Origin of the sequence: Arcticibacter pallidicorallinus, assembly GCF_003002875.1 — a bacterium.
GTDB classification, from domain to species: domain Bacteria; phylum Bacteroidota; class Bacteroidia; order Sphingobacteriales; family Sphingobacteriaceae; genus Arcticibacter; species Arcticibacter pallidicorallinus.
On the sequence record NZ_PVTH01000003.1, the window covers coordinates 173,015 to 230,685 of the forward strand.

The 57,671-nt window shown below is 42.2% G+C and carries 52 protein-coding genes and 1 pseudogene (1 of these 53 cut by a window edge); 15 read left to right on the forward strand and 38 right to left on the reverse strand.

The features are described from left to right. Window positions 1-8 precede the first annotated feature (8 nt). The 29 genes from B0I27_RS05680 to B0I27_RS05815 form a co-directional block, all read right to left on the reverse strand. Complete coding sequence (locus tag B0I27_RS05680; protein ID WP_106292261.1) at window positions 9-1,430, reverse strand: hypothetical protein; 1,422 nt, start codon at window positions 1,428-1,430, stop codon at window positions 9-11. Window positions 1,431-1,579: 149 nt separating this feature from the next. After that, window positions 1,580-2,761 (reverse strand): MraY family glycosyltransferase, encoded by a 1,182-nt coding sequence (locus B0I27_RS05685; RefSeq protein ID WP_106292262.1) that lies wholly within the window; start codon window positions 2,759-2,761, stop codon window positions 1,580-1,582. A 245-nt stretch (window positions 2,762-3,006) separates the two neighbouring features. Further along, complete coding sequence (locus tag B0I27_RS05690; protein ID WP_181276692.1) at window positions 3,007-3,891, reverse strand: glycosyltransferase; 885 nt, start codon at window positions 3,889-3,891, stop codon at window positions 3,007-3,009. Between the two features lie 287 nt (window positions 3,892-4,178). Continuing rightward, entirely contained in the window at window positions 4,179-5,276 is a 1,098-nt protein-coding gene (locus tag B0I27_RS05695; protein WP_106292264.1) for a glycosyltransferase family 4 protein, read from the reverse strand. Further along, the gene (locus B0I27_RS05700; RefSeq protein WP_106292265.1) at window positions 5,273-6,304 is read right to left on the reverse strand and encodes a glycosyltransferase family 4 protein; all 1,032 of its coding nucleotides are present in this window, start codon (window positions 6,302-6,304) and stop codon (window positions 5,273-5,275) included. The genes B0I27_RS05695 and B0I27_RS05700 overlap by 4 nt, the downstream gene beginning before the upstream one ends. After that, a complete protein-coding gene (locus B0I27_RS05705; RefSeq protein WP_106292266.1) occupies window positions 6,301-7,575 on the reverse strand; it encodes a hypothetical protein in 1,275 nt (424 codons plus the stop codon). Before B0I27_RS05705 ends, B0I27_RS05700 begins: the two co-directional genes overlap by 4 nt. A gap of 6 nt (window positions 7,576-7,581) precedes the next feature. After that, window positions 7,582-8,484 carry a glycosyltransferase family 2 protein gene (locus B0I27_RS05710; RefSeq protein ID WP_106292267.1) on the reverse strand — a complete coding sequence of 301 codons (903 nt, stop codon included), beginning with the start codon at window positions 8,482-8,484 and terminating at the stop codon, window positions 7,582-7,584. Then, window positions 8,481-9,107 carry an acyltransferase gene (locus B0I27_RS05715; RefSeq protein ID WP_106292268.1) on the reverse strand — a complete coding sequence of 209 codons (627 nt, stop codon included), beginning with the start codon at window positions 9,105-9,107 and terminating at the stop codon, window positions 8,481-8,483. The genes B0I27_RS05710 and B0I27_RS05715 overlap by 4 nt, the downstream gene beginning before the upstream one ends. A gap of 239 nt (window positions 9,108-9,346) precedes the next feature. Continuing rightward, complete coding sequence (locus B0I27_RS05720; protein ID WP_106292269.1) at window positions 9,347-10,867, reverse strand: glycosyltransferase family protein; 1,521 nt, start codon at window positions 10,865-10,867, stop codon at window positions 9,347-9,349. A gap of 118 nt (window positions 10,868-10,985) precedes the next feature. Beyond that, the gene (locus B0I27_RS05725) at window positions 10,986-12,221 is read right to left on the reverse strand and encodes an O-antigen translocase (RefSeq protein WP_281260334.1); all 1,236 of its coding nucleotides are present in this window, start codon (window positions 12,219-12,221) and stop codon (window positions 10,986-10,988) included. A gap of 49 nt (window positions 12,222-12,270) precedes the next feature. Next, complete coding sequence (locus B0I27_RS05730; RefSeq protein WP_106292271.1) at window positions 12,271-13,377, reverse strand: DegT/DnrJ/EryC1/StrS family aminotransferase; 1,107 nt, start codon at window positions 13,375-13,377, stop codon at window positions 12,271-12,273. After that, complete coding sequence (locus B0I27_RS05735; protein WP_106292272.1) at window positions 13,370-14,311, reverse strand: GNAT family protein; 942 nt, start codon at window positions 14,309-14,311, stop codon at window positions 13,370-13,372. Before B0I27_RS05735 ends, B0I27_RS05730 begins: the two co-directional genes overlap by 8 nt. Then, window positions 14,304-14,786, reverse strand: coding sequence for an acyltransferase (locus tag B0I27_RS05740; protein ID WP_106292273.1), 483 nt, complete (start codon window positions 14,784-14,786; stop codon window positions 14,304-14,306). The genes B0I27_RS05735 and B0I27_RS05740 overlap by 8 nt, the downstream gene beginning before the upstream one ends. Next, on the reverse strand, window positions 14,761-15,708 hold the full coding sequence (locus B0I27_RS05745; protein ID WP_106292274.1) for a DegT/DnrJ/EryC1/StrS family aminotransferase: 948 nt from the start codon (window positions 15,706-15,708) through the stop codon (window positions 14,761-14,763). Before B0I27_RS05745 ends, B0I27_RS05740 begins: the two co-directional genes overlap by 26 nt. After that, a complete protein-coding gene (locus B0I27_RS05750) occupies window positions 15,705-16,127 on the reverse strand; it encodes a sugar 3,4-ketoisomerase (RefSeq protein WP_106292275.1) in 423 nt (140 codons plus the stop codon). Before B0I27_RS05750 ends, B0I27_RS05745 begins: the two co-directional genes overlap by 4 nt. Continuing rightward, the gene (locus B0I27_RS05755; RefSeq protein ID WP_106292276.1) at window positions 16,108-16,503 is read right to left on the reverse strand and encodes a sugar 3,4-ketoisomerase; all 396 of its coding nucleotides are present in this window, start codon (window positions 16,501-16,503) and stop codon (window positions 16,108-16,110) included. Before B0I27_RS05755 ends, B0I27_RS05750 begins: the two co-directional genes overlap by 20 nt. Next, window positions 16,503-17,585, reverse strand: a complete 1,083-nt coding sequence (locus B0I27_RS05760; protein ID WP_106292277.1) for a GumC domain-containing protein — start codon at window positions 17,583-17,585, stop codon at window positions 16,503-16,505. The genes B0I27_RS05755 and B0I27_RS05760 overlap by 1 nt, the downstream gene beginning before the upstream one ends. Window positions 17,586-17,605: 20 nt before the next feature. Beyond that, window positions 17,606-20,032 carry an SLBB domain-containing protein gene (locus B0I27_RS05765; RefSeq protein WP_245925441.1) on the reverse strand — a complete coding sequence of 809 codons (2,427 nt, stop codon included), beginning with the start codon at window positions 20,030-20,032 and terminating at the stop codon, window positions 17,606-17,608. A gap of 165 nt (window positions 20,033-20,197) precedes the next feature. Continuing rightward, complete coding sequence (locus tag B0I27_RS05770) at window positions 20,198-21,946, reverse strand: ABC transporter ATP-binding protein (RefSeq protein ID WP_106292278.1); 1,749 nt, start codon at window positions 21,944-21,946, stop codon at window positions 20,198-20,200. 93 nt (window positions 21,947-22,039) lie between these two features. Then, window positions 22,040-22,603, reverse strand: coding sequence for a ribosome recycling factor (frr, locus tag B0I27_RS05775; RefSeq protein WP_106292279.1), 564 nt, complete (start codon window positions 22,601-22,603; stop codon window positions 22,040-22,042). Between the two features lie 20 nt (window positions 22,604-22,623). Further along, window positions 22,624-23,331, reverse strand: coding sequence for a UMP kinase (gene pyrH / locus B0I27_RS05780; protein WP_106292280.1), 708 nt, complete (start codon window positions 23,329-23,331; stop codon window positions 22,624-22,626). A gap of 148 nt (window positions 23,332-23,479) precedes the next feature. Next, window positions 23,480-24,319, reverse strand: coding sequence for a translation elongation factor Ts (tsf, locus tag B0I27_RS05785; protein WP_106292281.1), 840 nt, complete (start codon window positions 24,317-24,319; stop codon window positions 23,480-23,482). A 140-nt stretch (window positions 24,320-24,459) separates the two neighbouring features. After that, window positions 24,460-25,251 (reverse strand): 30S ribosomal protein S2, encoded by a 792-nt coding sequence (rpsB, locus tag B0I27_RS05790; protein WP_106292282.1) that lies wholly within the window; start codon window positions 25,249-25,251, stop codon window positions 24,460-24,462. A gap of 18 nt (window positions 25,252-25,269) precedes the next feature. Further along, window positions 25,270-25,656 (reverse strand): 30S ribosomal protein S9, encoded by a 387-nt coding sequence (rpsI, locus tag B0I27_RS05795; RefSeq protein ID WP_106292283.1) that lies wholly within the window; start codon window positions 25,654-25,656, stop codon window positions 25,270-25,272. 13 nt (window positions 25,657-25,669) lie between these two features. Continuing rightward, a complete protein-coding gene (rplM, locus tag B0I27_RS05800; protein WP_106292284.1) occupies window positions 25,670-26,113 on the reverse strand; it encodes a 50S ribosomal protein L13 in 444 nt (147 codons plus the stop codon). A 106-nt stretch (window positions 26,114-26,219) separates the two neighbouring features. Further along, a complete protein-coding gene (recG, locus tag B0I27_RS05805) occupies window positions 26,220-28,325 on the reverse strand; it encodes an ATP-dependent DNA helicase RecG (RefSeq protein ID WP_106292285.1) in 2,106 nt (701 codons plus the stop codon). An 11-nt stretch (window positions 28,326-28,336) separates the two neighbouring features. Next, window positions 28,337-28,717 carry a RidA family protein gene (locus B0I27_RS05810; protein ID WP_106292286.1) on the reverse strand — a complete coding sequence of 127 codons (381 nt, stop codon included), beginning with the start codon at window positions 28,715-28,717 and terminating at the stop codon, window positions 28,337-28,339. 1 nt (window position 28,718) lies between these two features. Further along, on the reverse strand, window positions 28,719-28,856 hold the full coding sequence (locus B0I27_RS17835) for a DUF6728 family protein (protein ID WP_342751871.1): 138 nt from the start codon (window positions 28,854-28,856) through the stop codon (window positions 28,719-28,721). Between the two features lie 105 nt (window positions 28,857-28,961). Further along, entirely contained in the window at window positions 28,962-30,224 is a 1,263-nt protein-coding gene (locus B0I27_RS05815) for an OmpA family protein (RefSeq protein ID WP_106292287.1), read from the reverse strand. A 620-nt stretch (window positions 30,225-30,844) separates the two neighbouring features. Between B0I27_RS05815 and B0I27_RS05820 the strand changes: the two genes are divergently transcribed. Further along, on the forward strand, window positions 30,845-31,636 hold the full coding sequence (locus B0I27_RS05820) for a glycosyltransferase family 2 protein (RefSeq protein ID WP_106292288.1): 792 nt from the start codon (window positions 30,845-30,847) through the stop codon (window positions 31,634-31,636). Window position 31,637: 1 nt separating this feature from the next. Next, window positions 31,638-32,480, forward strand: coding sequence for a glycosyltransferase family 2 protein (locus B0I27_RS05825; RefSeq protein WP_106292570.1), 843 nt, complete (start codon window positions 31,638-31,640; stop codon window positions 32,478-32,480). A gap of 52 nt (window positions 32,481-32,532) precedes the next feature. On the opposite strand, the gene B0I27_RS05830 is transcribed toward B0I27_RS05825, so the two are convergent. Beyond that, window positions 32,533-33,642, reverse strand: coding sequence for a glycosyltransferase family 2 protein (locus tag B0I27_RS05830; protein WP_106292289.1), 1,110 nt, complete (start codon window positions 33,640-33,642; stop codon window positions 32,533-32,535). A 91-nt stretch (window positions 33,643-33,733) separates the two neighbouring features. Here B0I27_RS05830 and B0I27_RS05835 point away from each other — a divergent pair, with 91 nt between their 5' ends. From B0I27_RS05835 to B0I27_RS05845, 3 genes are all read left to right on the forward strand, one after another. After that, window positions 33,734-34,501 carry a glycosyltransferase family 2 protein gene (locus tag B0I27_RS05835; protein ID WP_181276694.1) on the forward strand — a complete coding sequence of 256 codons (768 nt, stop codon included), beginning with the start codon at window positions 33,734-33,736 and terminating at the stop codon, window positions 34,499-34,501. A 55-nt stretch (window positions 34,502-34,556) separates the two neighbouring features. Beyond that, the gene (locus B0I27_RS05840; RefSeq protein WP_106292291.1) at window positions 34,557-36,377 is read left to right on the forward strand and encodes an ABC transporter ATP-binding protein; all 1,821 of its coding nucleotides are present in this window, start codon (window positions 34,557-34,559) and stop codon (window positions 36,375-36,377) included. A 75-nt stretch (window positions 36,378-36,452) separates the two neighbouring features. After that, window positions 36,453-38,357 (forward strand): glycosyltransferase, encoded by a 1,905-nt coding sequence (locus B0I27_RS05845; protein ID WP_106292292.1) that lies wholly within the window; start codon window positions 36,453-36,455, stop codon window positions 38,355-38,357. Between the two features lie 9 nt (window positions 38,358-38,366). On the opposite strand, the gene B0I27_RS05850 is transcribed toward B0I27_RS05845, so the two are convergent. Then, window positions 38,367-39,365 carry a glycosyltransferase gene (locus B0I27_RS05850; RefSeq protein WP_106292293.1) on the reverse strand — a complete coding sequence of 333 codons (999 nt, stop codon included), beginning with the start codon at window positions 39,363-39,365 and terminating at the stop codon, window positions 38,367-38,369. Between the two features lie 193 nt (window positions 39,366-39,558). On the opposite strand from B0I27_RS05850, the gene B0I27_RS05855 reads away from it, so the two are divergent. The 3 genes from B0I27_RS05855 (at window position 39,559) to B0I27_RS05865 (ending at window position 42,620) form a co-directional block, all read left to right on the forward strand. Then, window positions 39,559-40,518, forward strand: a complete 960-nt coding sequence (locus tag B0I27_RS05855; protein WP_106292294.1) for a nucleotide-diphospho-sugar transferase — start codon at window positions 39,559-39,561, stop codon at window positions 40,516-40,518. A gap of 33 nt (window positions 40,519-40,551) precedes the next feature. Further along, window positions 40,552-41,508 carry a glycosyltransferase family 10 domain-containing protein gene (locus B0I27_RS05860; protein ID WP_106292295.1) on the forward strand — a complete coding sequence of 319 codons (957 nt, stop codon included), beginning with the start codon at window positions 40,552-40,554 and terminating at the stop codon, window positions 41,506-41,508. 92 nt (window positions 41,509-41,600) lie between these two features. After that, a complete protein-coding gene (locus tag B0I27_RS05865; protein WP_245925442.1) occupies window positions 41,601-42,620 on the forward strand; it encodes a glycosyl transferase family 90 in 1,020 nt (339 codons plus the stop codon). Window positions 42,621-42,670: 50 nt separating this feature from the next. Here B0I27_RS05865 and B0I27_RS17715 read toward each other — a convergent pair. The 7 genes and pseudogenes from B0I27_RS17715 to B0I27_RS05905 all read right to left on the reverse strand — a co-directional run bounded on the left by B0I27_RS17715 (window position 42,671) and on the right by B0I27_RS05905 (window position 50,104). Next, window positions 42,671-42,931, reverse strand: a pseudogene (locus B0I27_RS17715) (Txe/YoeB family addiction module toxin). After that, window positions 42,922-43,119 carry a DUF2683 family protein gene (locus tag B0I27_RS05875; RefSeq protein WP_106292296.1) on the reverse strand — a complete coding sequence of 66 codons (198 nt, stop codon included), beginning with the start codon at window positions 43,117-43,119 and terminating at the stop codon, window positions 42,922-42,924. The pseudogene B0I27_RS17715 and the gene B0I27_RS05875 overlap by 10 nt, the downstream one beginning before the upstream one ends. 134 nt (window positions 43,120-43,253) lie before the next feature. Further along, entirely contained in the window at window positions 43,254-46,373 is a 3,120-nt protein-coding gene (infB, locus tag B0I27_RS05880; protein WP_106292297.1) for a translation initiation factor IF-2, read from the reverse strand. A gap of 86 nt (window positions 46,374-46,459) precedes the next feature. Next, a complete protein-coding gene (gene nusA / locus B0I27_RS05885) occupies window positions 46,460-47,695 on the reverse strand; it encodes a transcription termination factor NusA (RefSeq protein ID WP_106292298.1) in 1,236 nt (411 codons plus the stop codon). 2 nt (window positions 47,696-47,697) lie between these two features. Then, a complete protein-coding gene (locus B0I27_RS05890; RefSeq protein WP_106292299.1) occupies window positions 47,698-48,165 on the reverse strand; it encodes a ribosome maturation factor RimP in 468 nt (155 codons plus the stop codon). Window positions 48,166-48,325: 160 nt separating this feature from the next. Next, a complete protein-coding gene (gene ruvX, locus B0I27_RS05895) occupies window positions 48,326-48,754 on the reverse strand; it encodes a Holliday junction resolvase RuvX (RefSeq protein ID WP_106292300.1) in 429 nt (142 codons plus the stop codon). Between the two features lie 351 nt (window positions 48,755-49,105). Continuing rightward, window positions 49,106-50,104, reverse strand: a complete 999-nt coding sequence (locus B0I27_RS05905; protein ID WP_106292301.1) for a hypothetical protein — start codon at window positions 50,102-50,104, stop codon at window positions 49,106-49,108. 410 nt (window positions 50,105-50,514) lie between these two features. Here B0I27_RS05905 and B0I27_RS05910 point away from each other — a divergent pair, with 410 nt between their 5' ends. The 7 genes from B0I27_RS05910 to def all read left to right on the forward strand — a co-directional run. Then, the gene (locus tag B0I27_RS05910) at window positions 50,515-51,660 is read left to right on the forward strand and encodes a DNA polymerase III subunit (protein ID WP_106292302.1); all 1,146 of its coding nucleotides are present in this window, start codon (window positions 50,515-50,517) and stop codon (window positions 51,658-51,660) included. Beyond that, complete coding sequence (locus B0I27_RS05915) at window positions 51,661-53,295, forward strand: regulatory iron-sulfur-containing complex subunit RicT (RefSeq protein ID WP_245925443.1); 1,635 nt, start codon at window positions 51,661-51,663, stop codon at window positions 53,293-53,295. Beyond that, complete coding sequence (locus B0I27_RS05920) at window positions 53,285-53,767, forward strand: gliding motility lipoprotein GldH (RefSeq protein ID WP_106292303.1); 483 nt, start codon at window positions 53,285-53,287, stop codon at window positions 53,765-53,767. Before B0I27_RS05915 ends, B0I27_RS05920 begins: the two co-directional genes overlap by 11 nt. 81 nt (window positions 53,768-53,848) lie before the next feature. Continuing rightward, on the forward strand, window positions 53,849-55,387 hold the full coding sequence (locus B0I27_RS05925; RefSeq protein ID WP_106292304.1) for a YifB family Mg chelatase-like AAA ATPase: 1,539 nt from the start codon (window positions 53,849-53,851) through the stop codon (window positions 55,385-55,387). Between the two features lie 29 nt (window positions 55,388-55,416). Next, complete coding sequence (msrA, locus tag B0I27_RS05930; RefSeq protein WP_106292305.1) at window positions 55,417-56,055, forward strand: peptide-methionine (S)-S-oxide reductase MsrA; 639 nt, start codon at window positions 55,417-55,419, stop codon at window positions 56,053-56,055. A 30-nt stretch (window positions 56,056-56,085) separates the two neighbouring features. Continuing rightward, window positions 56,086-57,318, forward strand: a complete 1,233-nt coding sequence (locus B0I27_RS05935; protein WP_106292306.1) for a M16 family metallopeptidase — start codon at window positions 56,086-56,088, stop codon at window positions 57,316-57,318. Between the two features lie 17 nt (window positions 57,319-57,335). After that, window positions 57,336-57,671, forward strand: the 5' portion of a protein-coding gene (def, locus tag B0I27_RS05940) for a peptide deformylase (RefSeq protein WP_106292307.1). The gene runs 234 nt beyond the window's last position; 336 of the gene's 570 nt are visible here — the first part of the coding sequence; it begins with the start codon at window positions 57,336-57,338; its stop codon lies off the right edge, out of view.

Consider the following 57,671-nt stretch of genomic DNA (forward strand, 5'->3'; position numbering starts at 1 on the left):
ATGTCACTTTAAAAATCCTGATACTTATTTCGGAAGGATGCCTTCAATCCAAAGGCAACAAACTGCTGTTTATCATTAATCTGATCATTGCTTTCTTTTCTATAGGTATAGCCTAGCTCTAATCTTAAGTTATTTTTCGGATTAAGCAAATACGCCAGGTTTGTATTAGCATAAAAAAGCTTGGTCTTCAACCCATGACCGATCTCTACCCCATAGTCGTCAATACGCGTAGTATAATCCAGGTATATATTCTTACCGTAATTTAGATCATTTATATCAAGGCCATAAGTAGATACATTGGTCTGTACCTTAGCTTGCCAGCGATTATATCTATAACTGAAAACAGCAAGATACTCCCGGAAATTCGCGCCAAAAGGATGCGCCAAAGGCTCATTGAAATGCCCGTAGTTCTTTATACGCTGACTTGCGGAATAGGTATAAGGTCGCGCCGCATTATACTCGACAGTCGCATTTAAGTTTGAAACCTTAAACAGATCAAACGCCCGTAGCCCTATTTGCGCACCATGCTTGTTCGCCCAGTAGCCGTCTCCAGCAAATACCTCTTTTAGGGTAAACTCATTTATGGCAATCTGCCCGTAAGCAACGTAGTTCTTACTTAGCTTATAGCTACCATTTAGACCAAGCAAAAGCTTGTCAGGAGAGCCGTTATTATACTGAGTGGGCAACAGGAATAGCAAAGGAACCGCATAGCTTAGCTCAGCACCCCTAGGAGCCCACATGACATTCTCAAACAACCCCAAGCTTAAGCGATCATTAACATTCCAGTCCAGGTAGTGAAAAACACCGTACTTCCTGTCATAGGGCGTCTCATCATCGAAAGGAATATCATACAAGTCCTGAAACTGCGCCCACATGGCGGTATACTGAACACGGCCCAAAGTACCCGTAACTTTCAAATAAGGATAGTTAAAGGCATAATCGGATAACAGCAGAGACCGGTAGCCGTTACCTATGAAGTTCTTTCCGTAACCCAGTTGAACGTTGATATATTTTGAAGGAGTGTAAGATAGGTTGGCCGTCGAATTAGAGTAATCAAATCCGTCATCTCCATAGAGCTTCGCATGTCCCTGACCAGGAATCACCTTGGTTCTTCTTACGTATGCGTCGTAGTACTCTGGATATACTCCCTGATTTTCACTGATCGACGCACTAAAAGAGAATTTCGATCCAACGCGCCCCCCCACCTCGAGTTCTCGTGTATTGTTCCAGATAGTACGACCACCTTGTTTTCCAACCCACATATCCGGTAAAAAGTCAAAATTTACCTCAAACTCGTCAGTCTTGACTTCAACAAGATGCTCTGTGAAAATCTTACGAAAGATCCAATTCTTACTATGCCATTCACTAACAGGAAGTTCCCTGATCGTAAGAGAATCCACCCTGGCGCCTTGCATAACGATTGGCTGCATTGCTGTATGGACTGACTTATCACTCAACCGGTAAAGACTATGGTTAGGATTGGTGTTTGATATCGGAAGAAGTGTAGATTGTGCAAACCCGACATTTACAAAAAGGCACAGTATTAGAGTTGATATAAATCTGAACATCAATTCACGCATTAGTTCTTGGACACTTTATCAAGTATCTTCTCAGCAAATGTCTTGCTATCGTCCTCAACTTTAGCTATCATTGGCAGTTTGACAGATTCATTAAATTGAGGAGACTCATCTAAAAGCTCCTCTTTCAAGCTGATTTTTCTGCTAAATAGGTAGATAGAAAGCGCTGTATTGAGAAGAATAATCATAAATATCAAAATCCCAACCAATTGGTTACTACCTACGCTTTGGAAAACTAATGCCGTAGCAATGAATATAGCAGCCACCACAGAAAGAACTGCAGTCGCCTGCATGTGTGTCAATCCCAAAGCAAGCATTCTATGGTGCAAATGATTTCTATCGGCCTTAAAAGGCGATTGATTATTCACAATACGGATCGCAAATACTCTTAGTGTATCAAAAAGAGGTAAGATCACAATAGCCATAGCTAATGCCGGTGCAGATGTTATGGAAGTAAAACCGAGATCGATAATATTTCCAGATGAAGTATTTATAAATTGAATACTTAATACAGCAGCCAAAAACCCAACCATGAGGGAGCCGCAATCTCCCATGAAAATTCTCGCAGGAGATATGTTATGAATAAGGAAACCAGTAAGCGATCCAGCCAAAGCCAGACAGACGGAAGTCCATCCTAACTCTCCCGCGATGAAAAAGAGATACGCATAAACCAGTGAAAAAATTAACCCTAATGTTCCGGAAAGCCCATCTATTCCATCTATTAAATTATATGCGTTTACAACCCCAACAATGGTTAAAACGCTAAGGGCTATACTAAATGGATAACTTAACTCATAAACTCCCATGAAGCCACCAAGATCCATCAGTCTGACATCTGCCATAATTGTGATAATAAAAGCAGCTATAAACTGGGCTATAAATTTTTTCATAGGGTCAACTCCTATTATATCATCTTTCAGACCTATCATAAAAATGACGATTCCACCACTCAATAGATAGTTCGCCACTTTGAGAGTTGATAGATCAATAAAAATTGCTAGGGAAAAAAGAAATCCTGAAAATATAGCTAAACCACCCAAATTCGGAACAATTCTCTTATGGATTTTTCTATCTTCTGAAGGTGCATCGAAGAGACGCTTGCGTATTGCTATTGTTATCAATGGGGAAATCGATAAGGCAACAGATATAAGGCTTGTGATATAGATAAGAAGATTTGTTTTCATACAAATGAAAATGATTGCGCGGGTGATTTTATGGAAATAGATGAATAATTATTTAATGTCTACGTGGATTTATGAACAAATGAAACATAATTTTGTTTAAATTGTTATAAATCCACGTAGACATTAACTTTCCTATGAAACGATCTTGCAAAGATAGTGATTGCGAGGAAAACTTGTCCATCTGGGAACTACTTTTTGATAACCTCGACCATTCTTTCGATTTGGATTGATGACAATTTTTGGCTCTATATGTAGTTTTCTTCTAACATGGAATATAATTTTGTCTTATAGTTTTCCCACGTATATAGCTCCATCATAAGCTTCTTTGCGTTCTCACCAATATGTTCATAGCCGGCCCGATCATTCATAACCTGTGTTATATGGGCTTTCATTAATTCCGGTGTATCTGCAAGTAAATAATGTATTCCTTCAATGGCTCCTTGTATTGGCGAGGCGGCTTTAGTTGTTAAGAGATTAACCTTTCCTAAGGCCATCGACTCCAATATCTTATTCTGTATGCCCCCCCCAGTCTGCATTGGAGATACAACAAGAGCACATGAATTCAGCACTCTATAAGGATCGTCCAAATATCCTGTCACATGTATGTTAGCAAATTTCGATTGAAGTGACAGTACTTTTTCGACCGGGTTGCTTCCAATAATATAGAAGGACATTTCAGGAAGCTCCCCTAACACATGATTTACAAACCATAGGACAGCATCAATGTTCGGTTGGTAGTCCATCTTGCCAAAGAACGCAACGGAGTTCATGTACTGATCCTCTTTATAAACATATGAGAATAAAGCATTATTTACTCCATTAGGAATCCAGCGTGTAGAACCAAATTTCGAATAATACTTACATTCATCATAGTTCACAAAGAATGTGTTTCTAAGAGACTTGACACACTCCTTCTCATATGTTAATAATCTTTTGATTTCTATTCGATAGATTAATTTCCAAAACCAAGATGAAACCTTCTTTCTGGAGGAAAGATAGTTAAGTCCTATGGAATCAACTATATCCAAAAAGATCGGTTTTGAAAAACCCTCAACATATGGAACTAGTCGGACTAAGTTCACGATTGCAAAATCGACTGAACTAAACATCAGGTTTAGTTTTTGTTTCACTTCTGGAAAGTAATAGTATCGTACTTGCAACGGAGTACTAGTAAAAAAAAGAGCTGCTAACACGTTAATCGCAAACCGCATTCTTGATCTCACAAAAATCTTATAAGAGTCACAATTGCGCGTTATAAAATCGCGTGCATCAGAAGACATCCTTTCATCTGTAATTATTATTAATTGAATACTATACCTTTCCGACAACACTTTAATCATATTATAGCTCTTCAATCGATCTCCACCTATTGGAGGAAAAGGAATCCGAGAAACCAGAAGAAGACATTTTTTTTTGTTCATAACATTTGCACTAGATCATCAACTGCCTTTGAAAAAGCGTGATAGTTATATTTCTCTAATTGAAGGCGGCCATTTAGTCGTAAGCTATCTGCGAGCCGGCAATCAGATAGGACCTTCGTAATTTTTTGAGCAATATCTGCTTCAGAGTATGGATTAAAGTAGAGTGCTGCGTTACCGGCTATTTCAGGAAGACATGATGTATTGCTACATGTAATTGCACAGTCGCAACTCATTGCCTCCAACAATGGTATGCCGAACCCTTCATGAAGTGAGGGGAAAACAAAGCAAGATGCATTTTCATACAATGACTTAGCTTCCGTATCTGAGACTTTTGATAGTAGCTTTATCTTTCCCTGAAGCCCCAAATCAGAAATTTTCATATTAAAAAACTTTCTCGATTCAGAGGATGTTACGCCGAGGATTACTAGGTCGTATTTAGATCTAATTTCATTAGGAAGCAAGGAGTAAGCATTGATCAAGCTTTCGAGGTTCTTATGGGGTGCTTCACCACTGACGTTGAATATGTATTGTTTTCCAGTAGAAGGATCATTCCCTACCGTTCTTTTATATATAGGGTCAACAGTATTGGGAATCACCACTATTTTGTCCATTTCAATATTAAACTTTTCAGCAATCTGAGAGCGTGAAAAATTTGAAACTGTGATAATTAGATCGGCGTTCTTAATTACTTTCGGAACAACAAACTTGCGATAAATTCGACCAATGTTCTGCTTCAAGGAATTAGATCGTTTTAAATTTTGGAAGCTTTCCATGAAAATTAAGTCATGAACAACCAAGATCTTTTTCGCGCGAAAAGGAAAGACAATTGGCGCCGTATTGTACGGAAATATCATTACATCCTCTGGTTTCGTTCTTCGTAAAAAAAAAGGTAGAACAACTTGTTCCCAAAATATTGGATTGGTTTTTCCCAAAAATAGATACCTGACGTCGGATTTGGATGATGAGATATTTACTAAACCTACTATTCGGGAATCTGATCTCAGATGAATTTCAAGAACTAAATTCCGAACGAATTTAGCCATTCCTCTTTCTGACTTAAAAGCCAAAGATGCGTCGTAGAAGATTTTCTTCATGTTAACGTGGTTATTAATTGAGCTAAGGCTCTGCCTGTCTCTTTGTTCGAAAATCTTTCCCGTATCGTATCACGAGCATTATCTCCCACCATCTTCGCTAAATTTGGGTCGTCAATTAGTTGAATAATTGTGTCGCGAAATGATTCTAGATCTGCTGGAGGGAACAGGAACCCATTGAACCCGTGTCTAATAATTTCAGGTAAACCACCAACATTACTCGTTATTACGGGTATTTTCATCGCCATAGCCTCGCAAACAGATAACCCAAATGATTCATAATACGTAGGAAGGAAGAAAATATCAGTACTTTGGAGTACTTGTTCGGGGTTTTCAATGTATCCTTCTATACTAATGAAATCCGACTCATTAGACACCACGTAATTCTGCAGATCCTCTAATAATGGCCCGTCCCCTACGATCCGAAATCGAATATCCTTTACTTTAGATACGCTTTCAACAACTTTTACTGCTTCCAAAATTCCCTTATCTTTAACTAGCCGTCCAATAAATGTGATCGTGACTATTGAATCCGAACGACGACTTCCATCATATCTACTGATATCAATTCCATTGTAAATTATGCATCGCTTAGCTTTCCATAGTACATCATCTTTGGAGATAGCTTTCGACACATAAACAATTTTCTTACAAAAAGAATAGCTCAAATTTATACACAGATAATAAATAAGTTTCTTTAATATTCCATTCACTGAAAAGCTGCCTGTATGCTTGTAAGCGACAGCATGAGCTTTCATAAATGGCGCGAGGTATATTGCCCTATTTCCATTTAGTACTACAAGATCAACTGAGTTGGCACTAACATACCTGTTGATTTCCACAGAATTTTTTAAGAGATTTTCAGATTTAAAGAGAGACTTCCGGGTTGTACTTAACTTATTGTACAAATGAGGTGAAGCGACATAGAAATGCAGATGAGCGGTGCTCCTTAGCGCTTTCTCGATGCCAAGTAGAAATATCTCTCCGCCGCCGATAAATTTTGTACAGCTAACAAATAGTATATTCTTCATAGCTTGGTAGACGATTTTTTCAATATAAGAACATAAAATACAATAACAACAATAGAGTAAAACGGTAGTCGAAAAAGAACATTTAGATCATACGTATACCACCTGGTTACCATAAATAATGAGATTGTAAACCAGACGCAGTAATAAAGGCTTTTTCTGGACGATGAATACAAATAATTTCCAATCAGAGCCAAATATGCGCCTAAAAGTGCTGGCCCGGCCCAACTAAGCATAGCGTAAATACCTATGGACGCCAAGCCTCCTCCTCCAGCGCTAACATTGTAAATACCGGTAAAGTGAGGATATTTCCAGCTTTCATCAAATAAACCAGGGGGAATGAAACTCGTGAAAAACAAGCCAAATGACAATTTTAAGCGGGCTAAAACAGGAACAACCTCATTTTGAATTAAGAAGATTGTCCCGTTTGCCCCATAGAGGATTTCCGCTTGATTGTTTATCAAAATGTTAGAACCGGCCGTGTTATCCTCAAATATCCCTAAGCCGTTTTTAAATCGATCGATAGCGGTCAGAACAAACATACCCAGTGCCGCAAAGCAGATTATCCATTTCCAAGAAAATCGGTTTTCAAAAAAATAAAAAAAATACATCAACAAAGGGGGAACTATTAACATTCGCGTACCTCTCGACAGGGCATACAACAAAAAACTGAAGAAGATAAGATGGACTGGCAACGAACTTGTCTTTTCAGGCTTAAAGACGAACATTGCAAAAAAAAAGATGCTAAAATATACACCGATGCCTCCAATAGCGTCAAGATTGTCTCTATATAGCTCATATAAGTTTCCAATTGCAAAAAACAAATTAGAGCCTCTTGTTGTAAGAAAACAGATAATTAGGGCACAGACAATTGTATTTATTAGATAAAGCGTGTTTGATGAGAGTTTCGATTTAAGACTGGTGAATACTCCTCTCTTTATTGCACCGGAGTTGATCATCACATTAACAAATAAAATGAAAGAGACCAAAACTACTAAGTTAACTGATGCTCCTACGCCGTAATAATACGCATTTTGAAATTCAGTGTAGGGGCTTAGTTGTGCACCCGTGAACTCTAAATAGTAATGGAAGTTATAGGTGAATATATATAAAACTGCCACTAACAGCAGTTGCATGTTCCGGCAGACTAATACAGCCAAAATATTCGTACCTAAAAGGGTCCAAATGAGATAGTCCCGACTTCCAGTTAAGAAAAATAAAGTAATGGCTGCGATAGCGTTAACAAGAACACATAACTTAAAAACCTTTAGCATTCTCTCCTACACTTGTTTTAAGATCCTAATCTTGCAGAAGGCGTCTGCAAACCGTAGCCTTACAATTCCCTCAACGACCGCTCTCATAATGAGTATCCTTTTAACTTTTCGTCTTATCCTAGATCCATAACATTTCTGAAAAAAGAGCAATCTACTAGTCATTGACATTCTATATTTAGTCTTAGAAAATCCATCACTAGATCGTTGGGAGCCTCCTTCAAGATGAATGATTGTGACACTTGGTAAATAACAAAGCTTATAACCTACTGCTGCAATTCTAAATGCAAGTTCTGCCTCTTCACAATACATAAAGAAATCCTTGTCGAACATTCCGACGCTGTAGAATATATCCTTTCTTAAGAACAGATCTGCTCCTGAAATAAAGGCAACCTTTGACAAAGGCACTTTCGCGCCAGGAGAAATAGCACTCGCCAATTTAGTCGAAAAATAGACAGGAAAAATATATCTCAGTCCTAACGACCAATAAATCTCTCGGTACGTTGGAAAATTACCAAAAGATATTCCTGTTTTATGGTTCCGGTCAACCAGTCGCCCTCCACATCCTGCGATTCCTTCTTCCGAAGATCTTTCCATGAATTCATAAAACGACTTGACAGCATTTGAGGTCAGTACGGTATCGGAATTTAAAAAAAACAGATAATTCCCACTAGCTACGTTTGCTCCCGCATTATTTGCCCGGCCAAATCCAACGTTCTCTGCATTTTTTATGAAAGTTATATCATGGAATCTTGCGGGAATTGCTTCGGCTGACCCGTCAGAAGAAGAATTATCGACGACTATTACTTCTATGGTAACATCCCTAGTATAGCGGTATATAGACTCTATACAGTCCGAGGTCATCGTCAAAGTATTATAGTTAACTATTATTATCGAAACATCACACTTCATACTTGTCTAAGGCTTCTAGCTGGGGCACCCGCACAGATTGAGAATGCCGGAATACTTTTGGTAACTACTGAATTTGCACCCACAATGCTCCCTTCTCCTATTTCTATCCCTGGGAGTATAAATACGCCATCTCCTATATGAACATTCGACCGGATAATAACGGATCCTCTCGAAAATAACTCTCTTATGTTCGGAGGTACGTGTAACTCTCCCAAATTAGCTTTTCCATGTAAATGATCCGTGATTGTGACGCGAGAACCAATAAGAACGTCATCACCGATAACAACTTCATTTACACAAGCAATCCGGAAATCACTACCAACAGATACTCCTTTGCCGATTTTAACGCTCGGTCGCGGATTTGTAAGAACATCTCGGAAAACCTCAATTCTAAGGCGGGGAAGACAGCAAAAATTTTGTCCTACAGATATATATTTAGCTCCTATAATCGATACTGGCGACTTTATTGAAAAGGAGCTGTGAACCTTATCAAAGTCCGACGAAACATAGCCAGACATAATGCAATTCTGGAGTACTTTTAAATGCTTGAAGATATATTTTACGCCTGAACGTCCAAGCAGGCGTCCAAACTTGAATAGCAATATTTTAATGTAACGGTTCATCTATTCGCAATTTACATGCTTCCAATCAACGTCTCGATGCAGTTTACAGCGTAACCGTCACGGCCGACAACCGCTTGATATACCATGCATTAAGAGCTTCATTTTAATAATTTCTGTATCGACTAACTCAACATACTATACTCACGAGAGTAACTTCGCGTAATGTCTCATCTACTTCGTTTTCACAAAGATAGCATTACATCTCAAATCTTGCGTGATGTCAAAGCCTAACGTCATAGTTACACCCATTTCTTGTTCCTCAGGAGAAATGAATTTCTTAAAATACAGGTTCTTTTACGTATCTGGTTTTTGACACAAAGAATAGAGAACTTCGGAAAAAGAATGATCGCCCTGAGTCTATATCGAGATATCAAGTAATTTTTAGCCGCATTAGTAAACTGATTTTCAATTTCCAAATACAATTGGGAAAATCTTTCATAGTTGATCCGAATTTCTTTCATTCTTCGGTGACTTTCGGAGTACTTTAGAATTTCATCTAGTTCTTCAGCAAACTGCTCGGGAGAAATAACAACTTGACGTAACTTACTTCCTTCTCCCTCTCGAAATTGAGGATCTCGTACTAATCTTTTTGCATAGTCAAAAAATTCTCTTAGGTCTGTATAAGTAATCTTGAAGTTTCTATTATGGCATACAACTTCCTCAACATAGTTTGCTGGAAGATCGTCCGATGTATAAGCGAGAATCGGCTTCCCATTTACCGCGGCATATTGAGACATCAGCCCGCCTGAAAGAGGATAGGTTCCTAAATAGATGTCGCATTTAGTAAATAGCTCATTTATATCTTTTCTATGTCCCAACAAAAGCACTCGCTCTTGGTAGCCTTTTGCATCAATAAACATCTTAAAAACAGCTGGGTCTCCACTGCCGGCAAACAAAAGAACGATTTCGGGATTTTCTACCAAAAGCTGATCAAGGATGGTAAAAAACAATCCATTATCACCATAAACTTTATAAAAGCTACCTCCAGAGAAAACAATTACTTTGTCTTTTAACATTGCCCTTTCAGGGAATCCCTCGAACGGGGAGGGTTCCATTATGGGATAATAGGGAAGACGAGCTAACTGCTCATGCTTAAAAAATCTTTTACGAAGCGATATACTGTATCCATAATCCCGAAATTCGATATTCTTATGAAACAGTTTCGAACCTAACCAAAATGCATGATCAGTAAGATTGATATTTATCCATTCAATATTGGGAAAGGCATGAAAAACTGATAACGCCATGCTGCAGCCAGGAGATAAATGAAGGAGCCCCTTATCGGGATTATACTCCAGAATTCTCTGATACAAATCTTGCCCCCTGGCAATTAGGGGCATTTCAATATCCATTTCGAAAACCTCCACTTGACTTGGAAAAGCCCTTAACTCAGCTTCAATTGTTGCAGAATACTTAGAATGTTTGTTTTCGAAAACATACAAAAAGCTGTAACCGAGCTTAATCAATGCACGGATATACTGTTGAGTAAGTCCCCTGTTCTCCCAGCCGAAAGAATCATAAAACAAAATCCGTCCCGTATTAGAACGATTTGAAACTTGCTCAAACAATTTCGAGCTTATCTTTTCTATCATCTCCTCGAGGTCGGGATCGGTATACACTATGTTGAAATTGTAGGCATGTATTGCAGCAGATTCGATATGCGCGAGAGACGAGCCATATTCTTGCTTTAGAAATTTACCATTCGCCAAGCGCTTAATTTTCTCGAAGGCTTGATTTATATCGACTTCATTTATTTGCATAATCGTATGATGAAAAAAGCAATTAACACTATTCTCCCTTTTTGCTAGCGTAGCTCAAAAAGAGTAAATACTCAGTGAAATCACACTCTACCGCTCTAGTGTTTCAATCGTTTCACATCTATGTAAAAAGGAACTTCCTAAAAATGAAAAGCATCGTAAAAAAGTAGATAATGTAATTAATCATATAAGCTTGGGTCAGTCCAACAATCCCGCCCATTCTTAGAAGTCCGAGCCCCAATACCACAAAAAGAAGCGAAAAAATCATTTCGGTTACAACATAGGTCTTTGTCATTGTCTTAGCTAACATTAAGCAGGCCAGAATCCAACTTATAATTTTAAAAAAATCACCAATTAATTGATATAAGAACAAATCCTTCATGGGATTAAATTCTTGTGAAAAAACAAGGTCGATAATAAATGTCCTTAAAATAAACGTAGCAACAAGTCCGAACGACAGAAGTGGTACCAAAATCTTATAAGCATTAATTATTTCTCGCCTAAGTATTGTTACATCTGAAATCTCTGACAGTCTAGGTAAATAATACACACTGAACGATGTCGTTATGATCATAAGATACATGTTTGAAAGTCGATTCATTCCTTCCCACAATCCAGCCTGCGCACCCGAAATCTGCGTTATAGCATGTTCCCTCAAGATCATTTGTGAAACAGGGATTGTTGCAGCCGTCACTAGAGTCATCAACGAATATCTAAGGTATTTCTTAGCTATCGATCTATCAAATCGAACTCTTAGCATCTTGAAGTTCACACGATTGTCATTACGTATCAAGAACACTGTTACTAGAAGCATGACACTTTGGTAAGTTACAGCACTAATCAAAGCACCCTTGATTCCCCAAATTACCACCAGGGTAATTGAAAATCCTAGCCCTAGAATGCTATCAGAAATACTTATCGTAACAAACTTCTTAAAATCTTTAAATCCATTGACTACGGAAAGGAGGGTTGTATTAAGTCCATAGAATAATATGGTACATCCAAACACCACGAAGATAAAAGCATAAGCTTCATCATGTAACAACTCTCTGCTCAACACGGAGTTGAAAGCGATAAGAAAAATTCCAGCCATAAGAGAGCATACTAAAACTATTTGTATTGCTACTCCTGTGTATTTTCTTACCTTCTCTTCATCTACATTGTTGAACTCGGAAATGAACTTAGTTACGCCGTTATTAATTCCCCCAGAAGCAAGCATTAACATTATAGTTGCGAAATTATTCAGCTGTCCAAGGGTCGCTAGACCAGAGGGACCAACCATAATGGCGATTACCTTAACTGATACAAACCCTGTAAGCATCCTTACAAAGGTTGATAGCGCCGTGCTAGAGAACACTTTAATTATTTCTACGTTCCGAGCTGCTTTAACAATCGACCGAATGCTATTAATCAATGCGCCAGTTATTTAGAATATCTACGACTCTAATATAGTCTTCCTCACGAAGGACTGGGCTGATGGGAAGACTTAACTCCTCATTGTGAATTTTCTCCGTTATTGGATATTGCCCAATAAACGTCGAGTTATAACAACCCTGCTTATGAGGTGGAATTGGGTAATGAATGATAGTTTGAATACCATTTTCAGTCAAATATGTCTGTAATTCGTCTCTGCTCGGAGTAAATACAGGAAATAGATGAAATACATGGGAAGCCCAATCTTTAATAGTAGGCACCTTGATTCCAGGATTTCTTATATTTTCAACATAATAGCGAGCAACTGCCTTTCTCTTTTTTGTGTCTGCATTCAGATACCTTAATTTGACATCTAATACTGCAGCCTGAATTTCGTCCAACCTGCTGTTTAAACCCCGATATTCGAATACATACTTCTTTGAAGAACCATAATTAGCTAGGGTACGTACCATCATGGCAAGCTCTTCATCATTGGTGGTGACTGCACCGCCATCCCCAAAGGCTCCCAAATTCTTACCGGGATAAAAGCTGTGACCTGCGGCATGCCCTAAAGATCCTGTTAACCGCCCGTTAAACTCGCATCCGTGAGCCTGCGCATTATCTTCAATTAGTTTTAAAGCGAACTTTGTACATATTTCTTCTATCTTGTCTGTATATGCGCACTGACCATACAGGTGAACTAACATAATTCCTTTAGTTCTACTCGTGACTGCATTTTCAATCAAAGAGTCATCAATTTGGAGCGTTTCCAACGAAGGTTCTACAAGAATTGGCTTTAGTCGATTGTCGGTGATCGCCAATATGGAAGCAATGTAAGTGTTAGCAGGAACAATAATTTCATCCCCCTCCTGCATTATCCCCAGTTCAATGTACGCGCGTAGAATAAGTCGCAGAGCGTCTAATCCATTTGCAACACCAACAGTGAAACGAGTCCCAATATACCTCCCATAATTATTTTCAAATTGCAAATTCTCCGTACCTTGAAGGTACCAGCCGGAATCAACTACTCTATTGATAGCTTCCTTTATTTCCTCCTCGTATTGTTGTGTTATCACTTGAAGATCTAAAAACTTAATCATTTTTCAGCTCGATTTTATAAAAGTCGTGAACCACTCCTCGGGCTCCCATCATTTCCTTTTGTTGTATTAACCCAGCATTTAAATAGCTGCCCATCCTTTCTGTTGAGATACCGAAACTATAGTACCGTTTGTGGTTAAAGACATTGGTAATTAAAAAATGGTTCAGATAATCTAGTGCACCTATAACGCGTCCTGATTCCGAATTTGCCATATACTGTGTATGCACCACATCGCCATAGTCAAAAATAACGAGTCCTGCAAGCAACGTACCCTGCTTTCTAGCCTCAAACAACCTAATATTCCCTGGAAATAATTTAACTAACATTCCTATTTCAGACACTGTATGGGTTGGTCGGGTCGAAAATTTCGCAAGAACATCTACCAAAAGGTTCCAATATTCAGTATAATCATGACTTTCATTGATTTCGATATTCTCCTTTTCACATTTTTTAACTGCTTGCCGTTTTGATTCAGAAAATCTGGGTCTACGGTTCAAATCGATAACGCTAGAAAGATCTCTACGAATAAGAACCGCCTGGTTAATAGTCAAGGCATAGAGGTCTTCTTCTGAAGGTAAAACGTTGAATATATTAGGCTTAACTTTATAAATAATACTCTCAAAGCTTTTTTCGCGATAATATCTTAATAGCTCTCGAAATATCTCCAAAGTATCCAACGCACGTAAGTCAGAGTGCATTATTAATCCACCAAAGGTAAGTCCACCGTGACTTACAATTTCTCTCCCGGACTCATTAGCCGGAAATAGGGCTACAATTTTGTTTTTCTTCTGAACTATAACTGAATGATCAACGAAACGATCCGAATGATATTCCAGGAAAGATCGGTTAAAAAGAAAAACGGAATTCTTTGCTATAGCGAGAAAACTGTTCCACTCCGATTCAAATTCCGCGCTATACCTAACGATTTTATACATCAAACCTATTTACTTTTATAAGTTTCGCTGGAGTGCCTCCAATAACGGAACCAGACGGAAAACTTTGATTTACAAATGAATTTGCAGCAACCACACAATAGTCGCCAAGCTGAACTCCGGGCATGATGACAGCATTAGCACCTATCCAGCAATGATCTCCGATTGTTACGGAATCTTTCATCAACGGATATACTCGCTGCAATATTTCACTTGCATTCGGCCCGGAATCTGCCATTATGTTTACTCCTGACGCGATAGAAACATTGCAACCAATTCTAATTTTAGCGGAAAAGCCATTTATTACGGTAAACATTCCTATGTATGTGCCTGCGCCTATTTCCAATATGTTTTTCTCAGCCCCATAAATGCTACAGAACTTTGCAATTTTCACATCAGCGGCAATATGCACATTGTTTATTGAACTTGTATCATCAATAATTACGTTTTCCTCAATCTTTAGATTTGAAACCTTCATCTTTTAAAAAGAAACCAATTAATTTGAAAATAAAAAGAATATCGTATTCGCTTAAATTTTGATGCACAGGAATAAACGCGGTATTTTCAGGATAAAACAGGCTTGCTTCAACTCCGTTATGTTGAAGAAATGTCTTCAACCTTATTTTATCAATAAACGTCGGAAGAGTAAACATAAATACGCTAGGAACCTCGCGCTTAGAAAATTTTAAACGTGGAAGTATACCTATCTCTTCAAAAAGGTGTTCGAAAAGCCTGTAATTTCGCCTTCTCTTCTCAGTCTGATCAGCAATCCCTTTACTGTAGAAGCAAATTAACTTAAATAAGTCCGATTCCCACTCCGTTAAAGGATCCCGGTCATCTGCTGTGAAATCAGAATTAAATTGCAAAATGCCCCCATACTGTATCGGAAAAAATTTCGGGACACTATAAACGGTATAATCCCCGTATGTGCCAATTTTCATTTCCGCATTGTTAGAAAGAAGACTCATAGCGCGATCTTCTATTATTGGTAGTCCAAATGTTTTTAGGAAGTCCATGTTCTTGTACACCAAGCCAAAATCATGTATAACAAGAATTACTTTTGTGTTTGACGTTATCTCTCTCGTCCAAGTACAGTACTTGTCAATGATTGAGGTCACACAGCTACTTATATATTCACCATCCGATGCGGTAAAAATAGCCACATTGTCCTTTGCTGTTAATTTATAAGACCCTACTGCAAAATCAACTGCCATTTTACCACTAGAAAAAAGCTTTATTGATGTCCCAAAAAGATGCTTAATTAAACCCAAATCAAATTCCTGTCCCTGCTTTAATAAGGCCAGATTACTTGCTATGCTCTCTGTATCAAAAGGGCTTATATTATAGTTGGGAACTCTAAATTTGTCAGGATCTATTACAACACCTTCAAAGTATTTCATAGCGATAATTTATACTCAGCATAATCTCGTATGTAGTCCCTTTCATCATAGCGCATAGAGGCCAAAACCAACAATACTGCTCCAGAAGAAAAGTTCACTAATTCTCTCCATATTCCAGGCGTAACATACAGACCGAAATTAGGCCTGTTCAAACTAACAGTCCTCTTAGCTCTTCCGTCATCTAAGATCACATCGAAACTCCCACTAGCTGCAACTATCAATTGTTGTAAATGGTAATGTGCATGCCCCCCTCTTGTTTCGCCTCCTGGCACGTCGTATAAATAATAAACACGCTTAACATCAAATGGAATATTGACATGGTTTTCAACAACAGTAATATTTCCTGCACGATTATGAATCTTATTAAGTTCTATGACATTACAGTTGAAAACGGATGGTTTAACTTTTGAAAATTTCATATTCACGTATATAATCTTCTTCTGAGTAAATTTTCGATGCTACAATAAACGCCAATGAGTTAGTTGAGAAATTTTGCATATGTCGCCAAATTCCTGCAGGCACATACAGGCCGTAATAAGAGCGATTTAAAGAGATAATTCTTTCAGATGACCCATCGTTCACTGCTATATCGAAGCTTCCGGACAGAGCGATGATAATTTCCTGATTCTCCTTATAAGAATGCCCCCCTCTAATTTCTCCTCCAGGGACGTCGTAGATCCAGTAAGACCTCCTTACCTCAAAGGGGATATGTGTTTTTTCCTCAAGAAAGGATAAATTACCCCGTTCATCGAGGATCTTTGGAAACTCAATGAATTTACATTCTTCTATTGTCATTATAAACTCTTTAAGAAATACCGCATTAACAAAAAACAAGCCGTTAAGAAACCCAAAAGCGCCCCCCCAATCACGGCCCCCTTTAGTTTTCCAAAGCTAGCTTTCTCCAGAGGATAAACAGCGTTATCTATCACCTGAATCAAAGGAGCATCCTGCAATGCACTTATCTTTGTCATCTCTAAACTCTTTACCACCTCTGCATAAATGGCAGTGTTGGCCTGCACATCTATTTGCTTTCGCTGAGAAGGAACCCGTAACATTTGCATTGCCATGTTAGGATTTGGATTAGCATCAATAGAGGATGCAGTACCGCCGATAGAAGTATTTAGGACAGCGCGAACACTGTCAGCCTGACGACGTAGAATTTGTATAGTCCCCTGCTGTTTCTTAGTCTTTGTTTCAATATAAAATCCGTTGACGTTAACTACTACTGCATCATTGAAGTTTTTAGCAAACTGCTCATCGTCTGATCTAACGTCTACTTTAATTATACTCAACTTTTTGTCCGGCTTTGCTACAGTTAAATAACTCCTATTTATATCGCTAACTATACTTCTGACGATGCTGTCGTGAGCTCGGGAAAATTTTTCTGGTGGAATATCAAACCGAAGGCCCTTGAGACTTGGTCTCTTTGCCCACACTTCTCGCATTCTATTTATTTGAATATATCGGTTAATCAGCAGATCTCTCCGTCCATCAAATGTTCCATAAGAAAGTAAGGTTTTCTGTAACATTCTGCGAGACTTGTACAGCTCAAGGAGGTTATCTCCTTGAAACAAGCCGTCATTTGCTCCTCCTCCAATACTGATACCCGCTATTGCAGCAAGTCCGGCATACTGCCCTAAACCACCTCCCGTTTTTCCTTCGTCCAACACAAATGTGCATGAAGCGGTATAGGTTGGCTTCTTAAAATAAACGTAAGTGAAACCCAAACTACCACCTATTATACCCATAAGTAAAATCACCTTCCAGTTAGAAAGAAGGTAGCTGTACCATTCTTTAACCTTTAAAATCATATCTTTCAACGAGATCTCACCACTTGAAGACGGAGGCACGTTCGTAGTATTTGTATTTAATCCCATTCTTAGCTCTTTGAAATGGACTATCTTAATAATGAAACAATAATCGCAGCAACCGAAGCTAAGCCACTTGAAAGGCCAACCCACTCCCCGGCAGACATTCTCCTAACTTCCGGTTTCTTCGGCACAAAAATCTGCGCACCTGGCTTTATCGATGGGAAGTTATTGAAAAACAAAAATTTGCTTGTACTCTGCACCGTTCCATTTGCATAAACCACATATGCTGCCCGTCTCTTAGCCCGGTTACCAAAGCCTCCAGCATTGGATATATACTCCCTAAATCCTTTATTCCGGGAAAAAACCACAGTAACAGGAGATAAAACCTCTCCACCAATTTTTACAGTCTGCAGTTGCTTAGGCACACTGACGATGTCACCTTCTTCAAGGAAGATATCATCACGACCGCCCTTTCTCTTAAGTATGCGTGGCAGATCGATCCCCACAAAATCATTTTTTAGAGCCTCTTTATCTAACTTAATAGTGTCACTAACACTCCTTTGAACAAGTTGAAACTGCCGAACACGCTGACGATCCATCTTGGCCGTCACTGAAGTATCCTGAGGAACTCCCGCACGTTTAAGAGATGCACCTTCGGGGTAAGCGTAAGCTGTAAAGCCTCCTGCCCGATTCAAGAGATCAGATATACGTTCATCTTTACGAGTGATGGAATAAACACCAGGGAACAGCACTTCGCCCTCAATCTTTACTATCTTCTGGGTGCTGTAGCCGCTTGATGGCCGAATAGCAACAATATCAAAAGGTTGCAATACAAATGTTGATGCAGTATTTCGGAGATCAGAAGTAATATTCACCTGAAAAACTTCCGCTGTTATCGCCGAAGCAGAATTCACGTCGCTATTCTTCACTCGCCTCGAAATCTCCACCCGTTGCGTAGTAGCATTTTCCTTCAAACCTCCAGCTTGGAGGATCGCGTCTTCCAGAGTCATGCCCTCGGCATACTTCAACTTGCCCGGATCACGAACCTCTCCTTCTACCTGCACATTGTATTCCTCCTTCAAATCGAAGATCGATGAAATATTAATCTTATCCTCACGCTTTAAAGGAACATCTGCTGCTTCCCCGGACAGCACCTTCGCAACATCAAAAGAGATCAACTCCGTTTCGTTGTTGTTCTTCAAGCGAGTGATATATGCTCTATTAGTAAAGGCATCCTCTTTGAGACCTTCCGCCTTTTGGATTAATCCTTTCAAAGTCAACCCCTCAGAAAGTTCAAACTGGCCAGGACGAAATACAGCACCTTCTATGGTTACACGATTCGCGAAACGATCCAGAATTTCATCTACAAAGTACTTATCGCCCGACGCCGGCTGATAAGTCGCAAAGGCGTCTGAGGTAATATCGTCAATGCGCCGTTCGGTATCTGTATTTTTCAAGACCTTGACACGCGCTTTGTAAGCACGCTCGTTGAATTCACCGGCGAAACGGAATAAATCGCTGAGCCGCTCCCCTTCCTTCATCTCAAAGATGCCTGGCCGCTTCACTTCTCCGACAATCTCCACCCGGCGGTTGTATGTAGGCACCCGGATAACATCCTGGTCCTGCAGGCCTACATTGTTTCGAAATTCACCTGTTAACAAAAAGTCGTAGATATCGAGAGTCGCAATCCTTCTGCCTCCCCGTATTAATTCAATTTGGCGGAAAGAACCATTATCCGTGGGTCCTCCCGAAACATATAAGGCGTTAAATACAGTTGCCAAGGACGGCAGGGTGTAAGTTCCTGGCTTCTTTACTTCGCCTGTTAGAACTACCTTGATACTACGAATATTACCAACCGCGATATTAAGATTTGTTGCACCTGAACGTAGTCCAGAATAAATGGTAGACATACGCGACTTAATCCGTTGAGTAGCCTGTTCAATTGTCATTCCTCCGACAGGAATAACGCCTACATATTGCACATTGATCGTTCCTTCAGGAGACACCCTCAACTTGTAAGAGGCCTCAGAATTTCCGTATATATCCAGCAGGAGCTCGTCATCAGGGCCAATTACATAATTTCGTGGCGTCGCCATACGCAGGTTCGGCTCAAAGGTGACCTGCTTTCCGCTAAAGAGATCTGAACCGAAAATCTTTGGACGGAAGTTTTCAAGTATGGAACCAGCCTGTTGCAAAGAATCACGGCTTGCTGATACAGAATCGGTGTCGAGATAATTTACGGATCTACCACTTGTCGTAGTTTGTTTCAAACTTTTTACGGGCTCTGCCTTTCCTGAGCTTGTCTGTAATTTCTCAACCCTGGCCCTAAGCTTCTGAACTTCGGAAGAAGGCATCCCTCTCGAAGCAGCAACCTGCTCTAACTGTGCCTCTGTCAGTCCTGCTGCCTGAACCTGCGACATAAACTGCCTGATCTGCGCATCACTCAATTCATCAACCCGGATGTCACTGAAATTCTGAGTATTCTGAGCCACAGCGGGAACAGCTACGCTCATGATAAGGGTAAGTAGAAATAGGTAAATAGGTCTCACGTTCAACACTGTTGCTTTTATAGATAGTCCTACAATAACTTTGTTGGAAAATTCCGTAAAGGTAACATTTCCTTATCAATGTAAACTAAAAAAATATTTTGCAACCATGAAATTACTTACTTCGCGCAGTTACATATCCACCCTCTCCCCAATCTGCTGCCTCCACATCGCATAATAAAGTCCCTTCTCTCCCAACAAATCCTCATGCTTACCAGATTCGATGATATGCCCCTTCTCCAGCACAAAAATATTATCCGCATGCATAATAGTCGAAAGCCGGTGTGCAATCAAAATCGTAATCCGGTCATCCATCACCGAAACGTCCCTTATGGTCTTGGTTATCTCTTCTTCTGTTATCGAATCAAGCGCAGATGTAGCCTCATCAAATACCAGAATATCAGGACGACGCAGTAAAGACCGCGCAATAGACAACCTCTGCTTTTCACCGCCCGAAACTTTTACTCCCCCTTCACCAATTACCGAATCCAAACCCTTATCTGCACGCGCCAACAAGGTCATACAGGCTGCCTTCCTCATCACCTCGAGACATTCCTCGTCCGTTGCTCCTGGCCGAACAAACTGCAGGTTCTCCCTGATGGTTCCCGAAAACAATTGCGTATCCTGCGTCACAAATCCAATCCGCTCGCGTAGCTGATCCAGATCAATCTCCGAAGAAGGAACATTATTATAAAGCACCTGCCCTTCTTTCGGTGTATATAATCCCACCAGTAACTTCACTAAAGTCGTCTTTCCGGAGCCGGACGGTCCCACGAAAGCAATAGTCTGACCTTTAAATGTCTCGAAATCAATATTATTTAACGCACTCGTATTAGCCGATTGATGCTTAAATGTGACATTCTGAAATCGCAGAGACTCAAGTCGCTCCAGCCGAACCGGATTAACAGGCTTCACTTCCTTAGGCGTACTCATAATCGACTTGAAGTTGGCAAGCGAGACCTCCGTTTCTCTATACGTATTAATAATATTCCCCAGTTCCTGCAGCGGACCAAAAATGAAGAACGAGTAAAGGAACAATGAGAAGAATTCCCCTACTGAAATCTGGTTATCATAAATCAGATACATCATTAGAAAGAGTACTCCATTCCTAAGCAAATTAACCAGCGTGCCCTGAATGAAGCTCAGACTCCGTACATATTTCACTTTCTTCAACTCCAGAACAAGGATCTTCTCAGTCGTCATATTCAACCTCTTGATCTCCTGAGAAGATAAACCCAAGCTCTTCACCAGCTCAATATTCCGCAGCGACTCTGTAGTCGACCCTGCCAAAGCAGTCGTTTCAGAAACAATACTTTTCTGCACCACTTTGATCCGCTTACTCAATATAGAACTCACAGTCCCCAATACCGGAATGACAGAGATATAGAATACTGCGATTAACCAGTGAATATTAATCGCATAAAAGAACACAAAGGTTATCCCTATAATACTGGTAAATACGATATTGATAGTAGCAATAATCAGTTTCTCTGTATCCAGCCTAACCTTTTGCAAAATCCCCAATGTCTCCCCACTCCGTTGGTCCTCAAAAACCTGGTAAGGAAGCTCCAAAGAATGCGCAAGTCCATCAGAGTAAATCTTAGCTCCCAGTCGCTGAGTAATTACATTCACATAATAGTCCTGAAAATTCTTCGCAATCCTTGACACCATCGCAACACCCATAGCAGCCAGCACCAACATCCCAGCCCCCTTGAAGAACTCCTCAGTAGTATAATCGTCGTAATGCGTCACATATTTATCAATGATCTGCCTGAAGATCCATGGGTCCAGGAAGGAGAATATCTGATTAATAGCAGCCAGCAGCAAAGCCAAACCGATCAATCCCTTATAGTTTTTTAAATATTGTATCAGAATTTTCATAAGACAGCGCGGATAGATGTGGTAACATGCAAAAATAAGAAAGGGAACAGTGATCAACACTATTCCCTTTTTAAATTACTTTGAGCGGACTTATTATACCGTCATGATATCTTTTTCCTTAACCTCAGCAAGCTTATCAATTTTGACGATGTATGCATCAGTTAATTTCTGAACTTCGCCTTCACCGGTCTTTATCTCATCTTCGGATACACCCTCAGATTTCAAGCGCTGGATCTTGTTGTTTATATCTTTACGAATATTCCGAACAGCGATACGTCCGCGTTCAGCCTCTTCTTTCACCTTTTTAACCAAATCACGACGACGCTCTTCAGTTAAAGGAGGTACGTTCATTCGAATTACCATACCATCGTTCTGTGGGTTCAAACCAACATTCGAATCAATAATGGCCTTCTCGATCTTTACTAACAATGGCTTTTCCCATGGCTGAACCACCAATGTGCGGGCATCAGGAGTATTGATACTGGCAACCTGACTCAATGGAGTAGGTGTTCCATAATATTCAACCATTACTGAATCAAGCATGGATGGCATAGCCTTTCCTGCACGAATTTTCAATAATTCTGCATCTGCGTGATCAACGGCTTTATCCATCGTAGATTTAGCATCAGCTAACTGCTGTCTTATAAGATCGTTCATAAAAACTTTATTAAAATCTATTATCCTTTAACCAATGTACCTATTGTTTCTCCCTGAGCAAGACGCATAAAATTACCGGGTTTGTTCATATCAAAAACAATTATCGGCAGCTTATTCTCCTGACAAAGTGTAAAGGCTGTCATATCCATAACGTTCAGGCCCTTATCATAAACCTCCTGGAAGGTAATCTCATCGTAACGGGTCGCTGTCGCATCCTTCTCCGGATCTGCAGTATAAATACCGTCTACACGAGTTCCCTTTAGTACTACATCGGCCTGGACCTCTATTGCACGAAGCGAAGCGCAGGTGTCAGTTGTAAAGTAAGGATTTCCTGTTCCTGCTCCGAAAATAACGATACGTCTTTTCTCCAGGTGTCTTACCGCACGGCGACGGATAAATGGCTCACAGATCTGTTCCATTTTGATGGCAGTCATCAATCGGGTCTTAACACTGAGTTTTTCAAGTGCATCCTGTAGAGCCATACTATTGATAACAGTAGCGAGCATCCCCATGTAATCCGCTTGAACGCGGTCCATGCCAGACTGCTCTGCACTCAGACCACGGAAGATGTTTCCACCGCCAATGACAATCGCCACTTCGACGCCGGTGTCGAAAACCGCTTTGATGTCTTTTGCATACTGAAGTACCCGATCGCTGTCAATTCCGTACTGTTTATCGCCCATTAGAGACTCTCCACTAAGTTTCAAGAGGATACGCTTATATTTCATGTTTTAGAAGGTGTTTATAGAATTACAGCCAATTGAAGCCGGGCAAAGGTAATAATTTATGTAAGAAATAAAAAAGGGGTTCTCTTACACCAGCAAGAGAACCCCTTTTAATCAGGACTTTAAGTCCCAAAATATAATAGATATCAAATTATGCTCCTAATTGAACACGTTTGAACGCTTGAACAGTTAAGCCTTTAGCTACAGTGTCAAGGAACTGAGCAACAGTTTTAGAAGAATCCTTCACAAACTCCTGGTTCAACAAAGTAGAATCCTTGTAGAACTTGTTCAGCTTTCCGGCAGCGATCTTTTCAACCATTGCTTCTGGCTTTCCTTCTGCACGGATCTGCTCCTTAGCAATTTCAAGCTCGCGCTCGATGGTGCGAGAATCTACACCTTCTTTGTCAATAGCAACAGGGTTCATAGCAGCGATCTGCATAGAAACATCTTTTCCTGCTTCATCAGCGCCTTCTGCATCAGCACTCAAAGCTACTAATACACCCAGACGGTAGTTACCGTGGATATATGCAATAACTTTCTCTCCTGTCACAGTTTCGAATTTATTAACACCAATTTTCTCACCGATTTTTCCGGTCTGATCAATTACCTGATCAGAGATCTTTGAACCGTTAAGCTCCATTGCAGTTAACTCGTCAAGAGATGTTGCGTTGTTAGCAATCGCCAAATCAGCAATACTGTTAGCGAAAGCGATGAAATCAGCATTTTTTGCTACGAAGTCAGTTTCACAGTTCACCTCAACGATGATACCACGTTTTCCATCAGCAGTAGTCTTAGCGATTACCACGCCTTCGTTAGACTCACGGTCCTGACGGCTCGCAGCAACTTTAGCACCCTTTTTACGAAGGTAGTCGATTGCAGCCTCAAAATCACCACCTGATTCTGTTAATGCTTTCTTACAATCCATCATACCTGCACCAGTTTGCTGGCGCAGCTTGTTTACGTCTGAAGCGGATATTTGTACAGTTGACATTTTTATTCTTTTTTAAATACTTTATTAAATGATCACCATAAGACCTGTCTAAACAGATTACTTATGAAAAAAGGCCGGCTTCATAACCGAATTCCGACCTTTTATATGTATTATTTCAAATGCTCTATATAGAGCGAAGATTACTCTCCTTTTGATGCTTCAACTTCAGGAGCTGCTTCCTGGCCGTTGTCGATCTTTGCTTTTGCAGATGCTGCTTCTTTCTCAGCTTCATCTTCTTTCTCACGCTTGCGCTCATCTAAACCTTCCTGAATCGCTTTGATAATGATATCAGTGATCAGAGTAATAGACTTAGTAGCATCGTCATTCGAAGGAATAGCGAAGTCGATATTAGAAGGATCAGAGTTAGTATCCACCATCGCAAAAGTCGGGATATTTAACTTCAACGCTTCAGTAACCGCAATGTGCTCTTTCTTAACGTCGATTAAGAATAATGCTGCAGGAAGACGGTTCAAATCAGCGATACCTCCAAGAAGGGTTTCTAATTTGATACGCTCACGCTGAATCATTAATTTCTCTTTCTTCGATAATACATCGTATGTACCGTCTTTAGTCATCTTGTCGATGTTAGACATCTTCTTGATTGACTTACGTACAGTAGCGAAGTTCGTTAACATACCACCTAACCAACGTTCAGTGATATAAGGCATGTTAACAGATTTTGCCTGCTCGGCCACGATATCCTTTGCTTGTTTCTTAGTTGCTACGAAAAGCACCTTACGACCAGACTTTACAATCTGTTTAATAGCTGCTGCAGCTTCTTCAACTTTTATTAAAGTCTTGTTTAAATCGATGATGTGGATGCCGTTGCGCTCCATGAAAATGTACTGAGCCATTTTCGGATCCCATTTGCGGGTAAGGTGGCCAAAGTGTACACCTGCATCCAGTAAGTCCTGATATGTTGTTCTTGCCATTGTTTGATCCTCCTGAAATTAACGTTTACTGAATTGGAATTTTTTACGAGCTTTCTTACGTCCTGGTTTTTTACGTTCAACCATTCTGTCATCACGGGTCATCAGACCTTTTGCTCTCAATCCTGATTTAGTTTCCGGATCTAACTCAACAATAGCTTTAGCGATTGCTAAACGAACTGCTTCCGCTTGTCCTTTTACACCACCACCTGCAACGTTTACAGTAATGTCAAACTTTCCGGCAGAACCAGAAACTTCTAAAGACTGATTAACGATATATTGTAATGGTAAAGTTGGGAAGTACTCTTTGTAATCTTTGCTGTTAACGGTGATGTTGCCACTGCCATCGTTTAAATAAATGCGGGCAACTGCAGTTTTTCTTCTTCCTGAAGTGTTTGTAGTCGACATTTCTTTCTTCTAATTAAAGTTTGATTTCTTTTGGACTCTGAGCGGCATGAGGATGCTCACTACCTGCATAAACATACAGATTGCCGAATAATGCACGGCCCAAACGATTTTTAGGTAACATACCACGAACCGCTTTCTCAATGATGCGGTTTGGATGCTTAGCTAACAACTCCTTAGGAGAAATGAAGCGCTGACCACCTGGATAACCGGTGTAACGAACATAAGTCTTGTCACTTAGTTTGTTTCCTGTCAATTTTACCTTGTCTGCATTGATAACAATGACGTTATCACCGCAGTCTACGTTTGGGGTGAAAGTAGGCTTGTGCTTACCACGGATCATCATCGCGATCTTAGTAGACAAGCGCCCCAAAATCTCGCCTTGTGCGTCAACAACTACCCATTCTTTGTTAACGGTTTTTTTGTTGGCGGAGACAGTTTTGTAACTTAACGTATTCACTTGCTTGATATTAAATTAATTAAACAATATACTATACCCCTAAAAAGGGTCTGCAAAGATAGAGTAAAATGTTTAATTATCAAAGAGTTGCTGCAATTTATTGATTTTAGGAAATTTTATTCCAGTGAATGCCTGGCTGACGCACGTTGAAGTACTCCCTGAGCAGCTGATTTTCTTCCTTCTCAAGACCTGGATCTGCCTCAAAGATGCCAATAACTTCGTTTCTGGCAACCTGCAGAATCTGCTGATCCTGTGCAAGGTCGGCTAACTTGAGATCCAGGACGCCACTCTGCTGCGTGCCTTCAATATTGCCAGGGCCCCTGAGTTTCAGGTCTGTTTCCGATATCTCAAACCCGTCATTTGTACGCACCATGGTCTCAAGACGTATCTTACCATCGGCACTGAGCTTATTGGTACTCATTAGGATACAATACGATTGCTCTGCACCTCGACCTACCCGCCCCCGCAACTGGTGAAGCTGCGACAGCCCAAAGCGTTCCGAATTTTCAATGATCATCACGCTTGCATTCGGCACATTTACGCCAACTTCTATAACAGTAGTTGCTACCATAATCTGCGTTTCATGCTTCACAAACCGCTGCATCTCAAATTCCTTATCGGCTGCGCTCATCTTTCCGTGCACGATGCTGATCCGGTATTCCGGTAGCGGAAATGCCCTGGAAATAGCTTCAATGCCGGCTTCGAGGTGCAAGAGGTCCAGCTTCTCACTTTCCTTAATCAGCGGATAAACAACATATACCTGCCGCCCCTTGGCTATTTCCTGACGCATAAATCCGAACATACGCAACCGTTGGTTCTCATATAAATGCAAGGTCTTAATCGGCTTTCTACCGGCGGGAAGCTCGTCTATAACCGATACGTCAAGATCGCCATATAAAGTCATCGCCAGTGTCCTTGGAATAGGTGTAGCCGTCATAACGAGCATATGAGGGGGGACGCTGTTCTTACGCCACAGCTTAGCCCGCTGTTCCACTCCGAAACGATGCTGCTCGTCGATAATGGCAAGCCCTAGATTTTGAAATTGCACAGGATCCTCAATCAACGCATGAGTACCTATCAGAATATTCAGACTGCCGTTCAATAGCGATTCATGTATCCGCTTTCGATCCTTCTTCCTGGTTGAACCGGTCAACAGCTCTACCTGAACAAAATCCGCCCCTACCAACTGCTGAATAGAAAGATAATGCTGACGAGCCAGGATCTCTGTAGGTGCCATGATACAAGCCTGATAGCCGTTATCAACCGCCAGTAACATCGTCATCAGCGCAACAACCGTTTTCCCGCTTCCTACGTCTCCCTGCAGAAGGCGGTTCATCTGCACCCCACGCTGTGTATCAATCCGAATCTCCTTCAGAACCCGCTTCTGTGCATTGGTCAGAGCAAACGGCAGCTTCGAAGAATAGAACTCATTGAACTTCTCGCCGACCGATCCAAAAACGCAGCCCTTGAACTTTTCTGTCCGGAGCAGCCTATTACGAAGCAGTTTCAGCTGAATAAAAAAAAGCTCCTCAAACTTCAGTCGCCTCACGGCCGCGTCAAGTTCCTGTTGGTCAACCGGAAAATGCACTGCCTTTATCGCCTGAGGTCGGGATATTAAATGGTACTTATTTAAGACATATTCCGGAATAGTCTCCCTGATAAGCGGGACCGACAACTCAGTCAAATTTTCCAGCAACTTCTGAATACCCTTGCTGTCCAGCTGATTTTGCTTCAGCTTTTCGGTAGAATTGTAAACCGGTTGCAAACTGAGATTCCCCAACTTCTTTGCAGCCGGGTTATAAACCTCCACCTCTGGATGAGATATAGATACTTTCCCGTTAAAGTCAGAAGGTTTGCCAAAGACAACGATCGCGAGACCAGGATGCAGAATACGATCGATCCATTTCAGCGCCCGAAACCAGACCAGTTCCATAATACCCGTATCGTCCCGCAGCTGAACAACCAAACGTCGCGCCTGCTTTTCCCCAACAATCTCTTTTGATACAACCCTTCCTATAATCTGTATAAGGGGTAGACTTCCGTTTACTTCCCTTATTTTATAAAATCTAGTGCGATCGATGTATCTGAAGGGATAGTGATAAAGGAGATCTTGAAAGGTAAACACAGAAAGTTCCTTTTTCAGCAACTCAGCCTTGTGCTGACCTACGCCTTTAAGATACTCGATAGGAGTAATTAAACTAATTTCTGCCACAGGGCATCAAATTAGGCTTTCGTAGCGATAACGGAAATCTCCACATTTACACCTTTCGGCAGTCCGGCAACCGCCACTGTCTCCCTGGCAGGAAACTCATCCGCAAAGTAAGACCCGTATATATCGTTCACTATAGGGAACAGATTCATGTCAGATAAAAATATAGTTGTCTTCACTATATCTGAAAAGCCGAACCCTGCTTCGTATAATACCGCAGTCAGATTTGCCATCACCTGCGTGGTCTCCTCTTCAATTGACGAAGTGATCAACTGATTAGTAACGGGATCTATAGCAATCTGGCCCGATACATATAAGCACCCGTTTGCGAGAACAGCCTGATTATAAGGACCGATAGGAGCGGGTGCCTTGTCTGTATTAATTATTTGCTTCATACTATAATATATACCAGTCAATAATCTTGTAGAGTATTCCCAGAACAAATAATAAGATGGCCGTAGCATTTATAAAATGCATCACCTTCAAATTAAAGTTCTGCGGGCGATCCGGATTATTTTTCCTAAAGAAATACATAAAGCAAATTTAATAAAAATATAAGCGAAATCTATTTCACAAAAAAAGAGGGTCCTTATGGGGACCCTCTCTCGATAATATGCTTAAATACTATATTATCTAAGATTATTTAATCTCAACACGACGGTTCTGCATACGACCTTCTTCAGTTGTGTTTGAAGCAACTGGACGGCTTTCACCGTAAGCCTTAACATTTAGACGGTTCGCGTCAACACCAGAGTTTACTAAGTAAGTTTTTACTGAGTTAGCTCTGTCTCTTGACAAGCTCATGTTGTACTCGTCAGATCCTTCAGCTGAAGCATGACCTTCTAAAGATAATACTGAAGAAGAGTTAGCTCTTAAGTCAGAAGAAACCTTATCCAAAGTAGGGTAAGAAGAAGTCTTCAATACTGAGCTATCAAACTCAAACTGGATAGTTCCGTACTGACCTGCAGCTGTAGAATCAGCAGTAGGAATTACAAGAGGGCAACCAGCTCCATCAACAACAGTACCGGCAGGAGTTCCTGGGCATTTGTCAAATCTATCAGATACACCATCACCATCAGCATCAGCAGAAAGTTGGTTTACAGTGTTCTCTAAAGTGCTTACGCGAGTCTTTAAAGCTTCAACTTCCTGACGTAATGTAGGATCTTTCAATTCATCATACATTAAAGCAACAGGGTTTGACCACTGAAGGCTTGGTTTTGATTTGTTACCTAAAGTAAACTCAAGACCAGCATATCCATAGGACCATTTGTCTTTGTTAGATGCACCGTTTCTCCAAGTGTTGTCCAGGTTATCAGCATCAAGGAAGTTCATGTCATATCCTAAGTTGAAGGCAACAACTTCACCTAATTTGAAGTTAATACCAGCACCTACTGGGATAAACAATTCAGTTCTGTCATTTGCATCAGGAGAATATCCTGTCAAACCAGCACCCGCTTGTACGAAGAAACCAACATTTTTCTGTCTGCTTAAGAAAGAAACAGTTCCAACGTTAACAACACCTTTTAAAGATACTGCATAGTCAAGATCAGTTTCAAATGAGCCAGAACCCGGGGTTCTTCCGTCATTAGTATCATAAGTTCCGCTCAATTTACCTCTGTGCGCATCTAACTTCAATGCGAAAGAAGGAGCTAATTGTTTCTTAATGAAAAGACCGTAACCGAAGTTAGCGTCCCAGTCATTGTAATCATTGGTTCCGAAAGGTACAATTGGTGCTAAAACACCGCCGTTAACTCCGATTGACCATGTTCTGTACTGTGATCTCCCGCCAAACACCGTAGCAGAAGATGTTGAAGTAGTTGTAGTTTCTTGTGCAGTAGCAGCTAATGTAGCAACTGACAACAAAGAACTAGCAACAACTTTCTTAATTGTAGAATAATTCATGTTTTTAGTTTGTTTTAAGGTTAAACAAATTTTTAATTGTGCAATTTTAACAAAAATAAATATAAAGCCAAATAGTCAAACTCTATACCACTTTGTCCAATTAAAACACCATTCTGTGTATTTAGTTTGCTCGAGTATCAAAAAAACCTCCTGGATAATACTCCTTTCCAACTTAACACGCACAATAAAAACATACGCAATACGTTGACAAACAATACTATACAGGCTACATTATCCCCACCAATGATTCTGGTAAAAATATTTTCGTTTTAGGGTAAATATATTTTCCTCTTTATCGCGACCGTCATTTCTCTTAAAGACCTGTCATTCGGTCACGTAGACAGTACTTTTTTCCATACAGATTTCATAGCGCTACAAATAAGTTACTTGAAATTAGCTGTTTTACTTTGTAAACGGCGCAAAAGATGACCTAATAACTGGACATTTTTATAATATTCCCTCACATACACGGATTTTATTTACATTCGCATACATACATTTCCAGAAACATCGCCTTTAATAATATCCACTCAGCATTAGCAGGGTCATCAATTGTAGCGTTTACTGAGATCAACCCGTAATGTTCTTATCTGTGGAAATAAACTACAAATTGCTTTTAGATGCCACTACCGACGTCTTCATTAATTATATCTACATACAACTGGCCTGAAGCATTGGAATTATGCTTACTGAGTGTGGCGCGTCAGAAAATACAGCCGTCTGAAGTCATAATAGCCGACGACGGTTCCGGGGAGAAAACCAGAAAGGTTATCGAAAGATTTGAAAACACCCTTACGGTTCCCCTTATTCATGTATGGCATGATGATAGAGGCTTCAGGAAGACAGAAATTTTAAATAAGGCAATAAAACAAAGTTCCGCAGCCTACATCATACAGATTGATGGCGATGTTATCCTTCATCCATACTTTATAAAGGATCATCTCCAAATATCAGAAAGGAACGCATTCGTGAGAGGTACAAGAGCACGCCTTACCAAACAGATGACAGAAGAGACTCTTGCCTCCAAGAAAACTGACTTCACCGCTCTTTCAAGAGGAGTATATCACCGACTTAACGCAATACGGATACCCGTTTTTAAGGCCTTAGGTATTCGTAAGGAAATGCGAAGCAGAAGCGTACGCGGAAGCAACCTCGCTTTCTGGAAGTCAGACTTCGTTTTAGTTAACGGCTATAACAGCGATCTGCAAGGATGGGGACACGAGGACGAAGAACTGGCTGCACGTTTCATCAACAACCGGATAATAAAGAAAATCGTTAAGCTTAGCGCTGTTCAATATCATCTCCACCATGAAGAAAGTTCGAGGGATCTTGAATCTCTCCATTCGATAACATTAGAAAACACAGTAAAGAATACTATTAAATCCTGCGCTAATGGGTATAGCTGCAATTAATATGAGAAAACAAGCAATCAAAACATCCTTAATTATCTCAACCTACAACTGGGCAGAAGCGCTTAATTTGTGCTTATTAAGTGTATCCAGACTGTCTGTACTTCCCGACGAAGTGATTATTGCCGACGACGGTTCCAGAAGTGATACCTCTGAATTAATCAAGCTTCATCAGCAATCCTTCAAAGTTCCCCTTATTCACGTATGGCACAAGGACGAAGGGTTTCAGCTGGCCAAAATCAGGAACAAAGCGATTGCAAAAGCAAAATATCCGTATATCATCCAGGTGGATGGAGATCTTATATTACATAAACATTTTATAAAAGACCACATACAGATCGCCCGGAAAGGCACATTCGTCACAGGAAGTCGCGTTTTGATGAACGACGAACTCTCCGTCATGATGATGTCCAGCGAAAAAACCACCGCAAACATCTTTACTCCCGGAATCCGCAATCACTTCAATAGCCTTAGAATTAAACCTCTGAGAAACTTTTTAGCAAATCGCTATCACCAAAAAGACATCGATTCCATTCGCGGCTGCAATATGGCTTTCTGGAAAAGTGACATCATCAGGGTTAACGGTTATAACGAGGAATTCGAAGGATGGGGCGGAGAGGATCAGGAGATCGCCGTACGCATGCTTAACGCCGGAATAAAAAAGAGAGTGCTAAAAATGGGTGGCGTAGTGCTCCATATCGCACATACTCAATACTGCAGATCCAAACATGCCGAAAATGATCATCGTATGCTGAAAACGCTGAGAGAAGAAATCACCTATTGCCGCCAGGGCATTAGCCAATACCTCAACAACAACCGTATTCCGAGATTGGGTAATCTAACCTAGAAACGCATTAGTACTAGCTGCGATGAGTTCAGCTAGTACTTTTAAAAATCCACTAAAGTAAGAGAAGCAATAAAACAGCCGTAACTATAAGCTTCACGATCTTCCATCTGTTCAGCCGAAAGGGACTAGGATGGGCCTTTCTAAAACTGAAGTCGATCATTCTACACATCGACGAAAATCTCCTTTGCCTCAACAATGCCCAAAAGAACCCAAACTCCTGTGCATTCTTGTGCAGCATCATTTGCCAAATCAGCGCAGGACTAACTTTTTGCGAAACGGTTATTGATCGGGCCGCATTCGTAATAAGTTCTGCTGCTAGAACGATCACAAAAAAAGTCAAAACCGTTCCAAAATGAATTCCTCCGATTAGCATAAAAGGAGTTAGGAGCACCAAGCCAAAAAGCGTCTCAATGGTAGTGGAAAAGTCAAGACAACTATACGTTCTAATATGAGGCAGCTGCAGAATAGTTGCGTTCCCGTAACCATATCGAAACATTCTTCTAACCTGGCTTTTTCCTTCATTCCACCATGGATGGCAAACGACAGCATCGGGCAAACTAAGGTAACGCTTACCATTATCCTGACTATTCCTTGTCAGCAGCTCCACATCTTCACCTCCAAGAGTCAACTCCTCGCGAAAACGCCGATCTCCGAGCAAAGACCTGTTAAGCATCAAATTCGCAGTCGGAGCCCAGGCTTGTTCTTTTTTAAACCTGCTCATTTTGAAGAAGCCAACAGCACCATTTAAATCCAGTGCATTGGTAACGTCATTAAACGGTTCCGGAAACTCCGTAACGCCTACAAAACCCAGACTCTCGGGATGAGACTCGATTGCCATGGAGTAAGCACTCAGCAAATCCCGTGAAGGCACGATATCATCATCCAGAAATAAGATCCATTGACTATTGCCTTCCTCTATCCCCCTATTACGTGTATAAGAGGGGCCTTTATTAACTTCGTTTACCAAAAGCCTGATACTCCCCTCATCCGCCAAACTTTGTATAGCAGGAGGAACCTTCACCTGCGGGTTGTCGCAGATTAAAATATAATTTGCCCTGAAGCCAGCTGGAGAAGGCAAATTTAAAATCTGCATAAGCAAATGCTCCTCCATCCTAAAGGAGGGAATAATAATATCTACTTGCTTCGTAAGATCAGCTGGCATGAGTGTGGGAATTCGAATTTTATTTTACCGTTGGGAGCCAAATATACTTATAACCGTAGAATACTTAATTTTGCGCTTATTCAATGTACTTATGACTACATATCCAACAGGAGGAAGCCGGGAGCAACATTACCCATCTGATCGAGCAAAACCTCTCGTCAGCATCGTCATTGTCACGCTAAACGCAGAAGCCTGTTTACGCACCTGTCTTCTTTCGATTATCAATCAACAGTATAAAAATATAGAGCTTTTAGTCTTTGATGGATTAAGCACAGATTCAACCCTTGAGATTATAAAAGAGTATGACACTCACATTAGCTATTGGCAAAGCCGTCCGGATCAGGGCATATATGACGCAATGAATAAAGCCATACAGAAGGCCTCGGGTGACTGGATCTATTTTATTGGTGCAGACGATAAACTATTGAGTGGATTCAGCGAATTAGCGGCCCAGCTAAAAAACAGAAACACCCTCTATTACGGAATGTGTGAGCCACTGGGAATCCTCTTTACAGGGAAATATTCCCGATATAAGCTCTCTAAATACGGAATGAACCAGCAAGCTCTTCTATATCCCACGGCGGTGCTGAAAGGAAAAGGATATGACACCCGATACCGGGTATATGCAGACTATGCAATAAATATCGAAATCTGGGGAAACGAAAGCATACCGAAAAAGTACTACCCTATCGTAATAGCCGAATATAATATGACCGGCTTCTCCTCTTATGCCAAGGACGAATTCTTTAAAGCCGACAAACCCTCGCTTGTACGCAAACATCTCGGTTGGCTCACTTACATCCGTTACCTATACAAAAGAAATAGAGAGCTGCGCAAGCCGGAAAGCACGTTCTTCTAACATTTAAACCCATAGCTACCAGCAATTTTAATACTTTTGCAGATTGATTTATTAGATGAAGACATATTTCCGACTACTATCTTTTGCAAAGCCTATCGAAAAATTTGCAATTCCCTACGTCATCACCACATTACTCGCCGTATTCTTCAATACGCTGAATCTGGCACTGGTTGTCCCTTTACTTACATTCCTGTTTAACACCACTGGCTCAGACGAAGTAGTTTCCAAGCCCGATAGCCTATGGAAGATGATGGATAATTTCAATTATTACTCGCAGGTGATTAAGGAGGAATATGGAATGTATGGAGCCTTACAATTCATATGCGTAGTGATAGTAGTTTCTGTCTTGTTAAGTAACGTATTCAAATATATCTCCCAGCGCATTATGGAGAACTTAAGGATACATACGCTCCTAAACATCCGGCGATCGGTGTTCAATAACGTGATGGATATGCACCTGGGTTTTTTTAATAACGAAAGAAAGGGCGATATTTTATCAAAGATTACCAACGACGTACAAGTAGTGCAGTTTACAGTAACAGGAACGCTCCAGGTTGTATTTCGTGAGCCTTTCCAACTGATAGCTTACCTTGTCACACTGTTTGCAATTTCTTATAAACTTACCTTTGTCTCCATTCTGTTCATTCCAATTTCAGCAATTTTCATCGCCAGACTGGTTAAAAGTTTAAAAAACGTAGCCTCGAATTCACAGTCGTCATTCGGAGTGATGGTGAGCAATCTGGAGGAGGCTTTATCGGGAGTGAAGATTATCAAAGCTTTCAATGCCTCTTCATTCATTAAACAGAAATTTAATACTGAGAACGAAAACTTTTCAGAGATTGGTCGTCAAATTGCAAAGAAACAACAGCTGGCCTCTCCCATCTCCGAATTCCTTGGAGTCCTCATGGTAGCCTTTATCGTATTATACGGAGGTAGTATCGTATTGAGCGGCGACGCCAGCTTAACAGCTCCGATGTTCATTGGGTATATCGCCATTTTCTCTCAACTAACACGCCCCGCGAAAGCACTATCGGATTCCTTTACAGGCGTAAACCTAGGCTTAGCGGCGGGTGAGCGTATTCTCGAACTCATCGATATGAAGCCAGGAATTCAGGACGGCCCAACTGCGAAAGAAGTAACAGAATTCAAGGAGAAAATAGTTCTTGACAATGTGGTATTCGCATATGGTGACAAAACCATCCTCAATCATGTCTCACTTGAAATACCGAGAGGAAAGACAGTTGCCCTTGTTGGGCCTTCAGGCGGTGGAAAATCCACCTTAATGGACCTCATACCCCGTTTTATTGAACCCCAAAGCGGAACTATCTATTTCGATGGAGTTGACATTAAGGAGATTAAGATTGACTCACTTCGCGCACAGCTTGGCTTCGTTAACCAGGAATCCATCTTATTTAACGACACCATTTTTAACAACATCGCTTTTGGCAAACCCGATTCCAGTCTTGAAGACGTTGAAGCAGCCGCACGTATCGCGAATGCCCACGACTTCATCATAAATACTGAAGACGGATATCAAACAAACATTGGTGATCGTGGAGTGAAGTTATCGGGCGGACAAAAACAACGCATAAACATCGCCAGGGCAGTATTGAAGAACCCTCCGATCATGCTGTTGGATGAGGCAACCTCGGCCCTAGACACAGAGTCCGAAAAACTCGTACAAGACGCGCTGAATAAGCTCATGAAAAACAGAACAACCCTTGTTATCGCCCACCGCCTCAGCACTATCCAAGACGCAGATCTTATCCTCGTACTCGATTCTGGTCGGGTAGTAGAGAAAGGCACACACTTTGAGCTAATGGCAAATAACGGAGTATACAGACGCCTGGTTGAAATGCAGACGTTTGCAGAATAAAATTATCCTGATTTTCCAATTTTGATGTTACGTCATCGAACCGGACAACGTATATATTAAACGTATACTTCAATAATGTCTTCAAAAAAAAACAAATTTCGCCTTACCCGATTCATTCTTCTAAAATTATCATTCATATTCAGATTCCTGGCAAAATTCAGGAGGCCCGCTAAGCGCCTCCTTATAATTAAGATAGACGCAATAGGAGACTACATACTTTTCCGAAACTACTTAGAGGTCTTACATAAATCAGAAAGATTCAAAGATTACGAAATTGAACTTTTAGGCAATGATTCCTGGAAAGATCTTACATGGCAATACGACAGCAATCTCATCTCGAAATACTGGTTTATCAATGAGCGATGGCTGTTAGTGCACCCGGTTAACGTTCTAAAACTGGGTATTAGCCTTTTTAAAAGGAGGTATGAGTTCGTATTGCACCCTACCTATTCGAGAACTTTATTAGCAAATGGTCTTTCTGCTTTAGCTTCGGGAAAAGAAACGATCGCCTTCAGAAGTAATCATGAAATACATCCTCGATACAAAAAACAGACTGATCGTTTTTACTCCACTTTATTAGACTTACCGGAAGGCATTTTTCATGAATATGAACGCAATCATAATTATTTCTCTCAGATCTTAAACAACCCTAATCTTCCGTGGGTGGAACTGTCTCTACCGGTGAGAGAAACCGCGCGATCAGGCATAGTGATCTTTCCTGGTTCCAGCGATCACAAAAGAAATTGGCAGGAGGAAAAATTCGCAGAGCTGATTCAGCGTCTGCTAGACGCTTCGGCGGAAAAGATTATTCTAACGGGTGGCCGGGCAGAGGTTGCACTATCCTGTTCGATCATGGGAAGACTTCCGGAGGCCACGAGGCTTGTAGATCAAACGGGCGATACCACGCTTCCCAAACTGGTAGACTTGGTATCACAAGCACGGTTCGTGATCTCAAATGACACAAGTGTTGTTCACATAGCCGCGGCCTGCAAAACGCCGGTTATCTGCATTCAAGGCGGGGGACACTTTGAGAGATTCACTCCTTACTCGGAGAAACTTCTAAATCGTCCGATTTGCGTTTATGAAAAGATGCCTTGCTATAACTGTAATTGGGAGTGTCAGTTTCAAACTTTCATCAATGATCCTTATCCATGTATATCAAGCGTTAACATAGACGCTGTATGGAAAGAAGTTAACAAACTATTAGAGCTTACATCGACAGCCGATAACAAGAATCCTACAGAGTACATAAATACCTCGTTGGAGCTTTCACAAAAAATAACCCCAAAGTCACTTCACAAAATCTCCATCATCACGGTCACTCTAAACGCCGCCCGCCATCTGGAAAGATGTATAAAAAGCATTTTATCTTACAATAATCTGAATATAGAATTCATCATCTGGGATGGGGGAAGTGTGGACGGCACCCTTGACATAATAAAGAAATATGAAAAACACATTTCATTTTGGAAAAGCGAGAAGGATTCCGGCGTGTATGACGCCATGAACAAAGCTGTAAAAGTTGCAACTGGGGACTGGATATACTTCCTCGGCGCCGATGATGCTCTTCTTGAAGGTACCGAACTTATTGTTTCAAAGTTCCAACACCCGCACACAATTTACTACGGCGATATCAGCTACAGTGGGCAGAGAATGATTCGTGAAGCTTATAATTCGTATAGACTCGCAAATGAAAATATATGTCATCAAGCCATCTTTTATCCAAGACATGTTTTTGATTTGTATCAATATGACCTGAAATACCCTATTGCTGCAGACTGGGTGCTTAACATGAAGCTGTGGTCCGATAAAAGGTTCAAGTTCGAGTATCACCCTTTTGTTATTGCTGATTTTAGTGATTCAGGAATTTCGTCCATGAACAAGGATGTTAAATTTTATGAAGATCAACTATCCGTTCTCCGAAACACCCTGGGCCTTTGGGTCTATCTCCGGATATGGTTCAGGAAAAGCTTCAAATAATTCTCAGCTTCAGTCAAGCTTGAGCTTTCTAATAAGCTTTTGATAGATAGCTGGCGCCTCAATTTTGTTGCCGTAATAGACACCTACAGATGAGCCTAATGATTCAATAAATCTAAGTGTTTTGAATAAATCAGGTCTTAGTTTCAACTTATAGTATTCCTTTAATAACCTGAGCTCTCGTTTCTTCGATAGTTTGCGAACTTGACTTTCGATTTTCTGTGAGTACTCAGGTAAAACCTCCACATGGAACATGTGGTAACAAGAGCTAGTTCCAAAGACTAACTTTTTCAAATAGTCAGGCTTGAGCTTTTCCGATGTGATCATGTGTATTAGACTGAGAGAAGGAGAAGTTCCAGCGGCCTTTCCCTGCGCGATAACTGTCATAACCAGCTGAGTGTCGTCTCCGCTAGTCATTTTACCGCCATTCCTTCCAGTTAGACTGAACCTACCCTCCTCTATACCCTCAACATAATCATTAGTGAGCTCACGCTTAATACATAATCCCGTTCCTAAAGGGTAACAGGACTGCCATTGGCGAATCATTGCGTATTCAACAAACAAATTTCTTTTTTGCTGAAAAATAGGCGCTAGTTCTTGGAATCGGGGACTTGCAACTCCATCAACGAAGTCTACCTCCACGATTCCAGGACCCCAAGCCCCAACATCAGGATAGGTTTCCCATAAGGTACTAAGTGAAAGAAGATAATTTTTGTCCGGTTCATTATCATCATCAAAAAACACGATATAGCTCCCTTTAGCCTCCTTTATTCCAGCCAGCCTCGCTTTTATTAGTCCTTGTTCTAACACGCTGACAATTCGAACTCTGAGGTCAGACTGGAGGCGACGTATGACACCTTCGCGCTTCGCTAAAGGGATATTGCTATTGTTATCCACTAGTATTATCTCAACGTTAAGACCATTTAGCTCGAGTGATTGTATGGAATCCAGACACCTTTCGAGCAATCTGTCTTCCTGGTTATATGTGCAAACAATAATTGAGTAATCCATTTAGCTTCTTATCTATTTATGTACGTATAAAACGTTGCGTTTATAACGTCAGCTCAGCTATAAAATCATGCCGCAGAGCCAAAGCTGCAATTATATCAAAAACGACGATCCTATGCTAATAGCAAATACCTATTCGCATCAATTACAAGCGGAATGTTTATTTTTACCAGTCATTCGAAGCTTAATTTCAATAATGTCAACTACTAGTTTTTACCAAACGCGCTCTGCTGTACTGTTCGTAATCTTCAACAGACCCGATACGACATTCAGAGTTTTCGAAAGAATCAAACAAACAAGGCCTGCCAAACTTTACATTGCTGCAGACGGGCCTCGGTCAGACAATCCCTCGGATCAAGAACGCTGTATGGAAGCTAGGTCTGTCATAGAGAAGATCGACTGGCCCTGCGAAACAAAAACGTTACTGAGGGACGAGAATTTAGGCTGCAAATACGGCGTCTCCACCGCTATTGACTGGTTTTTTGATAATGAACAAGAAGGAATCATATTAGAAGATGATTGTCTCCCCAGCAATGACTTTTTCCGCTTCTGTGATTTGATGCTTGAGAGGTATAGAAACGATACGAGAATCCGTCACATTACTGGATGCAACTTACAATATGGAAAAAAATGGGGATCTGCGTCTTATTACTTTTCTAACAATGTGCATGTTTGGGGGTGGGCTGCATGGAAAAGGGTCTGGCAACAGTATGACGTAGAATTAGCGAGTTATAATGAAAATGAAATTGAAGAGCAGTTTTCTAAGGTCTTCCCTGAACCGTTGCTGGTAGAAAGCTGGAGCGAAATCTTTGAGAAGATGAAGAGAAACGAAATCGATACTTGGGACTACCAACTCGGGATCGCAAATTTCTTCAATAACGGTTTATGTGTTATCCCGAATTTTAACCTTATTTCAAATATTGGATTCGGACCGAACGGCACTCACACCTTTTCAGAGACTGATAGAAATGCTAACATCGTTTCCGAAGACTTGCCAGATGTAATTGTTCATCCAAAATACATCTTACCGGAAAAGCAAGCTGATATGTCGACATGGAATGCGGATTTCCATATCGAACGAAGAAGGAAGTCAAAAGCAAAGAAAGACGGGATGATAAAGTATCAACTGAATAAACTGCTTAAGCATTTGAAATAAGGCAGTTACTTCATCCTCTACTAACGATCGATTATGATTGATATAAAACGCCTCTACCAACTTTGGGTTCAATATAATAAAGAGGTGACTTGGTGCAAAGACTCAAACATCAAAGTCTTCAACTTTTGGAATCTACAGAAGCCTGAGGATCTATGGCTTCACCAATTCATCCAGCATCATTTTGGAGAAAGTCTATCAAAGAAGAACTCTATCGCCCTTTTTTCAGTAATGGGAGACAGGCGAAAAATCAGTCTTAACAGAAGTAAAGTGAAAGTTTTTTTCACGGGCGAAAACACGACCATATGGAAAGACTATAAAGACCACTGCATCCAAGAAGTTGATCTTTCCATGGGGTTCGAGTACATTGATGCAGATAACTATCTTAGGTTTCCTCTTTGGCTATTGTATATCTTGGATCCCCGCTCCGATTATCAAGCTGTAAAAAAATCCGTGCACAAGATTTCCGTTACCAACAAAGATCGTCAAAATTATCCCAAGAGGTTTTGCTCGCTGATCTGCCGACATGATGGGAATGGGATACGAACGGAAATGTTCAACTTACTCACATCAGTTGGGCAAATTGACAGTGCGGGCCCATTTTTAAACAATACCAGTGAGCTAAAAGAGGCTTATAACGATCAAAAACAAGAATACCTTAAAAATTATAAATTCAATATCTGTCCTGAAAATTCGAACACACTTGGATATGTAACGGAAAAACTATTCGAATCGATAAGCGCAGGGTGTATCCCACTATATTGGGGTAATGAGAATCCGGAACCCGAAGTATTAAACAAGAATGCTATATTATTTTATAAAGGAGTTGAACGTTCACATGAACTTACAACCCAAGTTAGAGAGCTCCATAACAATGAAAAGCTATATGGCGAGTTTATCTCTCAGGAGACCTTCGTTCCAACAGCAGCAGAATATATATGGGATAGACTTAACATGCTCCATGAACATTTGAGCAGGCTCTTAAAAAACTAGGGCACTATCAATCTCCATTGCCGTTTACTTCAGCGTATCCCTGCCAGTCTCATCTTCTGCTTTGCAGGTTCTCGATTCTGAAGCCCATGTGTATGGCGCATCAAAAACTTGCCGTACATTTGCCTATGTTCTTAAGAGATGTCATTCATAAAATTAGGAGAAATAAAATATTTTATTACGCGAACTACTATCTTCAGCTTGTAGTTCCTTCTCAATTCTATAAAAGAGCTTTATCTGGAAAACTGGCGAGGCTCTCCAAATTCGACATTGCGGATATTAGGAAGCGTGTAGACTATTACAATAAGTTGAACGAATTTAGTTCCGTTCGTGACCTAAATAGCTATTTAAAGGATATTCAGGGTATCGAATCGAACAGCGCCTATCGCGTTGATACTATCAAATACAGCCGCTACTTCAATCCTCACTTTAAAGCAAACTTCCTTTTCGGCGACGTTACTATCGTTGCTGACAAACCTTCAATTCAAAAAAGCCGGCCCATTCATGGAGACAACACCAATGCTGTCATACTCAAACTCGACAGAAAGCGTCACTTCTTTTTCTTAAAGGATCACAAAAAGTTCTCAGAAAAAAAAGACATGCTAATTGGCAGAGCCTATATTAGCCAGCCCCACAGAATGAGATTCATGGAGATGTACTTCAATAATCCTCTCTGCGATCTTGGCCAGGTTAACACCAATTCGGGAAATCTAGAGTGGCTTAAGCCCAGAATATCTATTGCTGCCCATCTGGACTACAAGTTCATTCTTAGCCTGGAAGGAAATGACGTCGCTACTAACTTAAAATGGATCATGTCATCCAATTCAATTGCCGTCATGCCTAAACCTAAATACGAAACCTGGTTTATGGAAGGAACACTGATTCCTGACTTTCACTACATTCAGATTAAGGATGATTATTCTGATCTCGCGGAGAGGTTACAGTATTACATCGACCATCCGGAAGAGGCGCAGAAGATCATAAACAACGCTCAGCAATATATAAAACAGTTCCTGAACCCCGAACAGGAGGACCTGATTTCTCTACTTGTGTTGCAAAAGTACTTCTACTACACTTCGCAGACGAATGACTATCTGCTGAAAGATTTGTTATAATGACATTAAGTCCAGCCCATGCCGAAGGTGCGAAATGAAAGAAATTCCAATTATTGATAATGACCTTTCAGAGAGAAAACATAGATAGTCGTTCCCCTCACTTCATAGATATAACGGTGTTCACGATTAATACGTTTAGACCATTTCTCTTAATATTCATATTTCAAGGCTTCGGGCTTTCCAAGACCCAAAAAAGGAGTTTGTAATATTGATTCAGTAATTTCTGCTATCCGTTTCAAGACCTTAGCATTTCCCGTCTTTCTCCAGTATTCAAGTTCTTTGTAAGCTTGCACAGTGAATTCTATTTCCATAGATCATCTAAACTGATCTTAACAGTCCGACCAAGTTTGATATCTTCCTCGCTCTCTGCTATCTTTTCCGTGAAGTCAGCACGATATGCGGTCTTCCTTTCATTAAAATCAACGTCAAGGGCTTTAAGTACAGCCTTAATAGCCTTTAACTTCTCCTGATTATCTGGATGTACGATTAAATAGCTCATGAGACAAAAACAAACTTAAACAATCATATAACAAAATACGCGACTCCTTTGAGATACACCAAAAAAGGCGGCCTTTGCGGGCCGCCTGTATGATTAATATGATGACAATTGTCATCACCTAAGGCAATAAAACCTTACAACTTCCTCTTCACTTCAACGCTTTCGTATGCCTCAACAATATCACCTTCTTTAATATCATTAAAGTTGTGAATGTTCAAACCACACTCGTAACCCTTCGCAACTTCCTTCACGTCATCTTTATAACGTTTCAATGAAGCCAGTTCGCCAGTGTAAACAACCACGCCATCGCGTACGATACGGATTTTGCTGTTACGGGTGATCTTTCCATCAAGAACCATACATCCTGCGATGGTACCGACCTTGCTGATCCTGAAGGTCTCACGAATTTCAACGTTCGCAACGATTTTCTCTTCAAACTCAGGAGCAAGCATACCTTCCATCGCTGCTTTCACTTCGTTGATCGCATCGTAGATGATTGAATACAGGCGGATGTCAATCGCTTCCTGCTCAGCCAGCTTACGCGCACTTGCAGAAGGACGAACCTGGAAACCAATGATGATCGCATCAGAAGCAGAAGCCAGCAATACGTCTGATTCAGAGATCTGACCTACCGACTTATGAATGATGTTCACCTGGATCTGCTCAGTAGACAGCTTCAGTAATGAGTCAGATAATGCCTCAATAGATCCATCCACGTCACCCTTAACGATGATGTTAAGCTCCTTAAAGTTTCCGATAGCCAAACGACGACCGATTTCATCCAATGTAATATGTTTCTGAGTACGAAGACCCTGCTCACGCTGTAACTGCAGACGTTTGTTTGCGATATCACGGGCATCACTTTCAGTATCCATTGCGTTGAACTTGTCACCCGCAGTAGGAGCACCCGACATACCCAACACCTGAACCGGTGTTGACGGGCCAACTTCAGTAACACGCTGTCCGCGTTCATTGGTCAATGCCTTCACACGACCGCTATAGCTTCCTGCAAGGATCGGATCACCGATCTTCAGCGTACCTGCCTGAATCAATACCGTAGTAACAATACCACGTCCTTTATCAAGCGCTGCTTCGATAACGGTACCTGTAGCACGCTTATTCGGATTAGCTTTCAGATCAAGCAATTCAGCTTCCAGCAATACCTTCTCCAAAAGGAGATCCACGTTCATACCCGTCTTACCGGATATTTCCTGGCTCTGGTATTTACCACCCCAGTCTTCAACCAGGATGTTCATCTGAGAAAGCTGCTCACGGATTCTGTCTGTATTAGCTCCGGGCTTATCTACCTTACTAAAGGCAAATACTATCGGAACACCTGCTGCCTGAGCGTGGTTAATCGCCTCACGAGTCTGAGGCATCACGCTGTCGTCAGCTGCGATCACAATGATCGCGATATCTGTAATCTGAGCACCACGGGCACGCATCGCCGTAAAGGCCTCGTGACCGGGAGTATCCAGGAATGTTACCTTACGGCCGTCTTCCAGGCTTACCGCGTAAGCACCAATGTGCTGCGTAATACCACCTGCTTCACCACCTAACACGTTCGTTTTACGAACAAAGTCAAGTAATGATGTCTTACCGTGGTCAACGTGACCCATAACGGTAACAATTGGTGCGCGAGGTACCAAATCAGCCGGATCATCTTCAATCTCCAGACTGGCTTCTTCATCCTCAGGCTTAATAAATTCTACGTTATATCCGAATTCATCAGCAACGATAGTCAGCGTCTCCGCATCCAAACGTTGGTTGATTGACACGAACATCCCCAAACTCATACAAGTTGAGATAATCTGTGTCACCTGCACGTCCATCATGCTGGCTAGCTCATTTGCGGTAACAAACTCCGTAACCTTAAGCACTTTAGATTGTGCTTCTTTCTCCATTGCTGCTTCTTCAGCTGATTGAGCAACATCATCACGTTTCTGACGGCGGAATTTAGCCCGCTGAGCAAATTTACCTGATTTACCTGCACCACTTAAGCGGGCAAGCGTTGCTTTAATCTGATCCTGGATTTCCTTTTCTGTTGGTTCCTCCTTAGGACCTGATGAAGCTCCATGATTTCTGGAACCTCCTCTGAAGTCTGGTCTTGCACCTCCCTGATTACGGGCACCGCCACGAAAATCTGGTCTTGGTCCGGTATGCGGAGCAGGAGCAGGACCGGCAGCACGAGGCTGACCCGTTCCCGATTGTCCTTGTCCAGGCTGGCCCGGAGCATCTTTACGCTTTCTTTTGCGTTTATGATCGTTGCTGGCTGCACTTGACGACGACGCTACAGGTTGATCCTTGCGGCGCGGCGGCTGTTGGGCAGACAAATCGATTTTACCGATAACATTCGGTCCGGTAAGTCGCTGCGCCCTGGCGCGAATGACTTCATTTTCCGGGGCATCTTCTGCCTTGGGACGTTGCTCAACAGACGGAGCAGCTGGAGTTTCCATATTCTGACTAGCAGAAGCTGCTGGTTTTGCCGCTTCTATATTTTCTTCTTTAACCGGAGCAACGCTCTCTGGGGCAGCCGCTTCTACCTGCTTCTCAACAGGTGCAGAGCTGACTACCGCAGCCGGTTCAGCTTTCGCTTCTTCAACTGGCGCAGCAACAACCTTTGGCTCTTCCTTAACTTGCGGAGCTTCCACTACGGGAGCTTCAGCCACAGGCTTTACTTCTTTGATTTCTTCCTTCGGCTCTGGCTTAGGATCTTCCTGCTGTATCGCTACAGGCTCAGGTGCATCTTGCTTCGGCTCTGGCTTGACTTCTTCAGGAGCTTTCACTTCCTGCTTAGGTCTGCGGTTTAACGCATCAAGATCGATCTTACCAACCACTTTCACACCCGAAACTGGCTTTTCTTCCTTCGGTGCTTCCGGAGCAGGTTTCTCTGCCGGAGCCTCTTTAGGCTTTTCTGCAGCTGGCGTATGACCAAACGATGATCCTGTATTCTTGATCAGAATCTCTTCCTGTTCGAATTCCTTTTCTCTACGAGGTTCCTGTCTTTCAGGAGCCGGAGATGCAGCGTCATCACGACGTATCTTCCCTATTACAATTTGCCTTGCTTCTTCACGGACAATCTTGTCGCCCTGATACTCCTGCAATAAAGCACCATACATTTCTTCTGAAAGCTTTGTATTGGGCTTTGCATCAACCTTAAAGCCTTTCTTGCTTAAAGATTCTACCGCAGTTGACAAACCAATATTAAGCTCCTTTGCAGCTTTTAGTAAATTTATACTTTTACCTTCTGACATTTAAAAAAATTACCTCACTAAAAATTTTAACAAAAATACGACATTTATCCCGTATTTAATAGAAGGAACCCGAATTCAGTCTTTTCTTATTCAAATTCCGCTCTTAATATACTCAACACTTCTTTCACTGTACTATCTTCCAAATCGGTACGCTTAACCAGCTCTTCAACGCTCAATTCAAGCACTGATTTTGCTGTATCAAGTCCTACTCTTTTGAACTCATCAATAATCCAGCCATCGATTTCATCTGAGAATTCTTCCAGATCCACATCCTCATCATCAGCATCAGCCTCACGGTACACATCAATCTCATAACCTGTAAGCTTACCGGCTAATTTGATATTGTGTCCGCCACGTCCGATTGCTAAAGAAACCTGATCTGGTTTCAGATATACAGCCGCACGTTTGTCCGCATCGTCCAATTTGATAGTCGTGATCTTAGCCGGACTTAATGCACGCTGAATGTATAGAGAGGCATTATTGGTGAAGTTAATCACGTCAATGTTCTCATTCTTCAGTTCTCTTACAATACCATGAATACGCGATCCTTTCATACCTACGCAGGCACCAACCGGATCGATACGATCGTCGTAAGACTCAACAGCAACTTTCGCTCTTTCTCCCGGCTCGCGAACGATCTTTTTGATCGTGATCAGACCGTCAAAGATCTCAGGTACTTCCAGTTCGAACAAACGCTGAAGAAAATCAGGCGCAGTACGCGAAATGATGATCTTCGGATTGGTATTCATCATATCAACCTTCAACACTACCGCTCTTACTGTATCACCTTTCTTATAATAATCCGCGGGGATTTGCTCTGTTTTCGGAAGCAATAATTCATTTCCTTCGTCATCCAAAACCAGGGTTTCTTTCTTCCAAACCTGGTAAACCTCGCCGGTTACAATCTCTCCAACGCGATCTTTGTATTTACGGAAGATCTCATCTTTTTCCAACTCAAGCACTTTCGAAACCAAAGTTTGTCTAGCAGCCAGAATAGCGCGACGGCCGAACGTTTCCAAGGTGATCTGCTCGATGAAGTCGTCTCCAACTTCCAGTTCAGGATCGATCTTATGTGCGTCTGCCAGCTCAATTTCCAGGTCATCATCTTCTGAAAAACCGTCTTCCATTACGGTACGCGTTCTCCAGATTTCAAGGTCACCGTTATCGGGATTCACAATCACGTCACAGTTCTCATCTGTTCCGTACTTTTTACGGATCATACTCCTGAACACTTCTTCCAACACACTGATGACGGTAGGACGGTCAATGTTCTTAAATTCTTTAAATTCCTGAAAAGAATCAATTAAATTAATATTGCTCATTTCTACTTAAATGAAATTAAAACCTTTATTTCTGTTATCTGGTCAAAGGGAATGAGGTTCTGTTCCAAAACCGCTTTCTTTCCTTTTTCCTTTATGCTTTCTTCTATTAAAATCCCTGCTTCCTGAACTTCCAGAAGTTTACCTTCTCTTTTATCAGGCACATCTGCAAGTTTGACGGACAAACTGCGTCCAACATTCTTCTGATATTGTCGCTGCGTACTGAGCGGATAATCCAAACCCGGAGATGACACTTCCAGATGATAAGCCTGCTCAATTACGTTTTCCTCTTCGAGATGAAATCCCACTGTTCTGCTTATTGCAGCACAATCCGCTATTCCGATGCCGTTATCTCCGTCCATCAGAATAACCAACCTGCCGTTCGGGTGCATCTTTATATCCACTATAAAGAGTTCCGGACGGTCGGCTATTTTTTCTTCAACTAACTCTCGTACCCTTTGCTCTATATTCATAACTACCGGTAAAAGAAAAGAGGGGACGTACTGCCCCCTCTTTCGATTTATGCAAATATAGTGATATATATGAATTTTGCAAACAGAAATATGACAAATGCTTTATTACTAACGAGTTTTGAACGTATACATGCCGGATCTTGTACAGACGTTGCCCTTATCAGTATAGACCCAGAAATCCTCGTCTTTCCATCCAGGATTGAAGGATGATGGTAGCTGCTACCGTGTCAATCAAAGATTTGTTTTGCCGGTCGATCTTTTTCAGTCCGCTTTGAGATATAGCAGCGGAGGCCATTTTAGACGTAAAGCGTTCATCAATCCTTTCTATAGGCACTGTGGGAAATGCTTTTTTCAAGATGGTGATAAACCCCTTTACATGGGGTGTCGACTGCGAAGCTGTACCATCCATTTGACGAGGCTCACCTACAACAAAGAGCTCCACCTCCTCGGTCTGCATGTAATTCTTCAGGAATTCGACCACATCTTTCGGACGAACGGTGGTCAATCCTGTCGCGATGATCTGCAACGGATCGGTCACTGCAACTCCTATTCTCTTGGTACCGTAATCAAATGCTACAACTCTGGCCATCGCAGCAAAGTTATTGATTTAAAAAGGCTTTTACATCCTTCCATCCGCATTACGCTTCATTAACATCAAGTAAATCCCGCTTTTTTTAAAGCCGGGCCAATCGATCAGTTTTAATAATTCTTTAAGATCCTTATCAGCAATATTCTCCTGATCACTTTTATCAAAAATAGTCAACAGATAAACAGTATCCCGACAGACCTTAGAGCACGTAATCACACCCGCGCCTCCTGATTTATCTTTTCCTTTACTTACTATAGCTAAGCGGATTTAATAGCATTCGTCTCCAAGAGGCGTACCTTGAACAGTTTCTTCTTTAAGAGATTGAATCAATATGAAGAAATCAGATTTGCACTATCTTTTAAAAAACGAAATCCGCTCCCTGATCTGGAATTGTACCTTGTCATCGCCATCTTCCGTTCGATGTTTAGTAGTTGCTTTCTTTTTCATTGCCGTCGTCGTTGTTTCCGTTATGTTCTCGTTCCTTCGTTTCAAATCCCTTAGCAGTCTGTTGCCTTCGTAACACATATTATTAAAGGATGCTCCCCGTGTTTGCTGCGCCTCATTGAGCTCCATATTCACAGGGCCCGTAGGGTATTCTCCCGGTTCTTCAGCATGAAACGCGGCAATGATCGAACATGGACTGAACTCCTTGCTATTGAGCAATACATAGCCTTCTTCCATTCGGGTTTCGCTATAAGCCAGCAACGATACGCTGAGCATCAGCAGCTGATCGGGTTCCGGCAGGGTTTCAAAGCGGATCTCCTGGGCTTCCAGCTGAGCCTGCCAGCGAAACTCCAGGTCTTTCACTTCCAGATATTCATAGTACTCCTTCCGGAAATTGAAGCCGATCAGGCTGAAACGGATCTTGTACTTACTCACCGGTTTACTGATGCTTAGAGGCACCCTCAGGTCGGTTTTGGCGTTTAAGGCCCCCATGAACACGCTTAGGCGCCCCTCTTCATCCCGCTCTACCCGCTGACTGACCTGCAGTACTTCGCTCAGCCGGCTCTTCATATTGAAGTCCATCCCGATGAGGCTTTCCAGGTCCGCGTCATGCAAGTCGCGCTGACCAACGCTTCCGCGTAAGCTATTGCGAATCCCCCGGTACACCAGCTGTGTGCTGCGGCTGACCGCCTCGCCATCCCGGTGCACGTAGGCCGGCTCAAAGGCCTGCCTGATCACCGCCGCCGTGGTACTGGAGAGACCGAACTCCGTGGAGGCCCGGATGCTGGCACTGGTCTGCTCGAATTTGCGGGGTTTCCCCTGGATGATGTTCATTTCGCGGTAGCCGCGATATACAACGGAACCTGCCTTGCCGCGAACGATTCCTTTCTTGTCTACTTTTGCCATAACCTTGTTTGATTTGGAGAACAAGGTAGCGCGACGGGAAACATGTGACGATTTTTTCGCCAAAATCGACAAAATTTTATGCTATTTTTAAAATAACGTACCTCAAAAGCAGTCAAGCCCTGCTTAGGCTGAGCTTAGTACTTCTTTATATGAAGAGCTATATGTGCAGCTGAAAGGCAGTAATACGTCCCACTTTAAGCCGTTCAGGTCGGACTTATTACGGAACAATGTGTGTCTGTTATTGGCTGCATACAACGGTGGTGGTTATTTCATATTGCCCTCCCTTACAGTTCCTGGGTACCCGATATACAGTAGCAACGCAGCGCCTCCGGTAAAAGTAGCTTTGGATACGTCAGATTTCTTATATCCGGCATATTCTCATATTTGCTATCTATTTCTTAATTTGCACGATGCTGTTTAGTGAAATTGTAGGGCAGAAAGACATTAAGCGTCAGTTGATTCAGACCGTTGCGGAGCAACGGATTAGTCACGCACGCTTATTTCTGGGGCCGGAGGGCTCGGGAAGTCTGGCGCTTGCCCTGGCTTACGCACAGTATATTTCCTGCGAAAACCGCAGTCCGGACGACAGTTGTGGCGAGTGTTCCTCATGCCGAAAGTACAATCGGCTGATACATCCGGATCTTCATTTTTCCTATCCTTTCTTTGCCAAGCATAAGGACGATACCGCCCTCACCTTCATTGAAGAATGGAGAGAGGCTTTTTTGAAAAACCCATATTTAAATCTGGACGAGTGGCGCCTTCAGCTGGATGCCGATAACAAACAGGCTAACATCAATATCGCCGAGTGCCACCAGATCATCCGGAAGCTTAGCATGAAGCCGTTTGAGGCGGAGTACAAGGTTTTGATCATGTGGTTGCCCGAATATCTCGACAAGGAGGGAAATACACTACTGAAGATTATCGAGGAGCCGCCGCAAAAAACACTCTTCCTGCTTGTGGCTCAAAACCAGGATCAGATTTTAAACACCATCCTGTCGAGGACTCAACTGCTCAAGATCAACCGGCTCAAAGATGAGGAAGTGAAACAACACTTGATCGAAACGATTCATGTCCCGGCTTTGCAGGCCAGCAGAATCTCTTATCTGAGTGAGGGAAACATTCAGCTGGCTATTCAGCTGAGTCGTGAGGAAAGTGACCACGCATTTGGCAGGTTCACTGAATGGTTGAGAAACAGTTTTGGCAATAAGGGACTGCAGCTGATCGAATTTTCTGAATCAGCATCGAAATGGGGCAGGGAGAACCAAAAGAACTTTCTGCGTTATGGCTCGAAGCTCCTAAGGGAGGTCATGATGGTCCTATCCGGCGCTGAAAATCTCATTCATCTTCCGGAAAATGAAAAAGAGTTTGTGGTCAAGTTTAGCCGCTCGGTCGATTTAAATAAAACGGAGGCCCTTATTTCGGAAATCGAAAAGGCCCATTATCATATTGAAAGGAATGCAAACCCTAAAATTTTATTTTTAGACGTATCTTTGCAATTTACAAGAATTCTGAAGTTTAATACGCTCCCCAAGGGGACTCACTATATATATCAATAAATGGGATGTGGATCATGTTCAACCGGCGGCGGATGTACGCCGGCAGGCTGTAAAAGTAATGGCTCTTGCCTTACCGGCGGATGCAGCAAATTAGATGTTTACGATTGGCTGGCCCATATGGACCTTCCAACTAACTATAAACCTTTCAATATCATTGAGGTTAAATTCAAGGGATCGCGCAAAGATTTTTACATTAATCATGAGCATGCGTACCTGGAAATGGGCGACCTGGTAGTAGTGGAAACTACAACAGGTGGTTATGACATTGGCCATGTTTCGCTTACCGGTGAGCTGGTGAGGATGCAGATCAAAAAGAAGCATCAGAAGCTGGATGATATCACCAGAAAGGTGATCAGAAGGGCAACACCTGCTGACGTGGATAAGTGGAAAGCGGCGAAGGATATGGAATGGGAGACGATGCACAAGGCGCGTACCCTTGCCCTGAATCTGGGCCTCTCTATGAAGATCAGCGACGTCGACTATCAGGGTGATAAAACCAAGGCAACCTTCTACTATACAGCAGAAGGGCGGGTGGATTTCCGTGAGCTCATCAAAAAAATGGCAGAAAACTTCCGTATCCGTATTGAGATGCGCCAGATCGGCATGAGGCAGGAAGCGAGCAGATTAGGCGGCTTAGGCTCCTGCGGTCGCGAACTTTGCTGCAGTACCTGGCTTACCGATTTCAAAACGGTGTCTACGTCGGCAGCAAGGTATCAGAATTTGTCTTTAAATACACTGAAACTAGCGGGACAATGTGGCAAGCTGAAGTGCTGCCTCAACTACGAGCTCGACACGTATATGGATGCGCTGAAGGATATTCCGGATGATGTAGATCGTCTGGAGACGGTTATCGGCATGGCACGTCTTCAAAAGACCGATATCTTCAGGAAGCTCATGTGGTTCAGTTACCCGAATCAGGAAAACTGGATTCCTCTGGATATTTCACGAGTGAAGGAAATTCAGAAACTAAACAAAGAAGGCATCAAGCCTGAAGATCTGAAAGATGAGGCGGCTGAACTGGAACCGGTACAGGCTACCAAGATCCTGGATTATGAGAACGTTGTTGGGCAGGATAGTATCACCCGTTTGGATGAGCGTCAGAATAACAAGAAGAAAAAGAAGCGGAATAATAAGAGCAGACCTAAGCAAGATGATGCTGGAGTTGCGCTAACGCCGTCGTCTCCGGTTGCAAAGCCTGCGAGGCCTGCTGCCAACAATCAGAGAAGAGAACAGAAGTCGGGCCCTCAGAACCCAAATCAGCGGAGAGAACAGAACGCTGCTGCTAACAGCCAGAAGAGAGAACAGAACCCTGCCGCTCCTCAAGCTGATAATAACCAGAAAAGGGAGCAGAATACTGCCGCTCCTCAGACTGACAACAACCAGAAGAAAGAGCAGAACGCGGCGGTTCATGCGGCAAACAGACAGAAAAGGGAGCAGAATACTGCCGCTCCTCAGACTGACAACAACCAGAAGAGAGAGCAGAACGCGGCGGTTCATGCGGCAAACAGACAGAAAAGGGAGCAGAACGCTGATGCGCAAGCTGAAGGTGGAGAATCCGGCAATAAAAAGGCTCAGGGAAGTCGTCATTTCCGGAGGAATAAGAATAATAACAAGCCTAAACCTAATGCAGAATAAGTACCGGCATTTATTTACCGCAATACTTTTGTTATGTATAGGCTTGCAGGGCTGCAAGGAGACTGCGATTGTCGATGTGAATTTACCCATCGACAATCGTTCCTGGTCTTACGCCAGCAAAGTGAGGATACCTGTTATCATCGAAGATCCAGGCAAGGCGTACAACCTGTACCTTAACCTGCGCCATACTTCCGATTATAAATACGCTAACATATTTGTACTGATTCATCAGTCGGCCACAGGCTACGAAACAAAAACGGAACGCAAGGAGTTTAAACTTGCCTATCCGGACGGCGAATGGCTGGGTAGCGGAGCGGGCAATTTCTATTCCTATCAGCTTCTGTTTCGCGAAGGATACCGGTTTCCGGCAAAAGGAACTTACATCATCGAGATTGAACAAAACATGCGGGATAACCCTCTCCCTGAGGTAACGGATGTAGGCCTGCGTGTTGAGCCTGTCGAGGAGAATTAAAACATTCTTTATCATTGTGATACCTGTCACTTTTCATGCAGGAACAACCGCGTAGATTTACCAGGGATATCCAATTAACCGATGCCGATCAAAACCTTTTCAAGCGCTGTCTTTGGAATAGAGGCGAAGACGATTACTATTGAGGTAAATATTACCAGTGGTACGCGGTACTACATCGTTGGTCTGCCCGACACGGCGGTGAGGGAAAGCCTGCTACGCATAGAAAGCGCCATCTGCAATTCCGGATACCGGATGCCCCGACAGAAAATTCTGGTGAATATGGCCCCTGCGGACATTCGCAAGGAGGGATCTTCGTTCGATCTGGCTATAGCTGTAGCTATTCTTTGTGCTTCTGAACAAATCGATGCGACGCTGATCAGTCAATATATGATATTGGGTGAACTGTCTTTGGATGGGACAATCCAGACTGTAAAAGGTGCGCTTCCGGTTTCTATCCAGGCACGGATGGAGGGCTTCAAAGGGCTCATCGTTCCTGCACTGAATGCCAGGGAAGCGGCCATCGTTAATGATATTGACGTGTTGGGTGTACAAACGCTGGCAGAGGTTCTGGACTTCTTCAAGGGCATGGGCAATATACAGCCAACTGTGGTAGATACCCGTGAGGAATTTTACTCGAACATTTCCAACTATCCTACAGACTTTTCTGATGTAAAGGGTCAGGAGAATATCAAACGGGCGCTGGAAATTGCTGCTGCGGGGGGACATAATGCTATATTGATCGGTCCGCCTGGTTCCGGAAAAACGATGCTGGCAAAAAGGCTGCCCAGTATCTTGCCGCCGCTCAATCTGCAGGAAGCGTTAGAGACTACCAAGATTCACTCCGTGGCAGGAAAGCTGGCCGCGGCAGACTCCCTGATGACGGCCAGGCCGTTTCGCTCGCCGCATCATACGATCAGCGATGTGGCGCTTGTGGGCGGAGGGGCCTCGCCACAGCCGGGCGAGATATCGCTTTCTCATAATGGGGTGCTTTTCCTGGATGAGCTGCCGGAATTTAAGCGTTCGGTACTGGAGGTGATGCGCCAGCCGCTGGAGGAGCGGAGGGTAACGGTATCCAGAGCCAGGCTTTCGGTTGACTATCCTGCGAGCTTCATGCTTATCGCCTCGATGAACCCATGTCCCTGTGGCTTTTATAATCATCCGGAAAAGGACTGTACATGTCCGCCAGGCGCTGTTCAGAAGTATTTAAGTAAGGTGTCCGGACCACTGCTGGACCGCATTGACCTTCATGTGGAAGTAACTCCTGTGAATTTTACCGACCTGGCTTCGGAACACAGGTCGGAAAGCAGTGCCGACATACGTGCCCGGGTGATCAAGGCACGCGAACTGCAAAGCAAGCGCTTCAGTGGCAGCAAGGAGGTGTACTGCAATGCACAAATGAGTTCAAAGGAGGTTCGTCAGGTTTGCCGTATCAACGACGCGGGACAGATACTATTGAAAAAGGCGATGGAAAAACTGGGACTGTCCGCCCGTGCCTACGACCGGATTCTGAAGGTATCGCGCACTATCGCTGACCTGGCAGATTCAGAAGAAATCCGCATTGAGCATCTGGCAGAAGCGATACATTACCGGAGTCTGGACCGTGACGGCTGGGCGGGATAATGTTTTGATGCTGTTTACGTTAATGAATCATGAATAGCATTAAGGTAATGATTGCGGGATTTGCGATGAGCGTGCTTTTGGCGTGCAACTTATCCGGACAGCAGAAGGGGACGAAGGAAGTAGAGGTAAAGTCGGATAAGGCCAAATCTATCGCGGCATTTGCTGAAGGCTGCTTCTGGTGCTCTGAGCATATCTTTGAGGAACTTGCAGGAGTAGATTCTGCGGTGTCGGGCTACGCAGGCGGACATACCAAGAACCCTACCTATGAGGAAGTATGCAGGGAAACTACCGGTCATGCCGAAACGGTACTGGTGTACTATAATCCCAAGGTGATTAGTTATGAGCAGTTGCTGGAGGCGTTTTTTACTTCCCATGACCCTACGACTCTGAACAGACAGGGACCCGATGAAGGGCCTTCCTATCGCTCGGCTATTTTTTATGTAGACGAGGAGCAGGAAAGGCTGGCTACCGAGGCGATAAAAAAATGGACTCCGAAGTTTGAGATGCCTATTGTAACGGAGGTTGCACCGCTTAAGGCTTTTTACCGGGCTGAAGAGTATCATCAGAACTATACGACCGAAAACCCCTATGATTCGTACGTAAGAGCAGTTTCCTTACCCCGCTTTGACAAGTTTCAGAGGGCCTGTAAGCTCAAAATGAAAAACTAGGCATTTTATTTTCTTACCTTTGCCTTTTAAATGGATTACGAGGTCTTCACACTGCCAAACGGCATTCGGTTATTATTTAAGCCATCAACTTCTTCTGTATCACATGCCTGCATTGTCATTAATACAGGTTCGAGAGATGAGCCTGAAGGCAAGGATGGCCTGGCACATTTCATTGAACATCTTCTGTTTAAGAAAACGGAAAAAAGAAGCACTCATCAGATTCTGAATTACCTGGAAGCGGTAGGCGGCGATTTGAATGCTTATACTACTAAGGAATATACCTGCATTCATGCCTCTATTTTAAATCCTTACCTGAGAAAAGCGCTTGACCTGTTTGAGGACCTGGTGTTTCACTCGCAGTTCCCTGTCAAGGAGATGGATAAAGAAAAGGGCGTGATTCTGGACGAGATCGCTTCTTATCAGGATCAACCTGAAGAAGCGATTCAGGACGACTTTGAAGACCTTCTTTTCTCCGGCCATGCTTTGGGGCGCAACATTCTCGGCACACCAGAATCGGTCATGGCTTTTGAGCAGCAGGATATTTTTTCCTTTCTGAAAGCGAATTACAATACAGAAGAGATCGTAATCGGTGTCAACGGAAACTATACGTCGAAAGAGATCAGCAGACTGTTTACCTCTATCTTCGACAAGATACCGGCAAACGTAAATAAGCCTGTCAGAACTGCACCAGGGTATACTCCGGTAACGCGCTCTGTGGACAAGGCAATTTCGCAGACGCATTGCGTGATCGGGAATCAGGCTTATTCCATATATGACGAAAAGAAAACAGGACTTCTTCTACTGAATAATATCCTGGGCGGAAACGGTATGAGTTCTTTGCTGAACCTGACCATCCGGGAAAAATATGGTATCGCATATACCATTGAATCCAATTTCACGCCAATGTGTGACAGCGGAATCTTCTCTATATATTTTGGTACTGATGCCGAAAAGTCTGACCGGGCACTAAAACTGGTTCATAAGCAACTCAGGCTCTTAAGGGAGAATAAGATGAGCGATATTACGCTGGACCGTGCAAAGAAGAAGATAAATGGCCAGATTGCACTGGGTGAAGATAACAGGATGGGACTTATTATCGGTATGTGTAAGAGTTTGATCGACCATGGTCGTGCAGAGTCCCTAGAGGAGATCTTCGCCAGGATAAACGCCATCACGCCTTCCTCCATTCAGGAGATAGCAAACGAGATTTTTGATCCTGCCAACATCAGCACGCTTACTTTTGTGCCGAATGAGGCTGAATAATTTATTAATTTTATAGTATGAAGTTACCAATAGTAGCATACGGTGATCCTGTTTTAAGGAAAAAAGCTGAGAACATCTCCGCTGAATACCCTGAGCTGCAAACGCTTATTTCTAACATGTTCGATACCATGTATAACGCAAGTGGTGTGGGCCTTGCTGCGCCACAGGTGGGCCTGGCTATCCGGTTGTTTGTTATAGATCTTTCAGATAAAGATGAACCTGGATATGAGAACTTTAAAAAGGTGTTTATCAATGCCACGATTCTGGAGGAGAAAGGTGTTTTATGGGATTTTAATGAAGGTTGCCTGAGCATACCGGATATCCGCGAAGATGTAAGAAGGCTGGATACCATT

Bases quoted from the DNA above. Each gene is read 5' to 3' on its own strand.
- infB (WP_106292297.1), bottom strand. From the start codon at position 46,373: ATGTCAGAAGGTAAAAGTATAAATTTACTAAAAGCTGCAAAGGAGCTT.
- B0I27_RS05720 (WP_106292269.1), bottom strand. From the start codon at position 10,867: ATGCAAATAAATGAAGTCGATATAAATCAAGCCTTCGAGAAAATTAAG.
- B0I27_RS17835 (WP_342751871.1), bottom strand. From the start codon at position 28,856: ATGTATTTCTTTAGGAAAAATAATCCGGATCGCCCGCAGAACTTTAAT.
- B0I27_RS05770 (WP_106292278.1), bottom strand. From the start codon at position 21,946: ATGAAAATTCTGATACAATATTTAAAAAACTATAAGGGATTGATCGGT.
- nusA (WP_106292298.1), bottom strand. From the start codon at position 47,695: ATGAGCAATATTAATTTAATTGATTCTTTTCAGGAATTTAAAGAATTT.
- B0I27_RS05745 (WP_106292274.1), bottom strand. From the start codon at position 15,708: ATGAAATACTTTGAAGGTGTTGTAATAGATCCTGACAAATTTAGAGTT.
- B0I27_RS05760 (WP_106292277.1), bottom strand. From the start codon at position 17,585: ATGGGATTAAATACAAATACTACGAACGTGCCTCCGTCTTCAAGTGGT.
- pyrH (WP_106292280.1), bottom strand. From the start codon at position 23,331: ATGAAATATAAGCGTATCCTCTTGAAACTTAGTGGAGAGTCTCTAATG.
- B0I27_RS05825 (WP_106292570.1), top strand. From the start codon at position 31,638: ATGAGAAAACAAGCAATCAAAACATCCTTAATTATCTCAACCTACAAC.
- B0I27_RS05920 (WP_106292303.1), top strand. From the start codon at position 53,285: ATGCAGAATAAGTACCGGCATTTATTTACCGCAATACTTTTGTTATGT.
- B0I27_RS05905 (WP_106292301.1), bottom strand. From the start codon at position 50,104: ATGGCAAAAGTAGACAAGAAAGGAATCGTTCGCGGCAAGGCAGGTTCC.
- B0I27_RS05810 (WP_106292286.1), bottom strand. From the start codon at position 28,717: ATGAAGCAAATAATTAATACAGACAAGGCACCCGCTCCTATCGGTCCT.
- B0I27_RS05915 (WP_245925443.1), top strand. From the start codon at position 51,661: ATGGGATGTGGATCATGTTCAACCGGCGGCGGATGTACGCCGGCAGGC.
- B0I27_RS05755 (WP_106292276.1), bottom strand. From the start codon at position 16,503: ATGACAATAGAAGAATGTAAATTCATTGAGTTTCCAAAGATCCTCGAT.
- B0I27_RS05910 (WP_106292302.1), top strand. From the start codon at position 50,515: ATGCTGTTTAGTGAAATTGTAGGGCAGAAAGACATTAAGCGTCAGTTG.
- B0I27_RS05680 (WP_106292261.1), bottom strand. From the start codon at position 1,430: ATGCAGCCAATCGTTATGCAAGGCGCCAGGGTGGATTCTCTTACGATC.
- B0I27_RS05695 (WP_106292264.1), bottom strand. From the start codon at position 5,276: ATGAAGAAAATCTTCTACGACGCATCTTTGGCTTTTAAGTCAGAAAGA.
- msrA (WP_106292305.1), top strand. From the start codon at position 55,417: ATGAATAGCATTAAGGTAATGATTGCGGGATTTGCGATGAGCGTGCTT.
- rpsI (WP_106292283.1), bottom strand. From the start codon at position 25,656: ATGTCGACTACAAACACTTCAGGAAGAAGAAAAACTGCAGTTGCCCGC.
- B0I27_RS05925 (WP_106292304.1), top strand. From the start codon at position 53,849: ATGCCGATCAAAACCTTTTCAAGCGCTGTCTTTGGAATAGAGGCGAAG.
- B0I27_RS05855 (WP_106292294.1), top strand. From the start codon at position 39,559: ATGTCAACTACTAGTTTTTACCAAACGCGCTCTGCTGTACTGTTCGTA.
- B0I27_RS05820 (WP_106292288.1), top strand. From the start codon at position 30,845: ATGCCACTACCGACGTCTTCATTAATTATATCTACATACAACTGGCCT.
- B0I27_RS05890 (WP_106292299.1), bottom strand. From the start codon at position 48,165: ATGAATATAGAGCAAAGGGTACGAGAGTTAGTTGAAGAAAAAATAGCC.
- frr (WP_106292279.1), bottom strand. From the start codon at position 22,603: ATGAACGATCTTATAAGACAGCAGTTAGCTGATGCTAAATCTACGATG.
- ruvX (WP_106292300.1), bottom strand. From the start codon at position 48,754: ATGGCCAGAGTTGTAGCATTTGATTACGGTACCAAGAGAATAGGAGTT.
- B0I27_RS05850 (WP_106292293.1), bottom strand. From the start codon at position 39,365: ATGGATTACTCAATTATTGTTTGCACATATAACCAGGAAGACAGATTG.
- B0I27_RS05845 (WP_106292292.1), top strand. From the start codon at position 36,453: ATGTCTTCAAAAAAAAACAAATTTCGCCTTACCCGATTCATTCTTCTA.
- B0I27_RS05830 (WP_106292289.1), bottom strand. From the start codon at position 33,642: ATGCCAGCTGATCTTACGAAGCAAGTAGATATTATTATTCCCTCCTTT.
- B0I27_RS05740 (WP_106292273.1), bottom strand. From the start codon at position 14,786: ATGAAGGTTTCAAATCTAAAGATTGAGGAAAACGTAATTATTGATGAT.
- B0I27_RS05765 (WP_245925441.1), bottom strand. From the start codon at position 20,032: ATGAGCGTAGCTGTTCCCGCTGTGGCTCAGAATACTCAGAATTTCAGT.
- B0I27_RS05715 (WP_106292268.1), bottom strand. From the start codon at position 9,107: ATGAACCGTTACATTAAAATATTGCTATTCAAGTTTGGACGCCTGCTT.
- rpsB (WP_106292282.1), bottom strand. From the start codon at position 25,251: ATGGCAAGAACAACATATCAGGACTTACTGGATGCAGGTGTACACTTT.
- B0I27_RS05705 (WP_106292266.1), bottom strand. From the start codon at position 7,575: ATGCTAAAGGTTTTTAAGTTATGTGTTCTTGTTAACGCTATCGCAGCC.
- B0I27_RS05815 (WP_106292287.1), bottom strand. From the start codon at position 30,224: ATGAATTATTCTACAATTAAGAAAGTTGTTGCTAGTTCTTTGTTGTCA.
- B0I27_RS05865 (WP_245925442.1), top strand. From the start codon at position 41,601: ATGGCGCATCAAAAACTTGCCGTACATTTGCCTATGTTCTTAAGAGAT.
- B0I27_RS05875 (WP_106292296.1), bottom strand. From the start codon at position 43,119: ATGAGCTATTTAATCGTACATCCAGATAATCAGGAGAAGTTAAAGGCT.
- B0I27_RS05685 (WP_106292262.1), bottom strand. From the start codon at position 2,761: ATGAAAACAAATCTTCTTATCTATATCACAAGCCTTATATCTGTTGCC.
- tsf (WP_106292281.1), bottom strand. From the start codon at position 24,319: ATGTCAACTGTACAAATATCCGCTTCAGACGTAAACAAGCTGCGCCAG.
- B0I27_RS05700 (WP_106292265.1), bottom strand. From the start codon at position 6,304: ATGAAGAATATACTATTTGTTAGCTGTACAAAATTTATCGGCGGCGGA.
- B0I27_RS05860 (WP_106292295.1), top strand. From the start codon at position 40,552: ATGATTGATATAAAACGCCTCTACCAACTTTGGGTTCAATATAATAAA.
- B0I27_RS05750 (WP_106292275.1), bottom strand. From the start codon at position 16,127: ATGAAATTTTCAAAAGTTAAACCATCCGTTTTCAACTGTAATGTCATA.
- B0I27_RS05840 (WP_106292291.1), top strand. From the start codon at position 34,557: ATGAAGACATATTTCCGACTACTATCTTTTGCAAAGCCTATCGAAAAA.
- B0I27_RS05835 (WP_181276694.1), top strand. From the start codon at position 33,734: ATGACTACATATCCAACAGGAGGAAGCCGGGAGCAACATTACCCATCT.
- B0I27_RS05710 (WP_106292267.1), bottom strand. From the start codon at position 8,484: ATGAAGTGTGATGTTTCGATAATAATAGTTAACTATAATACTTTGACG.
- B0I27_RS05735 (WP_106292272.1), bottom strand. From the start codon at position 14,311: ATGTATAAAATCGTTAGGTATAGCGCGGAATTTGAATCGGAGTGGAAC.
- B0I27_RS05730 (WP_106292271.1), bottom strand. From the start codon at position 13,377: ATGATTAAGTTTTTAGATCTTCAAGTGATAACACAACAATACGAGGAG.
- B0I27_RS05935 (WP_106292306.1), top strand. From the start codon at position 56,086: ATGGATTACGAGGTCTTCACACTGCCAAACGGCATTCGGTTATTATTT.